Here is a 57,671-nt window from a genome sequence, read left to right as displayed (position 1 = left end):
TTCAGGCCCTCGCGTTCAAAGCCGTGTGTGGCATACACGAGGTTCGGCTCTATGATATTGACCCGACTGCCACAGCAAAGTGTTTGGCAAATCTGCGCGATTGCGGGCTGAGGGTGACGGCCTGCAAAAGCCCGCAAGAGGCGATTGAGGGGGCGCAGATCATCACAACCGTTACCGCCGATAAGCAGCAAGCGACGATTTTGACGGATAACATGGTTGGCGCGGGCGTTCATATTAATGGCGTCGGTGGGGATTGCCCCGGCAAGACCGAGTTACACCGCGATATTCTACTGCGATCTTCGATATTTGTTGAATATCCGCCCCAAACGCGGATTGAAGGCGAGATCCAGCAATTGGCGCCTAATCATCCGGTAACCGAGCTGTGGCAAGTGATTGCGGGCCAAGCCGAAGGGCGATGGGCTGCGGCAGACGTGACACTGTTTGACAGTGTGGGGTTTGCCATCGAAGATTTTACCGCCTTGCGCTATATTCACAGGAAAGTTGCCGAGCTTGGGTTTTGTGAGCAATTGGATATGGTCGCCGACCCGGACGATCCACGCGATCTTTTTGGGATGTTGCTGCGTTCGGCGTGATGCCGGACAAACCAACCCGAATGTTCGTCGAAAATTAAGGGTGCGCTCGCGCCCCCTCGGGGCATTCGCCCCTCACCCCCTGAGGATATTTTTGAACAGATGATTTAGGGCTGATTTTTTGCGCCGCAAAATTATGTAATACCATAATAAAATCATTGTGTTACCGAACAATGTGCCGCAAGTGTTTTGGATTGGACAAATTGGCGGGCTTGGCGGCATTGCACCCCATATCGGGGATGGTCTATAGTTTGGCCAACTAGATGTAGCCTTGCGGTGCTGGGCCAAGGAAGAAAGAGCGGGAAACGTGGTAGACCGTCCGGAAGACACTGAAAACACTGATGAAACGACTGAACCCCAAGCGGTTGAGCGCATGGCCCATGACGGGCCGCAGGTTTCGATCATTGATGAAATGAAGACGGCCTATCTCGATTATGCGATGAGTGTGATCGTCAGCCGTGCTATTCCAGACCTTCGTGACGGGCTGAAACCGGTTCACCGCCGTATTTTGTACGCGATGAACGAAGTGGGCAACACGATTGACAAGCCTTACCGCAAATCCTCGCGCCCTGTGGCCGATACGATGGGTAAGTACCACCCGCATGGCGATAGCGCGATTTATGACGCGCTGGTACGGATGGCGCAGAATTTCTCGATGTCGTTGGTACTGTTGGACGGCCAAGGCAACTTTGGCTCGATGGACGGCGATAAGGCGGCGGCGTTTCGCTATACCGAAGTGCGGATGGCCAAGACGGCGAACTATTTGCTGGCCGATATTGATAAAGACACCGTTGATTTCCAAGACAACTATGACGGTAAAGACCGTGAGCCGACAGTTTTGCCGGCACGTTACCCCAACATGCTGGTCAATGGCGCGGGCGGTATTGCGGTTGGTATGGCCACGAATATTCCGCCGCATAACCTTGGCGAAGTGATCGACGGCACGCTGGCGCTGATTGCCAATCCTGATATGTCGACTGAGGCGTTGATGGAGATTATTCCCGCGCCCGATTTCCCGACAGGTGGGGTGATTTTGGGCCGTGCCGGTGCGCGCAAGGCCTATCTTGAGGGGCGCGGTTCCATCATTATTCGGGCAAAAACGCGGGTTGAAGAAATTCGCAAAGACCGTTGGGCGATTATCATCGATGAGATCCCCTATCAGGTGAACAAAGCCTCGATGATCGAAAAAATCGCCGAATTGGTCCGCGAAAAGCGCGTTGAAGGCATTGCGCATGTCCAAGACGAATCGGACCGGATCGGCGTGCGCGTGGTGATCGAGCTGAAGCGCGATGCCACAGCAGATGTGGTGTTGAACCAGTTGTTCCGCTTTTCTCCGATGCAAATCCACTTTGGTTGCAACATGTTGGCGTTGAACTCTGGCCGGCCAGAGCAGCTGACGCTGCGCGATTTCTTGACCTATTTCCTGACCTTCCGTGAGGAAGTCGTTGCGCGCCGGACAGCGTACGAGCTGCGCAAAGCCCGTGAGCGCAGCCATATTTTGTGTGGTTTGGCCGTGGCGGTATCCAACGTGGATGAGGTGGTGCAGACCATCCGCTCCTCGGCTGATGCCGGTGAGGCGCGTGTGCGTTTGATGACGCGGCGCTGGCCTGCAGGTGAGATTATTCCGTTTATCCGGTTGATCGACGACCCAAGCCACAAGGTGAACGACGACGGCACCTATAACCTGTCGGAAATTCAGGCCCGCGCGATTTTGGACCTGCGGTTGCAGCGCCTGACCGCCTTTGGCGTGAATGAGATCACCGACGAGCTGCAAGAGCTGGCAGGTAAGATCAAGGATTACCTTGAGATTTTGGGTAGCCGTGAGCGGATCATGGCAATCATCGCCGCCGAGCTGACCGAGGTAAAAGAGCTGTTTGCCGTGCCGCGCCGCACCGAGATTTCGGATTGGTCGGGCGATATGGAAGACGAAGACCTGATCGAGCGTGAGGATATGGTCGTGACCATCACCTCAGGCGGGTACATCAAGCGCACGCCGCTTGTTGAGTTCCGCGCGCAAAAACGGGGCGGCAAAGGCCTGTCGTCGATGTCTACCAAAGAAGATGATGTGGTGACGACGTTGTTTGTGGCCAATACCCACACACAACTGTTGTTCTTCACGACGGACGGCATGGTCTACAAGCTGAAATGCTGGCGCTTGCCGCTAGCGGGGCGCAATGCGCGTGGCAAGGCGATGGTTAACATTTTGCCAATCGTCGCAGGTGTGTCGATTGCGGCTATTCTGCCCGTCGATGTGCCGGATGCGGAATGGGATGATTTGCAGATCTTCTTTGCGACATCCGATGGCGATGTACGCCAAAACGCGTTGTCAGATTTTACCAATGTGATGCGCAACGGTAAAATTGCGATGAAACTGCCAGAGGGTGTGTTCCTCGTAAACGCCCGTATTTGTGACGAAAATGATGACATCATGCTTGTCACTGCAGGCGGGCGGGCGATCCGCTTCCCGACAACCGAGGTGCGGGTGTTTAAGAGCCGTGGGTCAACCGGTGTGCGCGGGATCAGGCTGCAAGGCGATGATACTGTGGTTTCGATGTCGGTTATCCGCCACTTTGACGCGACACCGGATGAGCGTGCCGCCTATCTGAAAATGCGCCGCCAGCAGGAAGGCGTGATGGATGAGCCGGATGCCGATGAAGAGGAAACCGTGGTTGCCGGGGACTTGTCTGCGGAACGTTTTGCCGAAATGCAGGCGTTTGAGGATTTGATCCTGACGATTACGCAAGGCGGGTCGGGGAAATTGTCGTCGAGCCACGACTATCCGGTTCGCGGCCGCGGGGGCCAAGGCGTGAAGGCGATGGCCGGACGCAACGGCGCGCTGGTCGCGTGCTTCCCTGTGGACCGGACAGACCAAGTGATGCTTGCCACCTCGACAGGGCAATCTATCCGTGTACCGGTTGAGGGGATTTCTTTCCGCTCGCGCGCTGCGGGTGGGGTGAAAGTGTTCAACACGGGCAAAGGTGAATTTGTCGTGTCTGTTGCGCGGGTTGCGGATCAGACCGAGGATGAGGCCGAAGATGCGGTTGTTGTTGATGCTGAAACCGGCGGCGACATTGGCGGAGATGCAGAGTGAGCCTGTCAGGGCTGGCCGAAGCCCTTGCGGGATTGGCCAGCCGGGGTGAGCTGATCGCATACGGGGATTTGGCGCGTGCGCTTGCGCTGCCCAACCCCGGAAGCATAGCGCAGTTAACCGGTGCTTTGGAGGCGCTGATGACCGAAGATGCGGCCACGGGGCTTCCGCTGCGCGCCGTATTGTGCCGTGCAAAACTAAGCGATTTGCCAGCAGCCGGTTTTTTTGAGAAGGCGGCGCAGTTGGGCCGGTTTGATGGCGCGGACCCCGCCGAATTTGCAGCCTCCGAGCGGGCAGCGCTTTTCAAAGCGGCGTCTCTGCGTTAAATCAGCGATTGGTCTTGCGGGAAGCGCCGGGGGTTTTGCACCCCCGGACCCCCGCAGGATATTTGGACCAAAGAGAATGGAATTTAGGCACTTGGATACGCAAACTCTTAATATCATTGGTGGCGGCATGGCCGGGTCCGAGGCGGCTTGGCAGGCTGCCAATATGGGCGTGCGGGTGGTGATCCATGAGATGCGGCCAAAGGTTGCGACCTTTGCGCATCGCACCGGCAATTTGGCCGAGATGGTGTGTTCGAACTCTTTCCGGTCGGATGACAGCGAGCAGAATGCGGTTGGCCTGCTGCATTGGGAAATGGGCGCTGCGAACGGGATCATTATGGAAACAGCGCGGGCCAATCGTTTGCCGGCGGGTGGTGCGCTGGCGGTAGACCGCGACGTGTTTGCCGAGGCTGTGACTGCCCAGATTTTGGCACATCCGTTGATTTCTGTTTCTTATGATGAGATTACGGAGCTACCGACCGAGGACCATTGGATTGTGGCAACAGGGCCGCTGACTTCAGGGGCGCTGGCCGAAAGCATTCGGGCCGCAACGGGGGCAGAGGCGTTGGCATTTTTTGATGCGATTGCGCCGATTGTCTATGCCGATAGTGTAGATATGTCGGTGGCCTGGATGCAGTCGCGCTATGACAAGGGCGAGACCGAGGAAGAGCAGGTCGCCTATATGAACTGCCCGATGACCAAGGCCGAGTATGAGGCCTTTATCGACGCGCTGATGGCGGCCGAAAAGACCGAGTTTCACGAGGGCGAAACCGCTGCTTATTTTGACGGTTGCTTGCCGATCGAGGTGATGGCAGAGCGCGGGCGTGAGACGTTACGTTTTGGCCCGATGAAGCCGGTTGGGTTGACTAATCCACATAATCCGCAAAAGCCCTATGCTGTGGTGCAGCTGCGCCGTGACAATAAGTTGGGCACGCTTTACAATATCGTCGGCTTTCAGACAAAGATGAAGTACGGCGCGCAAACGGCTGTTTTCAAAATGATTCCCGGCTTGCAGGAGGCTAGCTTTGCGCGGCTTGGCGGCATTCATCGCAACACGTTTATCAACTCTCCCACGTTACTGGATGAGCAAATGCGGTTGAAATCGCGTCCCAATATCCGTTTTGCCGGTCAGATTACCGGGGTTGAGGGCTATGTGGAATCGGCCGCAATGGGGTTGCTTGCAGGGCGCATGGCTGCGGCTGAAATTTTGGGGCGTGATTTGCCGCCGCCGCCGCCAAATACCGCGATGGGGGCGCTGATCACGCATATCACCGGCGGGGCCGAGGCGAAAACCTTCCAGCCTATGAACGTGAATTTTGGCCTGTTCCCCCCGATCGATGCCAAGGGCGGGCGGCGTGGCCGCAAAGACCGCTACAAGGCCTATACTGACCGCGCCAAAGAGGCCTTTTCGGCGTGGCTTTTGTAACGCGCTTTGCGCCCTCGCCAACTGGGCCATTGCATTTGGGCCATGCTTATTCGGCACTTTTGGCACATGGAATGGCGCAGGCTGCCGATGGTACGTTCTTGTTGCGCATTGAGGACATTGATCGCGGGCGCTGCAGACCAGAGTGGGAAGCGCAGATATATGAGGATTTGGGCTGGTTGGGGCTAACCTGGCCCTTGCCGGTGATGCGGCAATCGGACCGTTTGGCAAGCTACTCCGCCGCATTGGACGCGCTTTGGGCGCAGGGGTTGGTGTATGCTTGCACCTGCACACGGCGCGACATTGAGGCCGCCATGAGCGCCCCACAGGAAGGGGCTGCCCCGCAATTCGGGCCGGATGGTATGATTTATCCGGGCACCTGCCGTGCCACGCCAAATGGCCCACGGATGGGCGAAGTTTTGCGCCTGAATACGGCGTCGGCACTGGAAAGTGTCGGTCATCTTAACTTTTTAGAAACTGGACCGCGCTATGCTGGCCACATAGCTTTGGCAAACAAGGATCTGTTGGCAAGTATCGGCGACATCGTCATCGCGCGGCGTGATATGGCAACATCCTACCATCTATCGGTGGTGCTGGATGACGCCGCGCAAAGCATAACCCATGTTGTGCGCGGTGAAGATTTGTTTGAGGCGACAGCCATCCATGTGCTGCTGCAACGCCTGTTGGGCCTGCCGACACCCGACTATCATCACCATGGCTTGATCCGCGATGATCAGGGCAAGCGGTTGGCCAAACGTGATGATGCGCGGGCCTTGTCGAAATATCGCGCCGAGGGCTATAGCCCTGCGGATATTCGGGGCATGGTTGGGCTATAGCCGCGATTTTTCAGCCACGATTTTTCGCCGTAAAATCAAGCGTTCAAAATCAAGCACTCATCGGGGCCGCGGTGATCACTTCATCCCCATTTTGCACCACGGTATAGAAACACGAGCGCCGATTGGTGTGGCAAGCAGGGCCGGTTTGATCGACCTTCAAAAGCAGGCAGTCGCGGTCACAATCAATCCGAAATTCCACCAGCTTTTGTACATGCCCCGAGGTTTCACCCTTGGCCCAAAACGCCTGACGCGAGCGTGACCAATAGGTCACTTGCCCGCTGTCCAATGTCCGCTGGATGCTTTCGGCATTCATCCATGCCATCATCAGCACTTCGCCCGAGGCGAAGTCTTGCGCGATGGCAGGGATCAGCCCATTCGCATCATATTTCAGGCTTTCTGGGTCAAATGGCATGGGGCTTTTCCTTTGCATCGCGCGTTCAGGCGACTATCTATGCGCTATAGCACGGAGAGAAAAGCCATGAGTGACGCCGAAATGATGAAGCTCTATTCGGGGCGGATATTGGCACTGGCTGCGGATATTCCGCATTTGGGGCGTCTGCCCGCGCCGCAAGCCACGGTGCGTAAACGCTCGCCACTGTGCGGATCGGTGGTGACGGTGGATTTGGGGATGCAAGACGGCCGTGTCAGCGAATTTGCGCAGGATGTGAAAGCCTGCGCTTTGGGTCAGGCAGCGGCGGCGATTGTTGGGCGGGCGATGCTGGGCCTTTCGCTGGCCCAACTGCAAGCCGGACGCGACGACTTGCGCGCGATGCTGGCCGGTGGGCCGGTGCCGCCTGCCCCGTTTGACGGGTTTGCAGCCCTTGAACCCGCACGCGATTTCCGCAATCGCCACGCCTCTATTCTGCTCGCGATTGAGGCGGCAACCGAGGCCGCCGAAAGCCTGTAACGCGCGCCGATAAAAAAACCGCCACACAACCCATTAGGCTGGTGGCGGCAAGTGAGCGTATCTGCAGGGAGCGTTCAGGGTGGGACAACCCCGGCGGAAAACCGCATGGCACGAATGCGCGCGCCCATGGCAACAGATCGCAGGCAGTAAACTCAGATAAATGACGGCAAAGAGAGCCCGACAATGAGAACAGCAAAAAGAGACAAAACGCCGAACATATCGGCAATTAGGGTTTTAGATGAACGGGCAGCGACGGCTTTTAATTCGGCAATCATGGGTTCCTCCTTGTTTGTTCCTATATTGTTCCCACAATATTAACCACCTGTAAAGAACTTTGTGAGAACACTTGCGAACAAAAGGAGTTATCCGACCGAAATCAACCGAATTGCGCGATCTTGATCCAGCAGCCATAGCAGCGCGCGCACGGCCAATCCACGCGGGCTGGTTAAGCTGGGGTCATCATGCAACAACTTTCTCGCATCCGATTGGGCCACGGCCATCAGGGCCGTTTGCCGTTCCATATCGGCGACCCTAAACCGCGGCAGGCCCGATTGTGCTGTTCCGATCAGATCACCCGCACCGCGCATAGCAAGGTCTTCCTCGGCAATCCGAAACCCGTCTTCTGTATCGCGCAGCACCTTTAGCCGGCGTTCACCCGTCTCGCCCAAGGGAGCTTGGTACATCAACAAACACGTCGATTGCGCGGCACCGCGCCCGACCCGCCCACGCAACTGGTGCAACTGCGCAAGACCAAACGTTTCTGCACGCTCGATCACCATGATCGATGCATTGGGAACGTTTACTCCAACCTCAATCACCGTCGTGGCCACCAAAACCTGTGATCGGCCGGCAACAAATCCCGCCATAGCCGCGTCTTTTTCGGCGGCGGGCATTTGACCATGCACTATGGCGACGATGCCTTCCCCCAATGCCGCGCGCAAATGCTGAAACCGCGCCTCGGCCGAGGCATAATCCAGCACTTCGCTATCCTCGACCAAAGGACACACCCAATAGGCCTGCCGCCCCTCACGCACGGCTTTGCGCAACTTTTCAACCACCTCATCCATCCGCGCCGTGGGGATCAGCGCAGTTTGCACCGGCTTTCGGCCCGGTGGTTTTTCATCCAGAACCGATACGTCCATATCGCCATAACTGGCAAGCGCAAGGCTGCGCGGGATCGGCGTGGCCGTCATGACCAACACGTCAACCGATTGCCCCTTTGCACCAAGCTCCATCCGTTGGGCCACACCAAAACGATGTTGTTCATCGATCACCGCAAGGTGAAGATCTTGAAATACAACATCCTTTTGAAAAACCGCATGGGTGCCGACCAGAATTTGAATGCGGCCCTGCGCCAAATCTTCCAACTTGCGCGCCCGTTCACTACCTTTATCACGGCCTGTCAGCAGCTCTAGCCGAACGCCCGCCAAGGCAGCAAGGTCGACCAAACCGGCCAAATGTTGCCGCGCCAAAATTTCGGTCGGGGCCATCATCACACCCTGCCCGCCTGCCTCGACCGCGACCAAAAGCGCCATAAACGCCACCAGCGTTTTGCCCGACCCTACATCGCCCTGCAACAAACGGTTCATCCGCAACGGGGCCGCCATATCATTGGCAATCTCGGTTGTTGCACGGCTTTGTGCACCCGTTGGTGTATAGGGCAGCGCCGAAAGGACCGCTTTTTGCAATTGCCCAGTCGCTTGACTGGGCCGCCCTTTGGCCTTGCGCAGCGACGCGCGCGCCAACGAAAGCGTGACTTGATGCGCAAATAGTTCATCATAAGCAAGGCGTTGACGGGCGGGCGCTGTGGCTGCAAAATCGGCGTTGCTGCTTGGCGCATGGGCAGAATGGATGGCGGCTGCCCAGTCTGGCCAACCTTCCTTGGCCTTTTGGCCCGGATCAATCCACTCGGCCAAATCCGGCATCCGCGCCAACGCCGAGGCCGCCGCTTTGGCAACCTGCTTTTGCGTCACGCCAGCCGTCAGCGGGTAAACCGGCTCAAATTGTGGCAACTCGCTCGCATCTTCAATGCGCAAGATATGGTCAGGATGAACCATCTGCGCCACGCCGTCAAATACCTCAACCCGGCCCGAAACCAGACGCCTTTCCCCCACGGGCAGCAGTTTTTGCAAGTAGTCACCGCGCGCATGAAAGAAAACCAGCTGAAATTCCAGCGCGCTATCTTGCACCATAACCCGATAAGGTCGGCCTTTTGTGCGGGGCGCAAGATGGGCCCCGATCTCGACCTCAACCGTCACAGTTGTTGGTGGCACAACGTCGCGCACCGAGTAGCGGCGGGCCCGATCAATACCCGAATGCGGCAAAAGGAACAGCAAATCCTTTGGCTTTTCAACGCCCAAACCCAAAAATGCTTTGGCCGTCTTGGGCCCGACACCCTCCAGCGTTTCCAAATCAGCAAAGAGGGGGAAAAGAGCTTCTGGCCTGCTCATGCCATGCCTATCAATGCGAGCCAGCCGTCTTCGTCGATTATTTTCACCCCCAAAGCTGCGGCGGATTTGGCCTTGGAGCCGGCGCCGGGACCAGCCACCAACAAATCGGTCTTTGCCGAAACCGAGCCTGCCACTTTGGCCCCAAGGCTTTCAGCCGTTGCCTTGGCCTCGGCACGCGTCATTTTTTCCAATGTGCCCGTGAAGACAACGGTTTTTCCAGCAACCGGACTATCCACCGGCGCACGCGTTACAACCGACTGCACGTCAAGTTCTGCGATCAGCGCATCGATTGCAGCGCGCTCTTTTTCATTCTGAAAGGTTGAGATAGCCGACGCCGCAAGCACGGCGCCGACCCCGTCAATTGCCAGCAATTCCTCCCAGGCGGCACCAGAGCCAATGTTCGCCTGTGTCATTGCGGCCTCAAACTGCGGCCAAGTTGTATAGTGATTGGCCAAAAGGCTGGCCGAGCTTTCGCCGACATGCCGAATTCCCAGCGCGAAAATAAGCCTGTTGAGGGGGATTTTACGTTTATCATCAATGGCATCAAACAGTTTATCAGCCGATTTTGCGCCCCAGCCTTCGCGGTTTTTCAACTGCTGTACGCCTGCGCCAAAGCGTGACCGGAGCGAAAAAATATCGGCCGGGGTTTGAACCCAACCATCACGGTAAAATGCCTCAATTTGCTTGGCACCCAAACCTTCAATGTCAAAAGTCGCACGGCCGACAAAATGGCGCAAGCGTTCGACCGCTTGCGACGGGCAGATAAGGCCGCCCGAACACCGCCGCACCGCATCGCCCTCTTCTCTTAAGGTAGGTGAACAACATTCAGGGCAAATCGTAGGAAATTCATAGGGTTGGGCATCATCGGGACGACGCCCCAAATCCACATCCGCAATTTTCGGGATAACATCGCCGGCGCGGTACACTTGCACCAAATCGCCCACGCGAATATCTTTTCCGTCACGGATTGGGCCGCCCTTGTTATCGCGGCCAGCGATGTAATCTTCGTTATGCAGCGTGGCGTTTGAGACAACGACCCCGCCGACAGTGACAGGTTCCAGCCGCGCCACAGGCGAAAGTGCGCCCGTTCGCCCCACCTGAATATCAATTGCCAAAAGGCGCGTCCAAGCCAGTTCGGCCGGAAATTTATGCGCTATCGCCCACCGCGGCGTGGTTGAGCGAAAGCCAAGACGCCGTTGCAGCTCAAGGTCATTTACTTTGTAAACAACGCCATCGATATCATACCCTAGGCTGGGGCGCTTGGCCGCAATCTCTTTATACTGCGCCAGCATCTCTGCGGCAGAGTTGCACAGTTTGGTCAATGGATTGGTCACAAATCCGAGTGTTTTAAGTTTGTTAATTGCCGAAAATTGCGTATCCGCCAAAGGTTCGGAAACAGCCCCCCAAGCATAAGCGAAAAAGCGCAAAGGGCGCGCCGCGGTAATGGCCGCATCAAGTTGCCGCATAGAGCCTGCTGCCGCATTGCGTGGATTGGCAAAAATTTTTCCGCCCCGCTCTTCTTGACGTTTATTCAAAGACTGAAAATCAGTATGGCTCATATACACTTCGCCACGCACTTCCAAAACGTCGGGCGCACCCGACAAAGCCTGCGGAATATCCGCTACATTTCGCGCATTTTCCGTCACGTTTTCGCCGACGTCACCATCCCCGCGCGTTGCGGCTTGGGTTAGTAATCCTTTTTCATAGCGCAAAGACAGGGACAGCCCGTCAATCTTGGGTTCTGCGGTAAAAGACAGCACCCCAGTATGGCCCAAATATTTTCGAACACGGTCTTCAAACTCTTCGACATCACTGTCTTGGAACGCATTCTCAAGGCTCAGCATGCGCACCGCATGCGCGACCTTGGTAAATCCTTCAGCAACACCCGCCCCAACGAGTTCACTCGGACTATCCGCCCGTTTCAGATGGGGAAACCGTGCTTCCAACGCCAAATTGCGGCGTTTTTCTGCATCATAGTCCGCATCCGATATCTCCGGCGCGTCCTTGGTGTGATAGGCCCTATTTGCGGATAAAAGCAAAGCTGCCAGACGCGCCAATTCAGTCTTGGCCTCCGCCTCTGAGAGTGAGGCCACGCCTTTTTCTAAATCATTCGTCACGGCATCCCCCTTAACCTGTTCATCACAGGTGTAGGGGTAGGTTAAGCCCGCGTCCAGATGCCAGCGCTATGCCCCAATGGCAATGCGGCTTTCACCGGCACCCGCCGTCGGGTCGCGCAGCACATAGCCCCGGCCCCAAACCGTTTCGATGTGGTTTACCCCACCCGTCGCTTCGGCTAGCTTTTTGCGCAACTTACAGATGAAAACGTCGATGATTTTCAGCTCTGGCTCATCCATGCCGCCATAAAGATGATTAAGGAACATTTCCTTGGTCAAGGTCGTGCCTTTGCGCAGGCTTAACAGTTCCAGCATCTGATATTCTTTACCGGTCAGATGTACGGTCTTACCATCAACGTCCACGGTCTTGGCATCAAGGTTTACACAAACACTGCCCGTTTTGATCACCGATTGCGAATGCCCTTTTGAGCGGCGAATAATGGCGTGGATGCGCGCAACCAGTTCTTCACGATGAAACGGCTTGGTCATGTAGTCATCCGCACCGAAGCCAAAGCCTTTCAGCTTGCTTTCCGTGTCATCAGCCCCCGAAAGAATAAGGGTTGGCGTATCAATCCGTGCCAACCGCAATTGGCGCAGCACATCGTGCCCGCTCATATCGGGGAGATTAATATCAAGCAGGATCAAATCGTAATCATACAGTTTTGCAAGATCGATCCCCTCTTCCCCCAAATCCGTACAAAATACGTTTAGATTTGCATGGGTCAACATAAGCTCAATGCTGCGTGACGTGGTTGGATCATCTTCCACCAGTAAGATTCGCACAAGGTTAACTCCGCCTTGTTCTGCCGTTCGTTAACCACCTTGCAGCCTAATGGTTAATTGGGAGTTACTGTGACAGTTCAGAAACGAAATACAACTTAAAGTTGTCTATACTTTTGCAGAGCTGTTACTTTGAGGGCGTTTTCGCCATGGGCATCAACTGCAGAACGCCAAGATGCGAACTCTTCTTCTGATAAAGAATAGCGGCTCAACGCCTCTGATTCGGTGATAAGACCATATATCACCGCCTTGACGACAACTGCTTTTCGGCTTGCCACCCATCGACGTGTATCAACCGGCGGCAAATCTGCACGGTTCAGCACAACGCCGTCTGGCAGCGTTACCTGCCGCGGACCATCAACTTTCTTTAGATACATCACACTACCCTCTTTCATTAACACCAGTTTGATCGAACAGGCTTAATCAAGCGTGAAACGTGGGGTTGAGAGTGTGTTGCATTTTCCTATATTGTTAAGGATCACTGTAAAGGCCACAAAATGTCCCTCGACCACCCCATGAATTCGCTTGGCTTTGCCAAGCCCCCCTCTGAGACCCGCGTTGTTGTCGCTATGTCCGGCGGGGTTGATAGCTCGGCCGTTGCGGCGCAGCTGGCGTCCGAGGGCTATGACGTGGTGGGCGTGACGCTGCAACTTTATGATCACGGTGCGGCGCTGGCGAAAAAGGGCGCGTGCTGTGCGGGCCGCGATATTCACGATGCGCGGCGGGTGGCCGAGACCATGGGCTTTCCGCATTATGTGCTGGATTATGAGAATACCTTTCGTGAAGCGGTGATCGACGAGTTTGCCGATGCCTATCTGGCAGGGGCGACGCCGGTGCCGTGCATCCGCTGCAATGAACGCGTAAAGTTTAAAGATCTGCTGAACACAGCCCGCGATCTCGATGCAGATTGCATGGCAACCGGACATTACATTCAGCGCAAAGACGGTACATTGGGGCCGGAACTGCATATGGCGGCCGATCACGCGCGCGACCAAAGCTATTTTCTGTTTTCCACGTCAGCCGAGCAGCTGGCCTATTTACGCTTCCCTTTGGGGCATTTGGAAAGCAAGGCCGAGACACGAGCGCTGGCGGCAAAATTCGGACTGAGTGTGGCGGATAAACCGGACAGTCAGGATATTTGTTTCGTGCCGAACGGCAACTATGCGGCGGTGATCGAAAAGCTGCGGCCCGGTGCTGCCGATCCGGGTGAGATTGTGGATATGGACGGCCGCGTTTTGGGGGAACATCGCGGGGTCATTCACTACACAATCGGGCAGCGGCGGGGCCTTGGGATTGGTGGGTTGGAAGACCCGCTGTATGTGGTGAAACTGGACGCCGAGTCCAAGCAAATTGTGGTCGGGCCAAAAGAGGCGCTGTCGACGCGGATCGTGCCACTGCGGGAAATAAACTGGCTGGGTGATGCCCAGCTGGACAGCCGCAAGGAATGGCCGATTATGGCCAAGGTTCGGTCAACCCGCCCGCCACGCGAAGCGATTTTGCGGCCCATCTCGGCGACTGAAGCCGAGGTGGAATTGCTGAGTCCGGAAGAAGGGGTTTCGCCCGGACAAGCCTGTGTTTTCTATGCGCCCGAGGGCAGCCGCGTTTTGGGCGGGGGCTGGATTTGGCGCGGGTATTGAATGCGGGCCAACACGCGATAAGAGCCATAAGTGATTGTAATAATAAAATTATTCCTACAGCCTTCACCTAGAGCTAACCCGCATCGCGGGTATCGTGCGCGCAGATATTGTCCTTGCACCGTTGCGCTTATGGCACCGGTGGATGCCTGCGGCGCAGGTATTTTTGCCAAGATGAAATCGACAGGGGATTCGTGCCAAGGGCGCTGGAATGGCCTTGAAGCTTGGGGCGGATTTGGGCTTAGTGCGTACCTATGCCGCTGGCTGCACTTATCAGGAGTTCCTATGCGTTTCGTTTTAAAACCCGTCGCCGTTGCGTTTTGCCTTTTGGCCCCTTTGCCGGGGTTTGCACAAGACGATCTAGAGGCGCGTTTGGCCGTTGCCAAAGACTATACCACGGCAACGGTTGCTGATATGGATATGCCCCACATGATCACGCAAATGTGGAAACCGATGGTTCCGCAAATTGAGGCCTCGACCGGTAAGCCATTGAGCGACGATCAGTTGAAAGCGATTGAGGCGCTGTATCTGGAAACCTTTACCGGCCCACTGAAAGAGATCATGACCAACCAATACACGGTTATGGCCGACATTTTGACCCTGCCCCAAATTGAGGCATTGCGCGATTTTTATACATCTGAAAACGGCCGCGCTGTGATGCGGAAAATGCCGGATATTATGGCAGCACAGCAACCGCAAATCATGGCAATGATGCAAAGCACGATGCCTGTGGTTATGCCGAAACTTCAGGCGATTGTGGCCGGTCAGTAACCGCCCCGATCGCGGCAAGAACCGAGCGGGCGGCGCGCAGGCCCGGCGCCTCGCCCCCTTTACCAAGGCGTAGCATCGTGACCTCCATGGCCGCAAGCTGCGCCGCGCGCGCGGGACCGGGCTGCATCAGGGCCAAAAGCGCCGGTGCGATGGTTTCAGGCCTGCAATCGGGGCCCAAAAATTCTGGCACATGCCGCGTTTCCGAGACCAGATTGACCAGTGTGACCGTATCAACCAGCGCCGCGCGCTTCATCAGCCACATGGTGATCGGGTTCATCCGGTAAGCGATGACCATTGGGCAGGCGTTGGCCGCCAATTCTAGCGACACAGTCCCTGACGCCGCGATGGCCACGGTTGCATTGGCAAAAGCGCTACGCTTTTCAGTCAAATCTTCGATAATTTCGGGCTGGATCGGCCAGTCTTGCGTCAGGTCACGAACCAAATCGGACACGCCGCGCAGCGTTGGCAGGGCCACGCGGGCAGTGGGATGCACGGCTTTGATCGCTCCAAGCGTTGCGCCTATCACTGGCGCAAGCCGCGCCACCTCGCCCCTACGAGAGCCGGGAAGCGCTAGGATGAGTGGGCTGGGTTGGGGCGATTTGGCAGCTAAGGGTTCGGCGACAACAGGGTGGCCGACGAAATCACAGGCCATGCCTGCGGCCTGCATCAAGGGCGGCTCGAACGGTAAAAGCGCCAGAACATGGTCGATATAACGCGCCATTTTGGCGGCGCGACCGGGGCGCCATGCCCAGACCGATGGTGCAACGTAATGGATGGTTTTCAGGTTTGGCTGCGTGGATTTTACGATTTTTGCGACACGCAGGCAAAAATCTGGGCTGTCGATGGTGATCAGCGCATCGGGGTTTGTGGCCAACGTAGCCGCCGCCGTTTGGGCGATTCGCGCCTTAAGCTGGCAGTATTTAGGCAAGATTTCGGCGATGCCCATGATCGACAGCTCTTCCATCGGGAACAACGAGGTCAGGCCTTGCGCCTGCATAAGGGGGCCGCCGATACCGCTGAATTCGGGGTTGGGCAGCAGGGTTTTAAGGGCGGCCATAAGGGCCGCACCCAGTTTATCGCCCGAAGGCTCGCCCGCAATCAGCGTGAATTTCATGGCTGTGCTGGGGGGCGCGACCAGAGGAACAGGCAAAGCTCTCGGGCGCGCTCTATCATGGCGGTCTGGTCCAGCAAAATCACGCCGCCAGATTGGAACGCGATACCGCCGAGTCCTGCTTTGGCAACCAATTCAAGGGTTTGCAGACCGATGGTTGGCAGATCAACGCGCAGGTCTTGGTTGGGCTTTGGCGCTTTATAGTACAGGCCCTTGGTGGTTTTGGGCCGCAGATGTTGCGGGATCAGCCCGGTTTGCGCCAACATTGCATCCGTGCCCGTGATGGTTTCAACAGCAAGGCAGAGCCTCGCCTGCACCACAGCACCCTGCCCCACATCGACCGCGCCCAAGGCATTTACGATTGCGGCCGCACGGGTTGCATCTGCTTCATCACTGGCGGTGATTTTGCCTGAGATCAGGCCAGCAGCGGGCGTAAGATTTGGCGCGAGATCGGTGGCGCTGAGGATCTTTAGATCAAATTCTTCGAAAATCGTAAGCACTTCGCGCAGGGTAGCATCATCGCCGGCCTGCATGGCGGCAATCAGGCGTGGCACCATTTGCGCAGTCAGCGGATCAAACAAGGACGGGTCAAGGTTGGGGCGCTGCACGGCACCCGCAAAGCACACTTGGGTAACGCCTTGATCTAACAGGTGATTAAGGAAAGGCACCAGCCGTTCGACACGAAAGGTAATGTCGGGGGTTAGGCCGGTTGGTGCAAACCCATCCAGCGCCGCGACAAGCGGTTTTTCAGGCATTGCCGCGATCAGCGTTGCGGGTAGTGCGCCTGCCCCTGCGATGATGGCGGTGCTGGTCATTTAGGCGTGAGGAATGAGCGGTCAGTGGCCGAAAGGATGAAATCTGTCATCTCACGCACATGCTTGCTGTCGGTTTCATCAGCCAGTTTGCGGGCACGATCCAGAAAGGTGCCTTCACCTTGGGCCAGCATTTGGTAGCCTGCACGCAGGGCCGTGATTTCAGCACGCTCTACCCCGCGGCGCTTCAGGCCAACAAGGTTAAGACCGTCAAGATCGCCTCGCGGGCCTTGAACAAGGCCATGCGGCAGCACGTCATTGGTCACCATCGTGACCGCGCCTATAATGGCACCGTGGCCAATGCGCACCCATTGATGCACGCCCGACAGTCCGCCGATGATGACGTCATCGCCAAGCTGGCAATGGCCCGCGATGGCGGCTTGGTTGGCAAGGATAACACGGTTACCGAGTGTGGCGTCATGACCAACATGGGCACCGGTCATCAACAGGCAATCATCGCCGACGCGGGTGATGCCGCCGCCGCCCTCGGTTCCGGTGTTTAACGTCGCACCTTCACGAATACGGCAACGTTTACCGATGGTTAGCCGCGTGCGCTCACCTTTGAATTTAAGGTCTTGCGGCACTTCGCCAACGCAGGCGAATGGGAAAATGATGGTCTCATCACCGATTTCGGTCCAGCCAGTTACGACAGCATGTGATTTAAGCTCGACCCCAGCGCCGAGGGTGACTTCGGGGCCGACGGTGCAAAACGGACCAATCTTACAGCCGGGGCCAAGCGTGGCACCGGCCTCAACAATGGCCGAAGGGTGAATTTGCGCGATCATGCTTTGGGCAAATCCATCATGGCGGTGAATTCGGCCTGGGCGCAAAGTTCGCCATCAACAGTAGCACGGCCTTCGAATTTCCAAACCTTACCACCGCCGCGTTTGACAGTGACGTGCAGTTCCATCACATCACCGGGTACAACCATGCGGCGGAATTTAACCGCGTCGATGCCCATGAAATACACGAGCAAATTCTTATCGGCCAAGTCCAGAGACACCCCCACCAGAATGCCCGAGGTTTGCGCCAAGGCCTCGATGATTTGCACACCGGGAAAGACAGGCTTGCCGGGGAAATGGCCTTGGAATTGCGGCTCATTCATCGTGACGCATTTAATGCCAACGGCGGATTGATTTGGCACGATATCACGCACTTTATCAACCAAAAGAAAGGGATAGCGATGCGGCAGGATCCGTTGGATCAGGTCAATATCGGCAGTGGTTGGCACGGGCTTTACAGCATCGGTCATCAGCTTTTTCCTTCAGGGCCGGATCTTTCTTATCAAATGATTACCAAGTCGAGCGACCAGAAACAAGCCAATGCGAACCTAAGGCTTTGGGGCCGCCGTATCGGAATTGGCGGCGTCTGGCACAACAGGATCTGGCGCGGTTGTAGAGGCCGCCGGATTGGCCAATGCAGCGTTGACACGCTCAATCGCAATGGTGGTGATATCGACCTGATCAAGGCTTAGGATCACGGTTAATTGATCAACCAGCAATACCGCCCCAGCCTCTTGCATAATGGCGGCCAAAACCGGCACAGCCGAATCGAAAAACGTTTTTTTATCCTGCTCACGCTCTAGCTTTAGATCACGGTCTTTTTGCCCCCAAGCTGCGCGAATTTTCTCAACCTTTTCGTCAAAGTCACGGGCGATGGGTTGAAACTCGGCAGGGGAAAGACTGGCGCGACGCTCGGTCAACAACCGCTCTTCGATTTCCAGATCAGCCTCGACCTTGCGAATTTCGACCTGCAAACTGCGCGCATCGGCCTCTAATCTAGAAAGCGACGCTTTGCCAAAGGCGGAATCTTCGAAAAATCGTTGTTGATTAATGGTCAAAACCGGCGAGCGAATGCCCTGATCTTGCGGCACGCCGACGCTCGCGTTTGGCAAAGGGGCCCCTTGTGCCAAAACACAAACGGGGCCCCATATCGCGGCAAACGCCAAAACCGACGCTGCTGCAAATTGCTTTAGCATTAGAATTCCGACGAGATTGTCAGGTCGAAACTACGGGTCTTATCGTAGGACTCTTTCTTAAGCGCCTTGGAGAAGTTAAACCGCAACGGGCCAATCGGCGTTGTCCAAAAGAGTGATACACCAATCGAGGCACGCAACTTCAGGCTGTCATCAACAGTACAGTCCGCCACGGTACAGCCTGACAGCAAACCACCATTTGTGTTGTCCAGACTCCAAACCGAACCAATATCAAGGAACGTGCCGCCTTTGATATTATATTCGTCGGGCAAACCAATCGGAAACTCGGTTTCGAACCGTGTTACGGCATACATGTTACCGCCCAAAGCATCTTCGTTGGTTGCGTTCAAATCACGCGGGCCAATACCATTGCTTTCAAAGCCACGAATTTTGCCATTGCCAAAGAAACGCTCGGTCACCCGAGAGTCGCCGTTCATCATGTTGATCATGCCGCCTTCGAACACCGCACGCAGGGTAAGGTCGTCATTCATCACGCGGCGTTCGGCCACAGCCAAACCGGTGGTCGAAATATAGCGCTGATCGCCACCAATTCCGGCAAAATCCTGACCAAAACGCAGTAACATGCCGCCGTTGGGGTTAATTCCGCCGGTCCGCGTATCATAGCTAAACGAATAACCCAAGGATGATGCATACAGCCCGCCAAGAGCGCCTTCATTCTGTAGAATTTGTGACGAGTCTGCATCAACGTTACTAACGGAATTGTTTGCGATCTTATAGTTCAGCTGCAAGCGGCTGTAATCGCCAATCGGAAATCCGATGCCAAACCCAAGCGACGCTGTGCGGGTGTCATAATAGGAATTGTCCGTCGTGGTTTCGGCATAATCACCACTAAAGGAAAATGCCAGATCGCGGCCAAGGAAAGCCGGTTCAACAAAGCTGAGGCTGGCGCTTTTTGACGACGATGCTGTTGAGATGCTGAGGCCAACGGATTGACCACGGCCAAGGAAGTTTGCCTCGGAAAACCCAACAGTTAGCCCAATGCCAGAATCGGCACCATAGCTGGCCCCGAAAGACAGAGAGCCGGTCGGTTGCTCTTCGACGTCCACATTCACGATGACTTGGTCGTCTGCGCTGCCCTGCTGGGTGTCAACTTTTGCGTCTTTGAAAAAGCCAAGCGCCCGAATACGCTCCGCAGCCCGTCGCACTTCGGCTGGGTTAAAGGGGTCCCCTTCGGCATTGTGGAACTGACGGCGGATCACCTCATCCAGCGTGGTGGTATTGCCTTCTATATCAATACGTTCCACAAAAATACGCGGCGCACGAGAAATCACAAACTCGATATCAAGTGTTTGGTCGCGATCGTTACGGGTGATGCGCGGCTGTACCGACACAAAATTAAGCGCCTTTTTCAACGCGAGGTTTTCAAGCCGCGTGGTATTGTTATCAATCACGGTCGGGGAATAGGTGACACCCGAGCGCAGCTTTACTTCTTTTTGGAATTCAGCGGCATCAATACCTTCGACCTCGGACACAGTGGTCACATTGCCGATTTTAAAGCTTTGGCCTTCGCGCAGAGTGAAGGTTACGAAAAAGCCGTCACGTTCGCGGGTGACTTCGCCCACGGCATCCAGCACCTGAAAATCAGCATAGCCACGGGCCATGTAGAAATCTTTCAGCAACTGTTTGTCGTATTCGATCCGGTCGCCGATAAAGGTATCAGATTGGATAATGCGGCGGAAAATGCCCGCTTGTTTGGTCGCCAAAACCTGCCGCAGGCGGCGATCAGAAAAGGCGCGGTTGCCGTTGAACGTCAGGCGTTCGACTTCGGCAACATCACCTTCGCGGATATCGAACACCAAGTCGACGCGGTTGCCCGAACGGCGGATGATTTTAGGATCGACTGTCGCGGCAATACGGCCACCTTCTTGGTAGGCTTTCGCAATCTCGGCGGCATCGGCCTCGGCCTGCGCAGGCGAAAAGACACGGCGCGACTCGGATTTAACAATCTTGGCCAGCACATCATCTTTCAGGCGCTTATTGCCTTCGAAGTTGATGACACCAATGATAGGAAATTCTTTGACTTTGATGACAAGCGTATTGCCATTTGGCACAATCTCGACTGTCTCAAACAAGCCAACGCCAGAAATACGCTGATAGGCGTCATTCAACTGGCCTGCCGACACGGGCTGACCCCGGTTGATTCCGGCGTAGGAAAGGATTGTCGCGACATCAACGTTGGTGTTGCCTTCGACTTGCACCTTTGAAAATTGGTACGTCTGCGCCTCGGCTTGCCAAGCAGTCCCCAAACAAGCCATTGAGACGATTAAAGAAACCGAAACGATGGCCGAATGGCGCTTAATCCGCCCCAAGATGTTGCGGGACATGGAAACCCGATCCGCAATATACATTGTTCTGCCCCATAAAATAATACCGTTGCCCCTGACTAACGAGATTGCGACGGCTTGTCAAAAGGGCAAAGCTGCATATTGTTTCAATGTGCTAATCATGCACAGATTTTGTGGCGGATTTGCAGGCTGCACATCCTGAAACCCTAACCAAACTGGTAAAGCAGGCAAAATGACAAAAGGGGCGCTGCGCTGTTGCGCAACTGCCCCCAATCATCAGCCAATGACCCTTTTATTCAGTGCGCTATAAGAACTTGGCCCAGAAACGCCCCCGCCAAAAGCCCGACAATTATGGTGCCGACACTAAACAGCCGATCCCAGTTCAACCCCACCAAAAGCGAGATCCCCTGATATCCGTTCATGACCGTTTGCATTTCATTCACCCATTAGTAGCTATGCGATATAAACATCATAGCGAACAAATGTGGCGCGATTAGGGCGATTGGCGCGAACGGACTAACGGCCCTATTGCGGACAAAAAAGATCATTGCCCAAGGCAAACACCATCAATGACAGCAGCAGGACAAGGCCGATCGACATCAAAACCCGCAGCACGTTATCCGATGGCGGCTTTCCGGTGACAGCCTCATAAACGTGAAACACCAGATGCCCGCCGTCCAGCACAGGGATAGGAAACAGGTTCATCAGGCCAACGGCAGTGGAAAGCCCTGCGATCATCATGATAAAGGTCAGCCCGCCTTGCGACGCGGCCGCCGAGGATACTTTGGCGATGCCAATCGGGCCGCTCATATAGCAGGACGACACCTGCCCCGTGACAAGATGCACGATGCCAGACAGGTTGGTTGTGATCAGCGACCAGGTTCTTGTCACCCCCAGCGTCAAAGTCTCAACCGGGCCGGGTGTATAGAGTTCAGGCGTGAACATCAGGCCTTCACCAAGGCCAATCAAATAGCGCTCTTCAAACCCGCCGTCTGCGGTTGGGGTCAGTGACTTACGCGGAATAAGGGTGGTTTCAAACTCGGATCCATCTTGCCCATCGGGGGCCGGACGCCAAGTTTTCAACAAAAGCGGTGCGTCTTTCGATTCTTTTACAAAGGCAACCAAGTCGGTAAAGGCAGACACTGGCTGATCGTTGATCGACAACACCACGTCACCCACAGCCAAACCTGCATCTTGTGCGGCCGATTGCAGCCCGATTGACCCGATCAGCGCCGGAAACGGGTGCGGGCCGATGATGGTTTGCTCGGTGCCATCACGGGCAACGGTGTAGTCGACCGTGATGGATGACGGCAATGCACGCGCGGCCTCGGCAAAGCTGGTCAAATCGGAGGTTTTGACGCCGTTCACTGCCAAAATATTATCGCCCGGGCGCAAGGTCTGGGCGTTTTCCGGCAAGCTGACAACTGAACCGACAACCGGCTTATCTGCCGCAACACCCGTATACAGTGTCAGCACGCAAAAGATCGTAATGGTCAGGATAAAATTGAACATCGGACCGGCAAGCACAGTCGCAGCCCGCGCCCAAAGCGGCGCCCCATGCATCGTGCAGCGACGCTCGGCCTCTGAAAGCTGGCTGATGGTTTCGCCGTCTTTGCCCGAGGCAGCATCGGAATCGCCTAGGAATTTCACAAAACCGCCAAAGGGAATCGCTGCCAATTGCCACCGCGTGCCACGCCGGTCAACGCGCGACATGAGAACCGGACCAAAGCCAAGCGAGAACACCTCGGCATGAATACCAGACCAGCGCCCAACGATATAATGGCCGTACTCGTGCACAGCAACGATGATCGACAAAGCGACAACAAAGGCCGCAGCCGTCCATGCAAAATTGCCGACGGTCGGGAGAAGGGTCATAATATCCACTGCGCTTATCTTCCTTGCTGCCACGTTTTGACCGCTTCCGTGGCGGTCTTTCTAGCCAGATGGTCCATTTGCAACACATCCTCAAGGGTGGTCGCGGCAATTTGAAGGCAATTTTGGCGCGATAGGCGGGCAAGTGTATCTTCGACCACCTGCGCCATAGTCAAAAACGGCAGATCGCCCGCGATGAAATGGTCAAGAGCGATCTCTTTGGCCGCGTTAAAGGCAGCACCGGACAGGCCGCGGGTTTCCATCACATCGCGGGCAAGCCGCAAAGCGGGAAAACGGGCGGGATCTGGGGCCTCAAAGTTCAGCGCGGCAAGGCGAGCAAGATCAAGACGTTCCACCGGCACATGCCCCCGACGCGGCCAATGCAGCGCAAAACCGATGGCGTGGCGCATATCGGCAGGGCCAAGATGGGCCATGATGCCACCATCACAAAACCCGATCAGCGCGTGGACAATGGACTGCGGATGGACGATCACCTCTATCTGATCGGGCGTAAAGCCAAAAAACTCACGCGTTTCAATGAGCTCTAGGGCTTTGTTAAACATAGAAGCGGAATCGATGGAAATGCGCTGGCCCATTGACCAATTTGGATGCGCCACAGCCTCGGCCAACGTGATCGCCTGCATTTGCGCCATTGTGTGGTTGCGAAACGGGCCGCCCGAGGCGGTGATAATCACGCGCTCCACTGCGGCTTTATCCTCACCAGCAAGGGCCTGAAACACGGCGGAATGCTCGCTATCAACAGGCAGCAGCGTCGCGCCGTATTTTGCAGCGGTGGCCATCAGCAACGGGCCAGCGGTGACAAGGCTTTCCTTATTCGCCAGCGCCAGCGTGCAACCATGGCGCAAGGCGCGCATGCCCGGCACAAGGCCCGCCGCCCCGACAATCGCTGACATTACCCAATCGGCAGGGCGATCTGCCGCCTCGGCAATCGCCGCCTGCCCTGCGGCAGCAATGATGCCACTGCCTGCCAACGCGTCGCGCAAGGCAGGCAAACATTCCTCATGCGCGGTGACTGCAATTTCGGCATTCAGCGCACGCGCCATTTCGGCCAAGCGTTTGATATTGCGTGCGCCGGTCAGCGCCACGGTGCGATATGCCGCAGGCCCACCGCCGCGCATGATCAGATCAAACGTGCTTTCGCCAATAGAGCCCGTGGCCCCGAAGATCGAGATGGAACGCAAACTCTAGCCCCCAAACGGCAGTGGCAGCGTCATGGCCAGCGACAATAGCATGACCAGCACCACAGCACCCGTCATCGCATCAAACCGGTCCATAAACCCGCCATGGCCTGGAATCAGATTCGAGCTGTCTTTGACGCCGGTGCGCCGTTTGATCCAACTTTCGGCGATGTCCCCCATTTGCCCCGCAAAGGACACCACCGCCGACAGCAGAACGATGCCTGCCGGGGCATAGCCCATCGACCAAAATGCCATCCCGACACCGGCCGCGCCAAGCCAGCCTGCCACCGTGCCGGACCATGTTTTCTTGGGGCTGATGGCTGGCCAAAACTTTGGCCCGCCCAAAATGCGGCCCGCGAAATAGCCCATGACATCCGATGTGACAACGACCAACACCAGCCAGACAATCGCGGCTGTGCCCGCATCCTGACGCAACGAAATCAGGCCAAAACCTGCAATCATCGACCCTGCGGCCCATAGGGCTGCCAAGCCACGATCACGGCGCGGCGTCAGGGCAAAAACCAGTGCCGGCACCAAAAGCAATGCCGCAGCGATGGCATGAGACGAGAGCAATGCAGCACAAAGGCACAGCGCCCCAAAACCTGCAAGCATAAGAGGCAGCTGCGTAGGCGAGAGGCTAAAGGGACCGTAGGTCGTTTTCAGCCCCGTTATGGTGGCCAATTCCCACAGCATCAGCGCAGAAAGCGCCACGACCATAACCGTAAAGCTGACACCCCCCAGCCAGATTTCCACGGCAGCCACAGACGCCATAATGGCGGCCGAGATCATACGAGGGCGCAGGTCTTGCCAACGGTTTGAAGGGCTAGTCATTCTGCCGATACTCCTCCGAAACGCCGATGACGATTGCCAAAGCGGGCAAGGATATCAGCCAACTCCTGCGGGCCGAAATCGGGCCATAGTGTTGGCGTGAATTCATATTCGGCATAGCTGGACTGCCAGACCAAAAAATTAGAGGTGCGGGTTTCCCCCGAGGTCCGGATGACCAATTCGGGATCAGGAATCCCTGCGGTATCAAGACGTGCCGAAATCGCGGCTTCGGTCACATCGGCGGGGTCCAGCCGTCCTTCGGCCACTTCTCGCGCTAGCGCACGTGTGGCGCGCAAAATCTCATCCCGTCCACCATAATTGATGGCAACGGTCAGGTTCAGCCGCGAAAAACCAGCGGTGCGGGCCTCAATACCTGCCATCAGGCGTTGCAGTTTCGGGTCCAACCTTGTGCGATCCCCGATAAAGCGCATCCGCACGCCCTCGGCCGCCATACGGTCGGCTTCGCGCTGAATATAGCGCGCAAAAATCGCCATCAGCCCCAGAACTTCCTCGGTCGAGCGTTTCCAGTTCTCGGTCGAAAACGCATAGATCGTCAGCCATTTAATGCCCATCTCAGGGGCAGCCGAGACGATTTGCTTAACCCGCTCTGCCCCTTTGCGGTGGCCAACCAGCCGCGGCCAACCGCGATTGGTTGCCCAACGGCCATTTCCGTCCATGATGATGGCGACATGCTCTACCGCGCCGGTCGTGTGGGGGGGAGTGGATGCAGACACTGACAAGCCTTTTACACGATCGGGTATACGATTGATGACATGTTCAGGACAGGCGGTTAGACCTGCATGATTTCCTGTTGCTTGGCTTCCAGTGCCTTATCGATTGCGGCAATCGCTTTGTCTGTCAGCTCTTGCACGCTGGCTTCCCAAAACTTTTGGTCATCTTCCGAAATGCCATCGGCCTTGGCCTTTTTCACCTGATCCATACCATCGCGGCGGATGTTACGGATCGAGACTTTGGCGCTTTCGGCATATTGGCCAGCCACTTTGGTCAACTCGCGGCGGCGCTCTTCGTTCAACTCGGGGATGGGCAGCATGATAATCGTGCCGTTCAGCTGCGGGTTGATCCCAAGCCCCGATTCGCGGATCGCCTTTTCAACCTTGCCAACAAGGCCCTTATCCCAAACGTTGATCGTCACCATACGCGGTTCGGGCACGTTGACGGTAGCAACCTGATTAAGCGGTGTCATCGAACCGTAAGCATCTACCATAATCGGATCAACCATCGAGGCAGAACCGCGCCCGGTGCGCAATGTGCCGAATTCAGCGCGCAAAGACGTATGCGCACCATCCATCCGGCGCTCTAGATCATCGGTATCAAGCATGAAATCGTCTGACATTATGGCCTCTTAGCACGTTGAGCGGCCCAACTGCGGGCCTGATTTGCTGTTTTATAGACCTAATGGGCGGGCGTTGTATAGACCGACACAGGGTTGAGCCGCCGTAGGGCTGTATTTTAAGAATGGATTTGGTAGCCTTGAGCCACAACCTTTGGCAGAGTCTTGCCAGTTGCGGCAAAGATGGGGCGCGCGGCCGAGGGAAATCCCTTAAACAACCCGCGCAACTGGCGTCCGCGTAAAACAGGGCGGCAAATTTCATAGGCTTCAACTGTCAAGTTGTGCTGCTGCAACGCGTTTTGCAGCTGCCCACGATCCTGATTTGACAGCGCCTCAATCGCCATCGGGCCGGGGAAAAAGCTTTCGCAGGCCGCGCCATTGGCAAAAATCACCTCATGCTGCGCAAACAGCAAATGATGGTAACCGATGTCACCACGGCTTGGGGCTTGATCGACACCATCAAGGCCAATCAGGTCTTTGGCGGCGACCAGAACGTCCTCTTGGCCAATCAAAGGCACAGCCAGATTTGAGCGTATTAGCACGCGATGCTGGCGGGACACGCGCAGCGGCTGGTAGGGCTGATTGGCCCCAAGCGCCCCACTTTGGATGGTAACAGGTGCGGCCTTGCCCTGCCCCGTTGAGACCTGCATCGCGCACCACAGCAAGGGTTGCGGCCCGTGATCTTGGGTTTGCACCAAATCGCCGGGCTTCAACGCCTCAACCGCGCAGTCGCCATCGGGTGTGGTGATGCGGGTCCCGCTGGCAAAACAAACAACCCGCGCACCCGAGATGCTACGGGCAGTGTACCACCCCAAGGCATTTTCTTCGACCACACACCCAAGCCTGATAGAACGGATCGACAAGCCATCCAATTGCAGGCCATTTGCGTTTTCATTGATAAACGTCGCGCCATTGGTCAACTGAATCACATTGACCACGGTGTTCAGAACCGAACCGTCCCCCAATTCGATAGAGACGTTGTAACTGGCGACCATATCTTGGGTCGCAGTCACAGGGCCCGCGCCCAGATTATAGGTTATGGTGCTGGCGGTTTGCCCTTGGTCATCATCATAGGCAATGCCATCGTTTTTGGGCGTCGTGACATTTGTTGTAACATGCTTAAGGACCGTTTTGTCATGCAGACCGGCAAACACATTATCGTTTTCGTTTGACCAATTTCTCTCATCCGTATCGGCCTGCGCATAGGTCCCGATATAGATCATTCCTACTGCAGTCGTCATTGGCGCGGCCTTTCACATGGGGTCGAAACCCTATGTAGAGGCCGCACCTAAACGCTTGGTTAAAGCGCTGATTTTGCTAAAATTTTAGCCATGCACCTTGGTATAGGTGCCTTTGCCCGCCAGAATACCACGGAAACCGCCAGGCTCATCCAGGCTGAACACGATGATCGGGAGGTTGTTATCGCGGGCAAGCGCAATGGCGCTGGCATCCATCACGCCGAGGTGCTTTTGCAGCACTTCATCATAGGTGACAGTGTCATAGCGCTTGGCATCGGCGTGTTTCTTGGGGTCTTTATCATAGACGCCATCAACCTTGGTGCCTTTAAAGATCGCCTCACAGGCCATTTCATTGGCACGCAGGGTCGCAGCCGTATCGGTGGTGAAATAAGGGTTACCGGTGCCTGCGGCGAAAATGCAAACGCGCTTTTTCTCAAGGTGACGCACGGCGCGGCGGCGGATATAGGGCTCGCAGACCTGATCCATGGGAATCGCGGAAATCACGCGTGTATGGATTTTCAGGTCTTCCAAGGCGGCCTGCATGGCCAGCGCGTTCATCACCGTGGCAAGCATGCCCATATAGTCAGCGGTGGTCCGCTCCATCCCTTGGGCCGAGCCTTGGAGGCCGCGAAAGATATTGCCGCCGCCGATGACCATACAAATCTCAACACCCAGATCATGCACGGTTTTCACCTCTTGCGCGATGCGGGCAACGGTTGGCGGGTGCAAGCCGTAGCCTAGATCGCCCATCAGCGCCTCGCCCGAGATTTTAAGCATGACGCGGCCGTGGCTGGCATCGGATGAGGGAAGATTGACGGGCATGGGGTGGGTTCCTGACTGACTGGGGCTGATCTATCGCAGATCACGGCTTGGACTGCGGTGTAAAATGTCGCAAAACGGGCTAAGGTTCAACCGATGATCTGGCGATGGCTTGGCAAAAAACAGGGATAGGCCTGCTTGATGCAACGCGGAGCTTGGGGAAAGGGTGGCGGGGGCTGCCCGCCCCCCTTGCCCAGACGGGCTGTCACATTGCGCGCAATGTGACGTTCCCCCCGGAGGTATTTGAGGCCAAGATGAAGCATGGGATCACAGTTTTGGGTGTATGGGTAAGGTTTTGGCAATGATTGAGCATTTATCGACCGAAAAGCCGATATTGATCGCGGGGCCAACGGCCAGTGGGAAATCGGCTTTGGCTGCCGAGATTGTGGCGCGGTTTGGAGGGGTGGTGGTAAATGCGGATGCCTTGCAGGTTTATGACTGTTGGCGGGTGCTGACCGCGCGTCCAAGCGCCGAGGAGGAAGCCGCCCTGCCCCACAGGCTTTATGGCCATGTGCCGCGCGATGCCGCCTATTCTGTGGGCCATTGGCTGCGTGAGGTGCAAGCAGTTGTATCGGAAGGGCTACGGCCGGTGATTGTGGGCGGCACAGGGCTGTATTTCAGTGCATTGACCGAAGGCTTGGCTGAGATACCGGCAACGCCTGCTGCGGTGCGGGCTGTTGCGGATGCGCGGATGGCGGCGGAGGGGAATGCGGCGCTATTGGCCGAGCTGGACGATACAACCGCTGTGCGAATCGATGTGATGAACCCCGCGCGTGTACAGCGCGCGTGGGAGGTCTTGCAGGCTACCGGGCGCGGCCTTGCGGCGTGGCAGGATGAAACGGGGCCGGCCTTGATGCCATTGGACAGCGTCGAGCCCATTGTATTGCGACCGGATGTGGATTGGTTAAACACCCGTATTGATACGAGATTTGACCAAATGATGGGCATGGGCGCCTTGGAAGAGGTCCGGGCCGAACTGCCTCTGTGGCAACCCAGCCGTGCGGCATCGCGCGCGATCGGGGCGCCGGAACTGGTGGCGCATTTGCGGGGCGAAATACCCTATGACGCGGCGGTTGAGGCCGCCAAGATCGCCACGCGCCAATATGCCAAACGACAGCGCACCTGGTTTCGAAACCGGATGAAACGCTGGAATGTGCTTGATCCGGCGGCGTTTGCGGGCTGAAGTATACCAAACCTGTGGATAGGTCTGTGGATTGGTTCGATTTTGGACATTTTGGCCTTGGGTCTTTGGGCCGTGGTTTGTTAACTGATTGCAACGCGGCATTTGCGCAGACAATTGGACGGTACAGCTATGCAAGATCTATCAAACCTTTCCCAACTGCGCGTAGTGGCTATTCCTCGGTTGGCCGCGAATGGCCGGTGGCGGGTCGAGGCGATGCGGGCGCTGTCCGAGCCGATGTTGCTGTGGTTTACCAAAGGTCAGGGCCGGATCACGATTGCAGGCTCGACCCGTGGCTATACGGCCAATAACGCGGTGTTCATTCCGGCAGGGGTGATGCACGGGTTTGAAGTCGGGCCGCAAGTGTTTGGAACAGCAGTCTATTTTGGCAAGAATTGCGATGTGACCTTACCCTCTACGCCGCAACATCTGCGCATCCGCGAAACCTTTGTACAGCAAGAGTTGAACGTGACCTTGGACGCAATTGTGCGTGAAATGACCAGCGATACCCCGGCGCATGACCGCGCGACCCTGCACTATCTGGGCTTGCTCGGGGTTTGGCTGGAGCGCCAAGTGCGCAAAGGCGCGGATGAGGTGAAACGCCCTGATGCGGCGCAACGCCTTGTTGCGCGGTATTCCAGCCTGCTGGAACGCAATTTTCGCGATAGCATGGGGGTTGCCGATTTTGCCAGTGCGCTGGGCGTGACGCCAACCCATTTGACGCGCTGCTGTAAACAGGCTTGCGGCAAAGCGGCCTCGACAATGCTACAAGACCGGCTGATCTTTGAGGCCCGTAGTTTGCTGGCAGAAACCAAAATTCCCGTCGGGCAAATTGCCGCGACGCTGGGCTTTGCCTCGCCCGCCTATTTCACCCGTGCGTTTCAGCACAAAACCGGCAAATCCCCTTCGGCATTTCGCAAGGAAATCTGACAAAGGGCCAAACGCGTGGCTTGCTGTGTTTTCGACCATCCCGTCAACTCTGCCCCATGTTGCGCGTTGTACGATTTATCGGTAATTTCAACGTTGACCATCCTTAAAAATCATGTCGGTATAAGTCGCAACGCTGCAAGCGATTGCAACGCACTTTTAGCAAAAACAGGTTCCGAAACGGCCTCGGCTGACATTGGAATATCTCGAACAGCGAGATGAGCACGATATGAATAATGCGACCCCAAAGCCACACGCTGCCGCCCTTGCCTATGCCGCCGAAGTCGCATCGGGCACCTTGTGCCGACGTGAGTTTTTGACCCGCGCATCGGCGCTGGGCGTGACAAGTGCTGCCGCCTATGCCTTGCTGGGCCTGACCGCGCCTGCCGCCCATGCCGCGGTTGAGATGCCAGCTATGGGTGGCACGTTGCGCATGGAAATGGAAACCAAACCCTTGGGTGACCCGCGCACCGCCGCTTGGAGCCAAGTCGCCAATTTCACTCGGGGTTGGTTGGAATATCTGGTCGAATATGGCAGCGATGGGTCCTTGCGCGGCATGTTGCTGGAAAGCTGGCAGGCCAATGACGACGCCACAGAATATACATTGAATGTCCGCAAAGGCGTGAAATGGAACAATGGCAATGAATTTACCGCAAACGATGTGGCCCGAAACCTGAACCGTTGGTGTGATGGCACTGTCACCGGCAATTCGATGGCCGAACGGATGAATGCGCTGGTCAATCCGGAAACCAAACTGGCCAATGACGGGGCAATTGAGGTGGTCGATGACCATACCGTCAAGATCAAGCTGAGCGCGCCGGATATTTCCATCATTGTCGGCATGGCCGATTATCCGGCGGCCGTGGTGCATTCAAGCTATGTGTCAGGTGATCCTTCGCAAAACCCGATTGGGACAGGTCCATTCTTACCCGAAACCAATGAGGTAGGCGTGCGTCAGGTCTTGGCCCGCAATGCGGATCATGCGTGGTGGGGCACCAATATTTACGGCGGCCCCTATTTGGATAAGGTCGAATACATCGACCTTGGCGCCGACCCATTGGCCGCCGTTACCGCAGCAAGCTCGGGCGCAATTGATATAACCTATCAAACGGTAGGAGAGTTAATTGAGATGCTTGACGATCTGGGCTGGCAAAAATCAGAAGTGATGACCGCCGCCACGATTGCGATCCGCTTTAACCAAAACGCCGAAGACTACAAAGATGTGCGTGTGCGCAAAGCCTTGTCGATGGCCGTGGACAATTCCATCATTCTGGAGCTGGGCTATAGCAGCTTTGGCACCGTAGCCGAAAACCATCATGTCTGCCCAATCCACCCCGAATATGCCGCGTTGCCGCCGTTAAAACCCGATCCAGCCGGTGCTTTGGCCTTACTGACCGAGGCCGGCATGGCCCATCACGAGTTTGAGCTGACGTCGGTTGATGATGCTTGGCAATCGACGTCTTGTGACGCGGTTGCGGCACAGCTTCGCGATGCCGGGATTTTGGTGAAACGGACGGTTGTGCCCAGTACTACGTTTTTGGACAGTTGGATGACGTACCCGTTTTCGGCGACCGAATGGAACATGCGCCCTCTGGGGGTGCAAATTCTGTCATTGGCCTATCGCTCGGGGGCCGCATGGAACGAATCTGCTTTCAGCAATGCAGAGTTTGACACCCTGCTTACCAAGGCCAATTCAATTTCGGACGCGGCCGAGCGCCGCGAGGTGATGACGCGCCTTGAGGAAATCATGCAAGAGCAGGGTGTGTTGATCCAACCCTATTGGCGCTCGCTCTATCGACACTTTGCCCCCAAAGTGAAAGGCGCCGAGATGCACCCGACCTTTGAGCATCATCACTATAAGTGGTGGATTGCGGCCTGATCTGAAGGCCAAACTCTGCCTTTTTGCGCCGTGCCGTATAGGGGCGGCACAACGACATAGAGCACCAAGCCCATCATCTGTTTACAAATATCCCACGGGGTCTGGGGGTGTGAAACCCCCAGCTTTCTTTTGGATATGGGAAATAATGAAAACCACCGCCTGCGGCCAGATTAAGCCGCAGCAAAACGCGATCCCCCCATCAAGCACCCGATAGGGTGCAGTTTAGAACCGCTGATCTGGGTCTTTTGACGCTTTGTGTTTGCGCAGACGCGACGGCGTGTGGAATTTTTTATCCTTAAAGGGGTTCCGGTCGCCCTGCCCACGCAACGTGATTCGAATCGGCGTGCCAGGCATATTGAAATGGTCACGTAACCCATTGACCAGATAGCGTTTATAGCTTTCCTGCATCAAATCCGGGTGCGAGCACATAACGATGAAACCCGGTGGGCGGGTTTTCACCTGCGTCATATAACGCAGCTTGATCCGGCGGCCGCCGGGGGCCGGTGGCGGGTGCGCCTCGGTCATCGCTTGCAACCAAGTGTTCAGACGGTTGGTTGGAATGCGGCGGTTCCAAATGTCATGTGCACGCAAAATGGCGTCATGCAAACGGTCAAGCCCGCGCCCGGTTTTGGCCGAAACGGTGACAAGCGGCGCCCCACGCAGCTGCGGCAGCAGACGTTCAAAGCTTTCGCGCAGCTCGGCCAGCTTTTCTTGCTTTTCGTCCTCAAGATCCCACTTGTTCACGGCGATAATCACCGCGCGGCCTTCAGTCTCGGCATAGTCGGCGATGCGCAAATCTTGCTGCTCAAACGGGATTTCCACGTCGAGCAACACCACGATCACCTCGGCAAAGCGCACGGCGCGCAGGCCATCCGACACCGACATTTTTTCCAGCTTGTCGTTGATACGCGCCTTTTTGCGCATTCCAGCCGTGTCAAAAATCCGCGTGGGCGTACCGAACCAGTCGGTTTTAACCGAAATTGCGTCACGGGTGATTCCCGCTTCTGGGCCCGTCAACAAGCGCTCTTCGCCGATGATTTTGTTGATCAAGGTCGACTTGCCCGCGTTCGGGCGGCCGATGACCGCGATTTGCAACGGCTTGGCTGCGGTGGGCTTGTGCCATTCTGGATCAGCCTCATCGTCGGCCTCATCCTCGGGGATATCGATATCCACCAGCGGGGCATCGGCCTCGGCGCGTTCTTGGAACTCATCACCAATCGGGCGCAGCAGGCGGTACAGATCGTCGATGCCTTCGCCATGTTCGGCAGAAATGCGCAGCGGCTCGCCAAGGCCCAAAGACCACGCGTCAATCGCGCCAGCATCGCCCGCTTTGCCTTCGGATTTGTTCACGCCGACGATCACCCGCGCGCCTTTTTTGCGCAGAATATCGGCAAACACGGCATCTGTGCCGGTCACACCAACGCGACCGTCGATCAAAAACAGACAGACATCGGCCATATCAACGGCGCGTTCGGTCAGCCGGCGCATACGGCCTTGAAGGCTGTCATCGGTTACGTCCTCAAGCCCGGCCGTGTCGATCACGGTAAAGCGCAGGTCAAAGATTTTGCCATCACCTTCGCGCAAGTCGCGGGTCACGCCCGGTTGGTCATCGACCAACGCGAGTTTGCGCCCGACAAGGCGGTTGAATAGCGTAGATTTGCCCACATTGGGGCGGCCAACTATGGCGAGGGTAAAGCTCATCTTGGCCCCTCCGGGGGCATATGTAGGATTTGCCCCCATGTGGGGACATAAGTAAAATTGGCCCCTGCGACAGCATGGGTCAGATCATCAAGCCGTAGGCCATACACCGCTTAGGCGTCAACGGAAAGCCTGAAGTTGACCGTTGCCCGATACGACATACATAACGCCCCCCGCCAGTGCCGGCGCAGAAGCCGCCCCGCCGGACAATTGGACAGTGCCATCAAGCCCGCCATCGGTTGGGTTGAACATGCGGATCAGCCCATCGCCAGACGCCACGATCAAGCGTCCACCCGCCAGAACAGGGCCATAATGGGCGGTAATGGCCGCGCGTTTCTTTTCTTTGGTGGTGGTGTAATAGGGCATATCAACTTCCCAAATCACCTCACCTGTTGAGGCATCCAGCCGCACCAGCTTTGCCTCATCCGAGATCAGGAAGACCGAGCCACCAACCGGCAAAACCGCACCATAAGCGGCCTCATGCGCCGACCAGATCACGTTACCCGAAGATGTTTCAATCGCACTAACGCGGCCGCTTTGGTTGCCGACATAGGTGACAGCGCCGTCAACCACCGGATCGCCGGCAATATCGGTAACGCCGGTATAGCCACGTCCCAACCGCGCACCTGCAATGCTGGCCGACCAAAGTTGCTGCCCACCTTTTTTCAAAGCGGCGACAAGTTCGCCTGTCGCAAATGGGAACAGAACGGTGCGCGGTGTCACCACAGGCGCACCGGCACCAACCATGCCCGTCACCGACGCAACACCCGCCACTTGCCACTCAACCTTACCGTCTTTGGCATTGATGGCCCAAGCCGTGCTATCGCGCCCGACCGCATACACCATGCCATCTTCAACCGTTGGCGCACCGGCAGCAGGGGCGCCCAGCTTTTGGCGCCAGATCACACCACCGCTGGCCGGATCAATTGCAACCACCTCGCCGTTGCCAGTCGCGGCAAATACGCGCCCACTGCCATAGGCAATGCCGCCGCCCGAAACCGCAGGCCCACGCGCACCCGCTGGGGCCAGATCAATCGACCACAGTTTTGCACCGGCTGTAGACACGGCCGTCAGCCCCGTCGCCGCATCCATCGCAAAGATACGACCATCGGCCACAATTGGCGCCGCGCTGATACGGTACTGGCGACTGTTGCCTTGGCCGATACCTGTTGACCAAAAGCGCACGGGCGCCGCAGACAGCGTTGCGTTCGGCATCAAATGTTGTGCGTTATCAGACCGATGTGTCCACTCGGCATTCACCCGTGCAGCCGGAATGCTGATCGGCACGGATTTGTTTTCAACAAGTCCAAACGTATCGGTCGGTGCGGGTTTACCCTCTTGCGCGACGCTTTCGCTTAGGGGCGCGCGGGGGTCAAACCGCTCACCTTGCAAGATAAGCTCTTTTTCGCATCCAGCAAGCAAAGCCAGCCCTGCCATCAAGCAAAGAGTTTTGCCCGTTTTCGTCCGCGTGTCAGAAAAAGCGTTCATATGCTGTCTGCCCTTTGTCCAGCGCCGGTTGCGCAGTAAGTTCTGTCTCTATGTTCTATTCGCCAAGATCTGAAAGCAAGACTGTGTGAACAGCCTGCCTGCCAAATCTTAACTCTTTTCCGTTTGGCCGCCCAAGGCCTCAATCATTTGGCTTGCGCGTTGACGCAATCCTGTCGGGGCTTCTTGGTCGGTTGATAAAGCCCGCAACTGTGTGATGGCCGCCTCTGGCTCGCCTGCCTCGACGGACAGATAGGCCAGTTGCTCCAAGGCCAGCGTGCGGAACGGCCGCCCTGCTGCGGTTAGCGGGTCAAGCGCTGCACGGCGGGTCGATACATCCATATCAGCGCCTGCCAGAATGACGCGGCGCAAAACGGCCAAGTCGCGGTAGATTTGCGGCACGGTCGCATCATTGGCAACAGCATCCAGCGCGGCCAATGAGCCCGCTTTGTCGCCCACAACATCCGACGCCAGCATCAGCTTTTGAATGGCGAGGCGATCTGGGTTGCCATCTGCCGCACTTGCCGTATCTGCCAAGGCCTTGCGCCGTGCGTCCGGGCTATTTTCATCCAGCGCCGTCAAAAGGCTATCGCCAAAGGCTTTCGCCTCGGTCGCGCGGGTGGCTTTGGACCATTCGGTATAGGCCGCACCGCCAACGATTCCGGCCACCAAAACCACGCCAATCCAGCCATATTTGCGAAAGGTCGCAAATAGCCGGTCACGGCGGACCTCTTCGGTAACCTCTTCAATGAAGCTTTCTGTGTCGCTCACGCCTGTCTCCAATTCTTTGAAACTGTCTTACACGCAAGGCCAAGGGCTTGCCAAGCCCTGCCCCACAGTCGGCGCGCACTCAGGCAAGCATTTGCTGGGTTTTCTTATGCAATCTGCGCAATTTTTCTTTAGGCTTTGCGCAAACGCCCCTTCGCCGTGAAAACGGCATGGCTTGCGAGGGGGGGCAAAAAAGAATAATCTGAACACAGCAGTTTAGCGTGTTTGACGCTGTACTCTATGACCTCCCCGATGCCTTGCCGCGGTGCTAGGCGGATGGACCGGCGTGCCGACATACCATGCCGACACAACATAAAGGCCAATTGATGCGTATTTTTCCGTTGATCACTGCTGCAATCGTTTCGGTTGCTTTGTTTTTTCTGGTGTTTCAGCGCGACAAACTTCTGTCGTTTGCGACAGGAGATACAAAGGGCGATGCGCCCGCCACCGCAGAACAGACGGCCGCAGCATTACCGCCCAGTCAGGCAAATGGCGAAGGCGCCGAACGTCGGGTCTCGGTTTTGGTGCAGCACAGCACCGCGCAATTGGTCGACAACGCGATTTTGGCGCGTGGCCGTACCGAGGCGGCGCGTCAGGTTGAGGTAAAGTCCGAAACCGCGGGGCTGGTTGTGTCAGAGCCTTTGCGGCGCGGCGCCTATGTTAGTGCGGGCCAGCCCCTGTGCGTATTGGATATGGGCACGCGTGCCGCCCAGCTAAAAGAGGCCCAAGCGCGGCTGATGGAGGCGACAAGCCGCCTGCCCGAGGCACAAGCGCGGCTGGTCGAGGCCAAGGCCAAGCTGGCCGAGGCAGAGATCAACGGGCGCGCAGCCACACAGCTTAGCCAATCCGGTTATGCCTCGGACACCCGCGTCGCGGCCACCACGGCTGCGGTGGAAACGGCACATGCGGGCGTTAGCTCGGCCGAAGCAGGTGTAACGGGTGCCACATCGGGTATCCGGTCCGCCGAGGCCTCTGTCGAGGCTGCCGAGCATGAGATTGCACGGCTGACCCTGCTCGCGCCCTTTCACGGGCTTTTGGAAACCGATACCGCCGAGCTGGGCGCGTTGCTGCAACCCGGATCATCTTGCGCGACGGTCATTCAGCTGGACCCGATCAAACTGGTGGGTTTCTTGGCCGAAACCGATGTGGACAAGGTCAGCGTCGGTGCGCTGGCCAAGGCGCGGCTGGCCTCGGGGCGTGAGGTGCTGGGGCGCGTGACCTTTGTCAGCCGCTCGGCCGACCCGCTGACCCGCACCTTTCGGATAGAGGTGACGGTGACCAACGAAGGGCTAACCATCCGCGACGGCCAAACCGCCGAGCTGACGATCGCCACGACAGGCAAACCTGCGCATTTGCTGCCCGCCTCTGCCCTGACGCTGGATGACGCGGGGCAGTTGGGCATTCGTGCAGCGGGTGCCGATGGTCGGGCCACATTTATGCCGGTAAGCTTGCAGCGCGATACGGTTGATGGCGTCTGGGTCGACGGCTTGCCCGAAACGGTTGATGTGATTGTGGTTGGCCAAGAATTTGTGGTTGATGGCGTTGCCCTTGACGTCACCTCCAGGGATACCGCCATAGGTGCTGGCCAATGATCGGTATCGTTGACTGGGCCGCAAACCGCGCCCGCATGGTGATTGCCTTTGTCGTGCTGTCGCTGCTGGCGGGCGGCTTTTCCTATTATGCGCTGCCCAAAGAGGGCGAGCCGGATATCGAAATTCCGGCCCTGTTTGTATCGGTCCCCTTCCCCGGCATTTCGGCAGCAGATTCGGAAACCTTGCTGGTCAAGGTGATGGAAACCGAGCTGTCGGGCCTTGACGGGTTGAAGAAAATCTCGGGCACCGCGTCCGAAAACTATGGCGGCGTGGCGCTGGAATTCGAATTTGGTTGGGACAAATCCAAGGTCATCGCCGATGTGCGCGATAAGATGAACACCGCCGAGGCCAAGTTTCCGGCGGGCTCAGATAAATATTCAATCACCGAGATCAACTTTTCCGAATTCCCGATCATCATAGTGGCGCTATCGGGCCAAGTTCCCGAACGCACACTGCTGCGCGCCGCCAAATCGATGCAAGATCGTATTGAAAGCATGGAGTCGGTGCTCAAGGCCGAATTGGCAGGCCACCGCGATGAAATGCTGGAGGTGGTGATCGACCCTTTGCGGCTAGAGGCCTACAACGTCACCGCAGCCGAGCTGATCTCAGTCGTGAAAAACAACAACCAACTGATCGCGGCGGGTGAGGTCGAAACCGCCAACGGGGCCTATGCTGTAAAAATCCCGTCCTCATTCAAAACCCCCGCGCAGGTTTATGCGCTGCCGGTCAAGGTGAATGGCGACCGCGTGGTGACGCTTGGCGATCTGGCCACGATTCGCCTGACGTTTGAGGATAGGACCGGCACCGCGCGCTTTAACGGCGAAACCACGGTGGCGATTCAGGTGGTCAAACGCAAAGGTTTCAACCTGATCGACACCACAGCCGAGGTGCGGCGTTTGGTCGAGGTCGAACGCGCAAGCTGGCCGCAGGAAATGCGCGATGCTGTGCAAGTGCAGGCGTCACTGGACCAATCGAGCCAAGTCGAAAGCATGGTCAGCCAGCTGGAAGGCTCGGTTTTAACGGCGATTGCGCTGGTGATGATTGTGGTCTTGGCATCCCTTGGTACGCGCTCGGCGCTGCTGGTAGGCTTTGCGATTCCGACCTCATTTTTGCTGTGCTTTGTGCTGCTGGCCCTGATGGGGATTACGGTGTCCAACATCGTGATGTTCGGGCTGATTTTGGCCGTGGGCATGCTGGTCGATGGCGCTATTGTGGTGGTGGAATACGCCGACACGCGGATATCGGAAGGCACTGGTCCGATGGCGGCCTATACCGAGGCGGCGAAACGGATGTTTTGGCCAGTCGTCTCCTCCACCGCGACCACGCTCTGCGCGTTTTTGCCGATGCTGTTTTGGCCGGGTGTGCCGGGGCAGTTCATGGGGATGCTGCCGGTCACGCTGATCTTTGTTCTTTCAGCCAGCCTGATTGTGGCACTGATTTATCTGCCGGTTTTGGGCGGCGTCTCGGGGCGGATCAGTCGCAAGTTTGACAACGCAGCCAAGCTGTTAAAACCGCTGCCGTGGTTCGTACGCGCCTCACTTGTGCCGCCGTCGATGTACCTGATTTTTCTGGGCGCAATGCAAATGCTGAACCCGGCCTATCTGCTGGGGACAGCTGCCCCTAGCGGCCTTGTGGCGATTGTGCCGGGGGCTTTGCTGTTCGGCTGTGGCGCGGTTTTAACCTCGATCACCATGAATGCGGCACATATCGCCCGCAAACCCCGCGCCATTCGCGGCACCCATCAGCGCACGGCCTTTGGCTATTTCACCAAGGCCATTGCGGGCAATCCGGTGATGCCGGTGGTGTCGATCGTGGCGGTGCTGGCTGTGGTTGGTTTTACCTTCAGCTATTTTGGCACCCATTCCAAAGGCGTTGAATTCTTTGTCGAATCGGAAACAGAGCAGGCGATTGTTTATGTGCGCGCACGCGGCAACCTGTCGCTTATTGAGAAGGATGCGCTGCTGAAACAGGCCGAGGATATTATTCTGAACACCCAAGGCGTCGAAAGCGCGTTTTCCTTTGCGGGCGCGGGTGGCCTGAATTCGAACACTGGCGGCGCGCAGGCCCCTCTGGATACCATCGGGCAGGTGCAGGTCGAGATGATCCCGTGGGAGGACCGCGCAGGCATTGCCGATCTGGATGGTGATGTGGTGATGGAAGGCATCATGGCCAAGCTGGCAAAACTGCCGGGAATAGAGACCGAGGCGTTAAGCCAAAGCCGTGGGCCTGCGGGCGGCAAACCCATTCACCTGCGGCTGAAGGGCGACAGTTTTGACGCTTTGGCGCAGGCCGTGGCGGTCGTGCGGACCAAGCTGGACAGCATGGCCGGCACAATCGGGTTAGAGGACACGCGCCCCCTGCCGGGCATCGATTGGCAGATCGATGTTGATGTCGAAAAGGCCGGCCGCTTTGGCGCCGATGTGGCCACGGTGGGCGGCATGGTACAACTGGTCACGCGCGGGGTGCTGCTGGATACCATGCGCGTTGACAGCTCGGATGAAGAAATTGAGATCCGCGTGCGCCTGCCCGAAAATGACCGCGTCTTATCGACGCTGGACACATTGAAAGTGCGGACGCGTGACGGCTTGGTGCCGCTGTCAAACTTCATCAGCCGGACGCCCGTGAAAAAGCTGGGGCGGATCGACCGCGTTGATCAAAAACGCTATTTTGACATTAAGGCCGATGTTGCACCCGGGCTTGTCGCGGTGAAAGAAAGGCTGGCGGGGGGGAAGACCGCGATCATCGGCACCGCCAAGGTGCGGCAAGCTGACACGACCACCCCCAAGGATTTGGACGGCGGTGATTATGGCTATAGCCTGATCGACAGCACCAAACCGATTGACGCCGTCGCCAAGGCCGACCTGATCCTTGAGCCGATCAACGTCAATGAACGGATCGTCGTGCTGACCGATTGGCTGACTACGGCACAGCCCCTGCCCGCCGGCGTCGCATGGGAATGGACCGGCGACCAAGAGGATCAAGCCGAAAGCGGTGCCTTCCTCGCCAAAGCGTTTGCAGGCGCGCTGGCCTTGATGTTCATCATTCTGCTGGCGCAGTTTAACAGCTTTTACAATTCGTTCTTGGTGCTGATTGCGGTAGTCTTATCAACCACCGGCGTGCTGATTGGCATGTTGGTGATGGACCAAACCTTTAGCATTATCATGACCGGCACCGGCATTGTGGCGCTGGCGGGAATCGTGGTGAACAACAACATTGTGCTGATTGATACCTATCAAGATTTCAGCACCTACATGCCCAAAATCGAAGCAATTGTTCGCACCGCCGAGCAACGCATTCGCCCCGTGCTGCTGACCACAATCACCACGATGGCGGGCCTTGCGCCAATGATGTTTGGCCTTAGCCTCGACTTCATCGGCGGCGGCTATACGATCGACAGCCCGACTGCGCTGTGGTGGAAACAACTTGCAACGGCTGTGGTGTTTGGCTTGGGCATTGCGACCGTGCTGACGCTGATTTTCACCCCTGCGCTTTTGGCCCTGCGGGTCTGGTTTGGCATCGGCGCCTATCGCAGCATGGCGGCCCTTTCGGCGCTGTCGCATGGCAAGGATAGTGTAGCTGCGCGCGATATTGCCCTGAATCGCGCCGCGCGTAAACTACGCGACCCGGTCTTGATATGGGAAGAGGGACCTGATGACCCCAAGGCCAGCGCCCCAAAAGATACCACCGTTTAAACGATGCCGCGCCCACCGTTTCGCGCGGCAGACTAGGCCCATCGGCGGGCGCTATGCGCGGCGCACACCGATGGGCCCTATTATCGCCAGTGCCAGTTTAGGCAGCAGCTTCTTCTTCAGACGATTGACGCGCCCACATGGCGGCGTAGCGGCCGTTATTGGCAAGCAACTCGTCATGGGTGCCTTGCTCGACAATATTGCCCGCCTCTAGCACGATAATCTGATCCGCATCGGCGATGGTCGACAAACGGTGCGCGATCGTGATGACCGAGCGCCCTTCGCCCATCGCCAACAGGCTGTCTTGGATATCGCGTTCGGTCTGCGTATCAAGCGCCGAGGTCGCCTCATCCAGCAACAAAATCGGCGGGTTCTTCAGCAATGTTCGCGCAATGCCAACCCGTTGCTTTTCGCCGCCTGACAGTTTCAGCCCGCGTTCGCCAACGGTGGTCGCGTAACCATCGGGCAAGGACAGGATGAAATCATGGATTTTGGCGGCGCGCGCTGCGGCCTCAATCTCCTCAACGCTGGCATCGGGCCGACCGTAAGCGATGTTGTAAAGCACAGTATCGTTGAACAAAACCGTATCTTGCGGCACAACGCCGATTTGCGCGTGCAGGCTGTCTTGGGTGATGTCACGCAGGTCTTGGCCGTCAATCCGCACGGCCCCGCCGACCACATCGTAAAACCGGAACAACAGCCGCCCGACGGTGGATTTGCCCGACCCCGAAGGCCCAACAAGTGCGATACGCTGCCCAGGTGCCACGGTAAACGACACGCCTTTCAGGATAGGACGCTCTTTGTCATAAGAGAATTGGACATTGTCGAAAGTAACCTCGCCGCCTTTTATTTTCAGCTCGGTTGCGCCCGGTTTATCAACCACTTCGGCCGGCTGGCCCAGCAGCGTAAACATCTCGCCCATATCGACCAAAGCCTGACGGATTTCGCGGTACACCGTGCCGAGAAAGTTCAGCGGCATCGTGATCTGGATCATGTAAGCGTTGACCATAACGAAATCGCCAACAGTCAGAATTTTCTGCTGCACGCCCATTGCGGCCATAACCATAACGATCACAAGGCCGGTGGAAATGATCAGCGACTGGCCAAAATTCAGGAAAGACAGGCTTTGGCCGGTTTTCACCGCAGCCACCTCATATTGCTTCATTGCGCCGTCATAGCGATCGGCCTCACGCAATTCAGCCCCGAAATATTTGACGGTTTCAAAGTTCAAAAGGCTGTCGATTGCCTTTTGGTTGGCATCGGTATCTTGGTCATTCATCTGGCGGCGCACCTTAACCCGCCATTCAGTCACCTTAAGCGTAAAGGTGACATAAAGCGCAATGGTGACAACCACGACGACCATATATTTCCAGCCAAACAGCACGGCAAACAGCACGGCAACCATCGACAGTTCAAGGATCAACGGCCCGACCGAAAACAGCATAAAGCGCAGCAAAAAGTCTACACCTTTCACACCGCGCTCGATAATCCGGCTAAGGCCGCCGGTTTTGCGGGTGATGTGATAGCGCATCGACAGGCGGTGAATGTGGGTAAAGGTTTCCAAGGCCAGTTTGCGCAGCGCGCGCTGGCCGACCCGTACAAAGATCGCATCGCGCAGCTCGCCAAAACCAACCGCGCTAAGGCGGGCAATGCCGTAAGCGATGGTCAGACCAACCGCCCCCAGCATAAGCAATGTGGTTTCATCACGGGACTCGCCCGCCAGCGAGTCGACCGCTGCTTTGTAAAAGAACGGGGTGGAAACAGAAATGACCTTGGCAAAAACCAAGAATACCAATGCAATGACCACGCGGCGCCGAACCCAAAACGTATCTTTGGGCCAAAGATAGGGAATGACCCGACGGATGGTCTGCATAGCCGGTGCGCCATCTCGATTGGCGTCGGCACTGGTGGCGTCACGTGTTATCCTGCGCATAGGGACCTCATTTGTTCAAAGACGTTCCTAATGGGCCGCGCGAACAATGGCCAGACCTGCTAAGCCGTTTAAGGCTTGGCCCGTTAAGGTTTGCTTTGTGCAACAGGTAAATCGGGCACGGCAAAAACCTGCCCCGGATAGATCAGATCCGGGTTACGAATGCGGTCTTTGTTGGCCTCATACACTTGGACATAGAGTATTCCTTCGCCAAACCGATCACGCGCGATTTCCCAAAGGGTAAATCCGGGTTGGACAGTGACGGTTACAGATGCCTGTGCGGGTACGGGCTGGTCATCGGCTTCCAAGGCCACAGCAGGCGTTTGGCCAGACGCTGGGATTGGCGGAGCGGCTGCCGTGTCCGAGTGTTGTGGTGGGGTACCGGGCGTGCCTTGCGCCACCTGCGGCGCACCCGATTGTGCAGGCACGGGCGCGTGCAGTGCAGGCGCGGCCACTGGCGCAGTTCCCGCCGCAGGTTGCGCGATTTGCCCCGGCGCATCTGACGCAACAAGGCCGGGTTGGACTGACGGTACTGGAAAACCGCCAGTCGCATTATTCGCGCCCACAGGAAGGGTATCTGTGCCTTGTGCCTTGGCCTCAGAGGCTTGGCTCGCGGCCTCTTTCGGCGCGGCCAAAGCGGCCAGAGTTTTGCGCGTTTCGCGCTGGAAAGGCGTTTCGAACCGGGCCGTCACTTTGCCTGCGGCATCAATCTGATCGGCGCGCAACGTGTATCTGCCAGAGGCGACATCAGGCAGCTCGCCCCCCCACGCCCCATCGGTAGCAATTTGAAATTCGGCAACGGGCTTTTCGTTCAGATAGATCCGCACCACGGCCCCCGCCGCGCCCCGACCGCCAAGCAAGACCTCACCGCTTGCCGTGTAAGAGATGGTATCAATCACCACCGGATGCACCGTATCAGGGCTATCAAGCTTGCTGGGCTGCAAGACCTTAACCCCTTGCGGAGACACCAGAATCGGCGATGGCGCGCTGGCGGCTTCTGCTGCGGCCGTCTCTTGTGCCGGAGTAAGGTTTGCCGCCGCATTATCAGGTTCAGCAACAACCACCAGCCCCGGCAGTATTTCCAGATGTTCGGTGCTCTCTGGCGCGGCAGTCTCAATGGCGGTTTGCGCAGGCTTGGCTGCGCCTTCGGGGTTGGCCGCAAGTGCTGGCCCCAAGATGTCATCGGGGGCGACGACCACCTGTTCCTCCGACATAATCTCGCGCCCATCAGACAGCCGCATCCGCAGCGTGATCAGCCGAGGCTGATCGCTTGGCGCAAGAGTAAAGAGCGCGGCAAAACCACCCGACCGATCGGCGGCCACAGACGAGACAGCATCGCCCCCGATCAGCACCGACACAGCACTGTTTGGCGCGGCCTTTCCTGCAATCAACGCTGAGCCGTCTTTTTCTATACGGACCACATCAAAACTGGGCGGCTCAGCGATTAGAGTTTCGGGGGTGGGTGCCTTAACCTCGGGCGGCGGTTGGGGCGCAACCGTTGCCACAGGTTCAGGCACGGCCTCGGGCACCGGAACGGGGCTTTGGCTGGGCGTAGGAGGTGCAAAATACGTTAGCGCCAAACCTATCAGCGTTGCAGCAACCACTGCCCCGCCCGCATAGGCCCCCGCCTTTGCACCATTCCATTTGGCCATCTTATGTCTCCGCTTACCTTGCCGCCAAATTGCCGCAACTTCACCTTTCCCTAGAACCCCTATATCCTTTGGTAAATCAACCCTTTTCTTGGAGTTTTCGCATGTCTTCATCCGCCTCTATCTGTATTTTTTGCGGCGCACGCGCGGGAAAGCTGCCTGTTTACGGACAGGCCGCCGCCGAGACCGGCCAGATGATCGCTGATATGGGCTGGCGGCTGGTCTATGGCGCAGGCGATATTGGCTTGATGGGCGAAGTCGCCCGCGCGGCGCAGGCGGCAGGGGCCGAGACCTTGGGCGTCATGCCCACCCATCTTGTGCGCCAAGAAGTCGCCAAGTGCGACTTGGGCCAACTGATCCTGACCGAAACCATGCATGAGCGTAAAAAAGTAATGTTCATGAATTGCGATGCCATCGTAGTGCTGCCCGGCGGCGGCGGCTCTTTGGATGAGTTTTTTGAGGTGCTGACATGGCGGCAGTTGGGCCTGCACGCAAAGCCGATCATTTTGCTGGATGTGGCGGGGTATTGGCAACCGTTGGTGGCGTTGCTGGACCATGTGGTAACGGAGGGCTTTGCCGACGGATCGATGCGCGGGTTTGTTCAGGTGGTGCCGGATGTGGCGGCGCTGAAGGTGGCCCTGACAGACGGGCTGAAATGAAAAAAGGCCCGCAGGTGTTGCAACCTGCGGGCCCCAATTATCACGCTAAGCGCAGATTACATCCGCGACGCAACGTTTTCCCAGTTGACCAGATTGTCGAGGAAGTTGGTCAGGTAAACTGGACGCTTGTTGCGGAAATCGATGTAATAGGAATGCTCCCAAACATCGCAACCCAGCAAGGCAGTTTGGCCAAAGCACAAAGGGTTCACGCCGTTTTCGGTTTTCGTCACCTTCAGGCTGCCGTCTTTATCCTTAACCAGCCAAGCCCAACCCGAGCCGAACTGACCGGCGCCTGCGGCCGAGAAATCATCCTTAAACTTTTGCACCGAGCCAAAGCTTTCAACCAGCGCCTTTTCCAAAGCGCCCGGCATTGCCTTGCCGCCCGGCCCCATCATTTCCCAAAACTGGGCGTGGTTCCAATGCTGGCTGGCATTGTTAAAGATCCCATTTTGCGCAACAGAACCAGCGGCATAGGTGCCAACGATAATCTCTTCGACCGATTTACCTTCCCATTCGGTGCCGGCAATCAGCTTGTTGCCGTTATCGACATAGGCCTTGTGGTGCAGGTCATGATGGTATTCGAGCGTTTCTTTCGACATGCCAGCCGAAGCCAGAGCATCATGGGCATACGGAAGATCAGGAAGTGTAAAAGTCATGGAATGTCCTTTCAATGTGTCGGTCGCTTAGCGCGAATAGGCCTGTTTCATGCCCCAAGGTCAAGGGCTTGGCGTACACAATTAGGACACGAGGTCCACACGGCAAGTGCCAAAGGCGGTAAAATTATCGCTATAGCCCAAAGGCTTGGCTATAATGCTGGCCTGTTTATTCGCCTTTATATAGGACAGGCGGTATTCAAATTTTGAGGTGAATTGCTGGGCACCTTTGCTGATGTTGGGCAAAGCCCACACAAAGGTGATGCGTTTGGCGTTATCGGCCACGACACGCGCCTTTTGCGGGGTTTTCAGAAAATGGTTGATAATCGGATCATTGACCAGCGCATCTGGGCTGCCTTGCTGGGTTAACACGATCACCTGTGCAGGCACCCACGCTTGGGATGCAGGCACATCCAAAACACAGGTATAGGCCAGTTGGGCGGCCAGCGCAGGCCCCGCCATCACGCACAGGACGCCCGCAAGCAGGTTACGAAATATCATACCTTGTCAAACCTTTGCCTCCCCTTGTTAGAGTAAGGGATGCACAGTACATGCCGTCTAAATTTCCGCACCAGCTGTGGCAGACACGGTCAAAATCCCCATCACATAGCCCGCAACCGACCGGAAACTGACAAGCGTATAGCCGCCATCCTCAGCCCAAAACGCCGCTGCCACTTGGGCTGCGCGCGTACGGCGCAGCTCACCCGCCTCCAGCTTGGCCAGATCAACGGGGCAAAGCTTGGACAAAACCTGATCGGCCTTGTCGCCCTCAACCCGGAAAACTGCGCGCGCGTCCGATACATCAGCGGCCAAGAAATGTACTTTGGCCAATGCGTTACGAAGGGTTTCTAATGTGCTTGGTACCTCGTCATACGGCAGAATAAGCAACAGCTCATCGGGTGACATCCAACCCACGCGCTTATCCCCTGCTTGCACGATACGGCGCGGTGCGGGCACAGACAGGCCCAGCTTTTTCAACGCTGTGGCCAAAGGTTTTTGTGCCAAATCGCAGCGTAGGGTGATCATCCCCCAAGGGCCGATTTCGCGGATATTGGCAAAGCCGTCAAAGGATTGCCCGTTCATGGCACTGACCGGATTAGACATTTTGCTTTTCCCCTGCTTTGTCAAAGAACACCTGATCGACGATCCGCGCCTTAACTGTGCCGCCATCAACCTTGTTCATCTCAACCACCTCGCCCATACGATCCGGCCCGTGTTTGACCAAGCCCATAGCGATACCTTTGTTTAAGGTCGGGCTGTAATAGGTTGAAGTTACACGACCTTCTGTGTTGCGCTGGCCATTTTCATTACTGCCCGCAGCCACCGCATAGCAGCCATCAGGCAAGACCGAGCCGTCCAGCGTTTCAAGCCCGACCAACTGCCAACGCTCTGGATCGGCAAGGAAAGTGCGTTCCATCCCGCGCTTGCCCAGAAAATCGGCCTTTTTCTTGGACACCGCCCAAGACAGCCCCAAATCAAGTGGCGTCACCGTACCGTCGGTTTCATCGCCGATCATGATAAAGCCTTTTTCGGCGCGTAGAACGTGCAAACATTCCGTGCCATAAGGCATCGCGCCAAACGCGGCACCCTCCGCATGTAGCAACTCCCAAAAGGCCGCACCGTGGCTGGCGGGAATGGCGATTTCGTAAGACAATTCACCCGAAAAGCTGATACGGAACACCCGCACAGCAAAGCCGCCAAGCGTGCCATCGGCCCATTGCATGAACGGCAGCGCCTCGGCCGACACATCCATGCCTCCGATTTTTTCCAGCAGTTTCCGTGCGTTCGGGCCAACAACAGCAATTTGCGCATATTGCTCGGTCACATTGGCGGTATAGACTTTCCAATCCCACCACTCGCATTGCAGCCAATCCTCCATCCACGCATGAATCCGGTCGGCGCCGCCCGATGTCGTGTGGCACAGCCAGGTTTCCTCATCAATCCGCGCGACCACACCGTCATCAGACAGAAAGCCTTGCTCGTTGCACATCAAGCCATAGCGGCATTTGCCGACGGGTAAAGTAGACATCATGTTGGTGTATAGCATATCCACAAATCGGCCCGCATCCGGCCCCTTGACGATGATCTTGCCAAGGGTCGAGGCATCCAGCAGACCAAGGTGTTCGCGGGTATTTTTCACCTCGCGGTGCACCGCCTGTTCATGGGTCTCACCTGTGCGCGGATAGCAATAAGGCCTGCGCCAAAGGCCTACCGGCTCCATATAGGCGTTGTTTTGATCGTGCCAATCCTGCATCGGGGTGCGGCGCAGAGGTTGGAAAATTTCGCCGCGCGCCTCACCTGCCAGCGCGCCGATGGTCACTGGCGCATAGGGCGGACGGAAGGTGGTAGTACCAACCTGCGGGATCTCTTCACCCAACGCATTAGACAAAACGCCAAGACCATTGATATTGCTCAGCTTTCCTTGATCTGTCGCCATGCCCAAAGTGGTATAGCGCTTGGTGTGCTCGACGGATTCGTACCCCTCACGCGCCGCAAGCTGGACGTCCGAAACCTTAACGTCATTCTGATAATCGAGCCACATTTTAGACCGCAGCGCAATCGGCGCGCCTTGCGGCATGACCCAGACCGGCGGGACCTGTGCTGAGGCGCTGCTTTCGCCCGCGATAATATCGGCGGGACTGTAAAGACCCGCCGCCGCACCAACCACAGTGACCATCGCCGCCCCGTCATGGTTCAACGGCGGGCGCGCCTCATCGGGAATAAAGGCCGAAAGGGTTTCGGACCACGTCAACTTGCCGCCGCAATGCGACCACAGATGCACGACCGGCGACCAACCGCCCGACATCGCCACCGCATCGCAAACGATGTCTTCAAGCACAGCACCTTCGCCAGCCTGCAAACAGACTTGCACGCCCGTCACCCGCTTGCCACCTTTTACCGAGGCGATGCCGCGACCTGCCTCAACCCGAATGCCCAAAGCGCGGGCACGCGCAGGCAGTTCGCCTGTCACATCACTGCGGGCGTCAATAATGGCAGGCACCGAAAGACCCGCCTCGACCAGCGCAATCGCGGTCAAGTAGGCATCATCATTATTGGTCACAACGACCGTGCGATCTCCCGGAGAAACGGCAAAATTCACCACATAATCGCGCACCGAGGCCGCCAGCATCACACCCGGAATATCGTTGCCGGCAAAGGACAAAGGCCGCTCAATCGCGCCCGTGGCCGTGATGATATGGCCTGCACGAATACGCCAAACGCGCTGCTTGGGGCGGCCATCCATCGGGGTGTGATCGGCAACACGTTCATTCGCCAGCACGTAGCCGTGGTCATAAACCCCTGCCCCCATGCAGCGGTTGCGCATTGTCACATTCTTCATTGTTTTCAAGGCGTCAACGGCGGATTTCACCCAGTCTTCGGCGCTTTCATCTTCGACCATGTCGCCATCAACCACGGCGCGGCCACCCCAATGGGCGGTTTGCTCGATCAGCATCACCCGCTTGCCAGCTTGACCTACGGTCAGCGCCGCGTTAAGGCCTGCAATGCCGCCGCCGATGATCAGCAGATCGCAAAAGGCATAGACATATTCATAGCGGTCGGCATCGGGTTCTTTGGGGGCCGAGCCGAGGCCCGCTGATTGCCGGATGATCGGCTCAAACACATGTTTCCACGCCGCGCGCGGGTGGATGAAGGTTTTGTAGTAAAAGCCCGCAGGCAGGAAACGCGAGACGTAGTTGTTCACCACGCCCACATCAAATTCAAGGCTGGGCCAGTGGTTTTGGCTGCTGGCCATCAGGCCCGCAAACAGCTCGGTCGTGGTGGCGCGTTGGTTCGGTTCCAACCGGTCGGCGCTGCCAAGGTTGACCAAAGCGTTCGGCTCTTCTGGCCCTGCCGCCACAATACCACGAGGACGGTGATATTTGAACGAGCGGCCAACCAGCATTTGGTCATTCGCCAGCAAGGCCGAGGCAAGCGTGTCGCCTGCGTGGCCCGACATGCGTTTGCCGTTAAAGGTAAATTCGGCGCGGGTGGTGCGGTCGATCAGGCGACCACCTTTTTGCAGACGGGTGCTCATGTGTTGTCCCCCTCGGAGTAACCGGGCCAGTCGGGTCGTTTTTGTTTGATTTTGGCGACGAGGTCGGCGGGTGGCTCTTTGGATTGCGCGGGGTAAGTGCCGAACACCTCAAGCGTGTTGGTATCCCGCGCCGCCAAGAACCATTTGCCGCAGCCATAGGCATGGCGCCAGCGTTCAAAATGCACGCCTTTGGGATTTTTGCGCGCGAACATATAGGATTCGAATTCTTCCGGTGTCGCACCGGGACCGAAGCGTTTCAGATGCGCCTCATAGCCGGGGGTCAGCTCGGTTTCATCGGCTTGCACGCCGCAATAGGGACATTGAAGGGTCAGCATGGGGCACCTTTGGACAAGCGAAAGGCGGACACCGAAAGGTGCCCGCCCGAAAGAAACTGAACGGTGGTTGCGTAGGCGTTAGTTACCCGCAGGCGCTGCAGGAGCGGTCTCTTGCGGTGCAGGTGCAGGCGCGTCAGCGGCAGGCGCTTCTGCGGTCGGTTGAATGGTGACGTTGGTTGTTGTGCTGTCGCCCGCGCCGGTTGACACATCGACATCATTGCCAAACATGAACCAGCCGATAACGGCAACGGCGACCACAAGGCCACCAACAATGAACGCCATCGCGCCAGAGGATGTTTTCGTCTCACGAACGTAGGTGGATCGGTTTGTATTGTCGGGCATGGGTGCGCTTCCTTATATGGTTCACTTGCCATACCAACGCCCATGTCGTGTTGCGGGTTCCCAGAAAACATCAATGCGCTACCCCCGCCGCGACAGATTCGTCGATGAAGCGGCCTTCTTTGAAGCGGTCGATGGTAAAGGCGGCGGCAAGCGGGCCAGGTTCGCCCTTTGCCATCAGCTCGGCCATGGCCCAGCCCGAGCCGGGGATGGCCTTGAAGCCACCCGTACCCCAACCGCAGTTTATGAAGGTATTGCCCAGCGGGGTTTTCGAGATGAGCGGCGAGCGATCGCCCGTCATATCGACGATACCGCCCCATTGGCGCAGCATTTTCAGCCGTGACACCATAGGGAAGGTTTCCACCAATGCGCGCAGGGTTTCCTCGATGTGATGAAAGCTGCCGCGCTGGGTAAAGTTGTTGAACCCGTCGGTGCCGCCACCGATGACCATTTCGCCTTTGTCCGATTGCGACATATAGCCATGGACGGTATTGGCCATGACAACCACATCCATGCAAGGCTTGATCGGCTCGGATACCAGCGCTTGCAGCGCCACCGCCTCAATCGGCAGGCGGAACCCTGCCATATCAGCGACTTGGCCGGAATGGCCCGCGACCACGATGCCGAGTTTCTTGGTGCCGATATAGCCCTTGGTGGTCTCCACACCCACGACTTTTCCGCCCTCGGACCGGATGCCTTTGACCTCGCACTGCTGGATGATGTCCATGCCCATATCGGAACAGGCGCGGGCATAACCCCAAGCCACGGCATCATGGCGGGCCGTGCCGCCGCGCTTTTGCCAGAGGCCGCCGAGGACCGGATAGCGCGGGCCGTCGATGTTGATGATCGGCACCAGTTCCTTGACCTTGGCCGCATTGATGAATTCGGTCGAAACCCCTTGCAGCGCGTTGGCGTGGGCGGTGCGCAGATAGCCCCGCACCTCATGGTGGGTTTGGGCCAGCATGATCAACCCGCGCGGGGAAAACATGACGTTATAGTTCAGATCCTGAGACATCGTCTCATACAGGCTGCGCGCTTTTTCATATATCGCGGCCGAAGGATCTTGGAGGTAGTTCGAGCGGATGATTGTGGTATTGCGGCCTGTGTTGCCACCGCCCAGCCAGCCCTTTTCAATGATCGCGACATTGGTAATGCCGTGATTCTTGCCAAGGTAATAGGCTGTGGCCAGCCCGTGCCCGCCTGCCCCGATGATAATCGCATCATAGGCCGCTTTGGGGGCGGGCGAGCGCCACGCACGTTCCCATCCGGTATGATAGCGCAGCGCCTCACGCGCGATGGCAAATACGGAATAACGTTTCATGCGCGGGACTCCTTTAGGCCGAAAGACTTACCTGCCTTTTGCAATGTGCAGGTGATATACCCGCGACCAAAGGCGGCACAATGGGGATATTTGCGACATTTAGTACAGTTGCCCCTGCGGCCAGACGTCCCAACCCGTGGTGTGATTAAGGCTTTTGACTTTGCGCCAGAGGCATTACATGGGGGACAGGGCATAAAAAAGGCGGGTTGCGTGTGACAAACATTATCTTTTGGGCAGCGGCGGGCACGATTGCGCTGGTAGTGGCGTTCATTCTGGTCCGGGCGTTGCGCCGTGCGGATAACAATGAGGCCGCTGATTTTGACCAGCAGGTCTATCGCGACCAATTGGCCGAGATTGAACGCGACCAAGCGCGCGGCGTGATTGTGGCGGATGAGGCCAAACGTCTGCGGTCCGAGGTTGCGCGGCGGTTGCTGGCAGCGGACCGTGCAGAAAGCCCAACGGATGCCGCCAAATCGGGACCAACCTCGGTGCTGGTTTGGGGAGTGATCGCGGTTGTTCTGGCGACAGGCTTTGCGGGCTATGGCTATTTGGGCCAGCTCGGCTATGGCGATTTGCCGCTAAAGGCACGGATTGCCGTCGCCGAAGAGCACCGCACAAGCCGCCCTGACCAAGCCGCACTTGAGGCGGCCTTGCCCCCACGCCCCATGCTTGAAGCGATAGACCCTGCGTTTTTGACGCTGGTCGAAAAGCTGCGTGCGGCTGTGGAAAACCGCCCCGATGATTTGCAAGGCCAGCAGCTTTTGGCCCGCAATGAGGCGAATGTCGGCAATCTGACCGCCGCCTATAAGGCGCAGGAAAAAGTGATCGCGATCAAAGGTAAGGATGCCAGTGATGCGGATATTTTGATGCAGGCGACCTTGATGGTTCAGGCCGCAGATGGCCAAGTCTCGCCGCAGGCCGAGGCACTGCTTAACAGTGTTTTGGACCGCGATGCCAACAATGACACGGCGCTATTTTTCACCGGTATCGTTAATATGCAGGTTGGCCGCTATGATCTGGCCTTTCGCTATTGGAAGCATCTGATGGATGTAGCGCCCAAAGACAGCCCCTGGATGCCAGAGGTCCGCAGCCGGATTGAGGCCTTGGCCGAGGTTGCAGGCGTGCGTTATGAGCTGCCCGATGCGCCAGCCATGCCCGGCCTGAAAGGCCCGAACGCGGCCGATGTTGCCGCCGCACAAGACATGAGCCCCGAAGATCGCCAAGCGATGATCCGCAACATGGTTGAAGGCTTGAACGACCGCTTGGCAAGCGACGGCGGCAGCGCCGAGGAATGGGCGCGTCTGATCGTGGCGCTGTCCAATCTGGGCGAAAAGGATCGCGCCATCGCAATCTATGCCGAGGCGCAAAAGAAGTTTGAGGGCCGCACGGTAGAGTTGAGCGGGCTGAAAGAAGCGGCTGTTCAGGCAGGTATCACCCCATGATCCAATATGAGGCGATGGAAGAGTTTGCCGGGGTGTTGCCTGTGATGGGCTCACTCGCGGGGCTTGATTTTGGCGATAAAACGATTGGCGTGGCGATTTCCGACCGGTTGCGCAGCGTGGCCACACCAAACATGACCATCCGGCGGGTGAAATTTACGGTGGATGCCGCAGCGCTGATCAAGCTGTTGGCCGAGCGTGAGGTAGTGGGAATTGTCCTTGGCCTGCCGCGCAATATGGACGGCTCCGAGGGGCCGCGCGTACAGGCGACGCGGGCCTTTGCGCGTAACCTGTCACGGCTCACGCCCCTGCCGCTTGCCTATTGGGATGAGCGTCTGTCGACTGTCGCCGCCGAGCGCGCGTTGATCGAGGCGGATATGTCACGCGAACGTCGCAAAGAGCTGATCGACCATGTGGCGGCAAGCTATATTCTGCAAGGTGCGCTGGACCGGTTGGCGCATATCAAGCGGAGCGCAAGCCTTGGATGAGATTTGGAAACGCGACGAGGTTGAGAGCCCTTGTGTCAAGCTTTGCGTCGTGCACCCCGAGGCGCGGATGTGCGTGGGCTGCTACCGGTCCATTGACGAAATCGGCGCGTGGTCGCGCATGTCGCCAGAGGCGCGGCGCGCGGTAATGGCCGATCTGCCCGAGCGTGCCAAGCTGCTGACCAAACGGCGCGGTGGGCGTAGCGGGCGAACCGCTAAACCTTAACCAAAGATCACCTTGCGCAGCATGTTCAGCGCGACCAGCGTGATAAAAATCGCAAAGATGCGTTTTAGCGGGGCTGGGTCCATCGTATGGGCCAGTTTAACGCCAATTGGCGCCGTCATCAGCGTCATAGCGATGACCAAACCAAAGGCCGGCAAGTTGACCGCGCCGATGGTATAGGGCGGCGGGCTTGCGATATCCAAGAACAAAAACCCGATCACCGAGGGCACCGCGATGATAATGCCAAAGCCCGCGGCCGTGGCGACAGCGCGGTGGATCGGCATGTTATAAAGGCTCATCGTTGGCACCCCGAATGAGCCGCCACCAATCCCCATCAGTACCGAGAAAAAGCCGACGCCCGCGCCAATCCCCATACGCTTTGGCCCCACAGGCATCGCCTGCCCCAACCGCCAATGCGACTTGCCAAAGGCCATGTACAGGCCCGCCGTCAGCGCCAGCACACCAAAGATGATCTGCAACGTGGTCGACCGCAATGAGGACGCAACCAGCATCCCCACAATTGCACCCGAGCCGATGAACGGCCACCAGCTGCGCAGCACATCCCAATCAACCGCGCCTTTTTTGTTATGCGCCATCACCGACCGCGCCGACGTCACGATGATCGTCGCCAAGGACGTGGCAAGGCACACCTGCATCAGCTCTGGCCCGCTATAGCCCAAATGGCTGAAGGCGTAAAAGAACGCAGGCACCAGCACGATGCCGCCACCAACCCCCAAAAGCCCTGCGATCACGCCTGCAAAGGCACCGATTGCCATTAGCAAGGCAATCATCGGAAGCAACGTCATAAAATCGGGCATGGGCAAACCTTTATAATGGTTGATAGGCGATGCTTAACGGGCCGTTAACGCCAAATCCAGCCCCGTTTTGCCTAGCGTTGCACAGCCTGCGCTTCAACCTCGGCCAAGGCGGCGTTGAACACATCGAGCCCGGCACCTTCCCGGCTTGCCCCTTCGGACAAAACCCGCCGCCACGCACGCGCGCCGGGGCGGCCATGAAACAGGCCCAGCATGTGGCGCGTGATCTGATGCAAGCGGCCGCCGTTTTCCAAATGGGCGGCGATATAGGGGCGCATTTCGGCGGCCACCTGAAACGCATCGGCATGATGGGCATCCCCCCACAGCGCATCTGCCCCAACCAAAACCGATGCCGGATCATGGTAGGCCGCACGCCCGATCATCACCCCGTCAAGCCCCTGCCCCAGCAACTCTTGCGCCAGTTCCAGCGAGGCAATGCCACCGTTGATGCAAATGGTCAGCTCGGGGAATTGCTGCTTCATCAGCAACACCAAGCCGTAATCCAGCGGCGGGATTTCGCGGTTCTCCTTGGGCGACAGACCCTTTAGCCACGCCTTGCGCGCATGAATAATGAAATGCGAAACGCCCGCCGCTGCCACAGTTTCAATAAACGCAGGCAACACCACCTCGGGGTCTTGGTCGTCAACGCCGATCCGGCATTTCACGGTTACGGAAACACTGGCCTCGGCCTGCATTGCCGTCACACAGTCGGCGACGAGGGTCGGCCGTTCCATTAGCACCGCCCCAAAGCAACCTGATTGCACACGGTCAGACGGGCAGCCGACATTCAGGTTGATCTCGTCATAGCCGTAAGGTGTGGCGATCCGCACAGCTGCCGCCAGTTCCGCAGGGTCCGAGCCCCCCAGCTGCAAGGCCACCGGATGCTCATCCTCGCCATAGGCCAACAGACGGTCCACAGGGCCATGCACGACCGCAGGGGCCGTGACCATCTCAGTATACAGCATCGCACGGCGGGTCATGAGCCGGTGAAAATACCTGCAATGCCGATCGGTCCAATCCATCATCGGCGCAACGCTCAGGCGGTGTGCGTCGCGAAACCCTTTTTTTATTGGTAAATCAGTCATATATAGAAGATCTCACTGGGACGTATTTGGTGTTATTATGGCACAATTGGACCTATATATCCCCATCAGTAGTCCTGAGGACTACCAAAAACATGTCGAGGACTACTGAAATGGGCTCAATCGTAGAACGCAAACGCAAAGATGGCACGGTCAGCTACCGCGCACAGATCCTTATAAAGTCGAAGGGCCGGATCGTCCACCAAGAGTCGTCAACCTTCGATCGCCTGACAACCGCGAAAGCTTGGCTAAAACGTCGCGAGAAAGAGCTGGCTACACCTGGTGGCCTGGATGCTGCTCGCCGCAAATCTGGATCTGTGGGCGACGTCATCGAAGACTATCTCAAAGCTACCGGCGGAGAGATAGGTCGAACAAAGAGCCAAGTGCTGCGTAAAATCCGAAATGACTTTGCGATCAGCGATATCCCCTGCGATGAATTGAAGCCGAGTGACGTTACCAGCTTTGCCAGGGCTTTGGCGAAAGGCGGGGCCGCTCCTTCCACGGTCCAAAATTACCTCAGCCACCTAAACGCAGTGCTGTCGATAGCAAGAACCGCTTGGAATTACGAGATGGATCGGAATGTCGCGCTGGACGGGATCACAGCCGCAAGACATTTAAAGCTTGCGGCAAAGTCCAAATCCCGCACGCGCCGCCCTACCCTCGATGAAATAGAACGGCTTATAATACACTTCAGTGAAACCTATGCGCGGGACAGTCGAAGTTTGCCTATGCACGTTGTCATGACCTTCGCGATGTTCTCGTCACGTCGCCAAGATGAAATCACCCGCATCACATGGGAGGATTTCCATGAGCCCGACATGACCCAACTGGTTCGAGACATGAAGCACCCAGGGCAGAAGAAGGGAAATGACGTAATGTGCGAAACGCCCCCCGAAGCCATACGTGCAATGAAACTTCAACGCCACCGGATGGGCAAGATTTTTCCATATAATTCGGATACTGTTAGCAGTCTTGAAGTTACGCACAAGTCGTGTGGCAAATTGATTCACCCACAAGATTTGGTCTTGCTCCAGAAAACCCTAATGTGATTCGTCATGTG

General features: G+C 57.2%; 51 protein-coding genes (1 of these 51 running past the window's edge). 18 read left to right on the top strand and 33 right to left on the bottom strand.

Annotated features, from left to right (window positions below; all coding sequences use genetic code 11):
- From ACEN2J_RS05710 to gluQRS, 5 genes are all read left to right on the top strand, one after another.
- A protein-coding gene (locus tag ACEN2J_RS05710; protein ID WP_442104004.1) for an ornithine cyclodeaminase crosses the window boundary here: on the top strand, positions 1-593 show its 3' portion. The gene continues 451 nt to the left of window position 1, outside the view; only the last 593 of its 1,044 coding nucleotides appear in the window; the start codon falls outside the window, past its left edge; the stop codon is at positions 591-593.
- A gap of 304 nt (positions 594-897) precedes the next feature.
- On the top strand, positions 898-3,681 hold the full coding sequence (gene gyrA / locus ACEN2J_RS05705; RefSeq protein ID WP_442104003.1) for a DNA gyrase subunit A: 2,784 nt from the start codon (positions 898-900) through the stop codon (positions 3,679-3,681).
- On the top strand, positions 3,678-4,004 hold the full coding sequence (locus ACEN2J_RS05700) for a hypothetical protein (RefSeq protein WP_442104002.1): 327 nt from the start codon (positions 3,678-3,680) through the stop codon (positions 4,002-4,004). The genes gyrA and ACEN2J_RS05700 overlap by 4 nt, the downstream gene beginning before the upstream one ends.
- Before the next feature lie 76 nt (positions 4,005-4,080).
- Positions 4,081-5,427: a methylenetetrahydrofolate--tRNA-(uracil(54)-C(5))-methyltransferase (FADH(2)-oxidizing) TrmFO gene (gene trmFO / locus ACEN2J_RS05695; RefSeq protein ID WP_442104001.1), complete on the top strand. Its 1,347-nt coding sequence runs from the start codon at positions 4,081-4,083 to the stop codon at positions 5,425-5,427.
- Positions 5,415-6,260, top strand: coding sequence for a tRNA glutamyl-Q(34) synthetase GluQRS (gene gluQRS / locus ACEN2J_RS05690; RefSeq protein WP_442103999.1), 846 nt, complete (start codon positions 5,415-5,417; stop codon positions 6,258-6,260). Before trmFO ends, gluQRS begins: the two co-directional genes overlap by 13 nt.
- A gap of 49 nt (positions 6,261-6,309) precedes the next feature.
- On the opposite strand, the gene hisI is transcribed toward gluQRS, so the two are convergent.
- Positions 6,310-6,672 (bottom strand): phosphoribosyl-AMP cyclohydrolase, encoded by a 363-nt coding sequence (gene hisI / locus ACEN2J_RS05685; protein WP_442103997.1) that lies wholly within the window; start codon positions 6,670-6,672, stop codon positions 6,310-6,312.
- 66 nt (positions 6,673-6,738) lie between these two features.
- On the opposite strand from hisI, the gene ACEN2J_RS05680 reads away from it, so the two are divergent.
- Complete coding sequence (locus ACEN2J_RS05680; protein ID WP_442103995.1) at positions 6,739-7,167, top strand: iron-sulfur cluster assembly scaffold protein; 429 nt, start codon at positions 6,739-6,741, stop codon at positions 7,165-7,167.
- A 152-nt stretch (positions 7,168-7,319) separates the two neighbouring features.
- Here ACEN2J_RS05680 and ACEN2J_RS05675 read toward each other — a convergent pair whose 3' ends face one another.
- From ACEN2J_RS05675 to sciP, 5 genes are all read right to left on the bottom strand, one after another.
- Entirely contained in the window at positions 7,320-7,442 is a 123-nt protein-coding gene (locus ACEN2J_RS05675; protein ID WP_442103994.1) for a hypothetical protein, read from the bottom strand.
- Between the two features lie 87 nt (positions 7,443-7,529).
- Entirely contained in the window at positions 7,530-9,617 is a 2,088-nt protein-coding gene (gene recG / locus ACEN2J_RS05670) for an ATP-dependent DNA helicase RecG (protein WP_442103993.1), read from the bottom strand.
- Entirely contained in the window at positions 9,614-11,734 is a 2,121-nt protein-coding gene (gene ligA, locus ACEN2J_RS05665; RefSeq protein ID WP_442103991.1) for an NAD-dependent DNA ligase LigA, read from the bottom strand. Before ligA ends, recG begins: the two co-directional genes overlap by 4 nt.
- 66 nt (positions 11,735-11,800) lie before the next feature.
- Positions 11,801-12,514 (bottom strand): response regulator transcription factor CtrA, encoded by a 714-nt coding sequence (ctrA, locus tag ACEN2J_RS05660; protein WP_442103989.1) that lies wholly within the window; start codon positions 12,512-12,514, stop codon positions 11,801-11,803.
- Between the two features lie 95 nt (positions 12,515-12,609).
- Positions 12,610-12,888, bottom strand: coding sequence for a CtrA inhibitor SciP (gene sciP, locus ACEN2J_RS05655; protein WP_442104161.1), 279 nt, complete (start codon positions 12,886-12,888; stop codon positions 12,610-12,612).
- 120 nt (positions 12,889-13,008) lie between these two features.
- On the opposite strand from sciP, the gene mnmA reads away from it, so the two are divergent.
- Both mnmA and ACEN2J_RS05645 read left to right on the top strand, forming a co-directional pair.
- Positions 13,009-14,148 carry a tRNA 2-thiouridine(34) synthase MnmA gene (gene mnmA, locus ACEN2J_RS05650; protein ID WP_442103988.1) on the top strand — a complete coding sequence of 380 codons (1,140 nt, stop codon included), beginning with the start codon at positions 13,009-13,011 and terminating at the stop codon, positions 14,146-14,148.
- A gap of 282 nt (positions 14,149-14,430) precedes the next feature.
- A complete protein-coding gene (locus ACEN2J_RS05645; protein ID WP_442103987.1) occupies positions 14,431-14,916 on the top strand; it encodes a DUF2059 domain-containing protein in 486 nt (161 codons plus the stop codon).
- On the opposite strand, the gene lpxB is transcribed toward ACEN2J_RS05645, so the two are convergent.
- The 13 genes from lpxB to pyrH form a co-directional block, all read right to left on the bottom strand.
- The gene (gene lpxB / locus ACEN2J_RS05640) at positions 14,879-16,030 is read right to left on the bottom strand and encodes a lipid-A-disaccharide synthase (protein ID WP_442103985.1); all 1,152 of its coding nucleotides are present in this window, start codon (positions 16,028-16,030) and stop codon (positions 14,879-14,881) included. The genes ACEN2J_RS05645 and lpxB overlap by 38 nt on opposite strands.
- Entirely contained in the window at positions 16,027-16,842 is an 816-nt protein-coding gene (locus tag ACEN2J_RS05635; RefSeq protein WP_442103983.1) for an LpxI family protein, read from the bottom strand. The genes lpxB and ACEN2J_RS05635 overlap by 4 nt, the downstream gene beginning before the upstream one ends.
- Positions 16,839-17,621 (bottom strand): acyl-ACP--UDP-N-acetylglucosamine O-acyltransferase, encoded by a 783-nt coding sequence (lpxA, locus tag ACEN2J_RS05630; protein ID WP_442104159.1) that lies wholly within the window; start codon positions 17,619-17,621, stop codon positions 16,839-16,841. The genes ACEN2J_RS05635 and lpxA overlap by 4 nt, the downstream gene beginning before the upstream one ends.
- On the bottom strand, positions 17,621-18,091 hold the full coding sequence (gene fabZ, locus ACEN2J_RS05625) for a 3-hydroxyacyl-ACP dehydratase FabZ (protein ID WP_442103982.1): 471 nt from the start codon (positions 18,089-18,091) through the stop codon (positions 17,621-17,623). Before fabZ ends, lpxA begins: the two co-directional genes overlap by 1 nt.
- 78 nt (positions 18,092-18,169) lie before the next feature.
- Entirely contained in the window at positions 18,170-18,733 is a 564-nt protein-coding gene (locus ACEN2J_RS05620; protein WP_442103981.1) for an OmpH family outer membrane protein, read from the bottom strand.
- A gap of 83 nt (positions 18,734-18,816) precedes the next feature.
- On the bottom strand, positions 18,817-21,159 hold the full coding sequence (bamA, locus tag ACEN2J_RS05615; RefSeq protein WP_442104157.1) for an outer membrane protein assembly factor BamA: 2,343 nt from the start codon (positions 21,157-21,159) through the stop codon (positions 18,817-18,819).
- A gap of 486 nt (positions 21,160-21,645) precedes the next feature.
- Positions 21,646-23,004 carry an RIP metalloprotease RseP gene (gene rseP / locus ACEN2J_RS05610; protein WP_442103979.1) on the bottom strand — a complete coding sequence of 453 codons (1,359 nt, stop codon included), beginning with the start codon at positions 23,002-23,004 and terminating at the stop codon, positions 21,646-21,648.
- A gap of 5 nt (positions 23,005-23,009) precedes the next feature.
- Positions 23,010-24,194, bottom strand: a complete 1,185-nt coding sequence (gene dxr, locus ACEN2J_RS05605; RefSeq protein WP_442103977.1) for a 1-deoxy-D-xylulose-5-phosphate reductoisomerase — start codon at positions 24,192-24,194, stop codon at positions 23,010-23,012.
- Positions 24,195-24,197: 3 nt separating this feature from the next.
- Positions 24,198-25,022, bottom strand: coding sequence for a phosphatidate cytidylyltransferase (locus tag ACEN2J_RS05600; RefSeq protein WP_442103976.1), 825 nt, complete (start codon positions 25,020-25,022; stop codon positions 24,198-24,200).
- Entirely contained in the window at positions 25,019-25,759 is a 741-nt protein-coding gene (gene uppS / locus ACEN2J_RS05595; protein ID WP_442103975.1) for a polyprenyl diphosphate synthase, read from the bottom strand. The genes ACEN2J_RS05600 and uppS overlap by 4 nt, the downstream gene beginning before the upstream one ends.
- A 50-nt stretch (positions 25,760-25,809) precedes the next feature.
- A complete protein-coding gene (gene frr, locus ACEN2J_RS05590) occupies positions 25,810-26,373 on the bottom strand; it encodes a ribosome recycling factor (RefSeq protein ID WP_442103973.1) in 564 nt (187 codons plus the stop codon).
- 116 nt (positions 26,374-26,489) lie between these two features.
- Positions 26,490-27,611, bottom strand: coding sequence for a Hint domain-containing protein (locus ACEN2J_RS05585; protein ID WP_442103972.1), 1,122 nt, complete (start codon positions 27,609-27,611; stop codon positions 26,490-26,492).
- An 84-nt stretch (positions 27,612-27,695) separates the two neighbouring features.
- On the bottom strand, positions 27,696-28,430 hold the full coding sequence (gene pyrH / locus ACEN2J_RS05580) for a UMP kinase (RefSeq protein WP_442103970.1): 735 nt from the start codon (positions 28,428-28,430) through the stop codon (positions 27,696-27,698).
- Positions 28,431-28,728: 298 nt separating this feature from the next.
- Here pyrH and miaA point away from each other — a divergent pair, with 298 nt between their 5' ends.
- The 3 genes from miaA (at position 28,729) to ACEN2J_RS05565 (ending at position 32,413) form a co-directional block, all read left to right on the top strand.
- A complete protein-coding gene (gene miaA / locus ACEN2J_RS05575; protein WP_442103968.1) occupies positions 28,729-29,610 on the top strand; it encodes a tRNA (adenosine(37)-N6)-dimethylallyltransferase MiaA in 882 nt (293 codons plus the stop codon).
- Positions 29,611-29,739: 129 nt separating this feature from the next.
- Positions 29,740-30,537, top strand: a complete 798-nt coding sequence (locus tag ACEN2J_RS05570; protein WP_442103967.1) for an AraC family transcriptional regulator — start codon at positions 29,740-29,742, stop codon at positions 30,535-30,537.
- Positions 30,538-30,763: 226 nt separating this feature from the next.
- The gene (locus ACEN2J_RS05565) at positions 30,764-32,413 is read left to right on the top strand and encodes an ABC transporter substrate-binding protein (RefSeq protein ID WP_442103965.1); all 1,650 of its coding nucleotides are present in this window, start codon (positions 30,764-30,766) and stop codon (positions 32,411-32,413) included.
- 222 nt (positions 32,414-32,635) lie between these two features.
- On the opposite strand, the gene der is transcribed toward ACEN2J_RS05565, so the two are convergent.
- The 3 genes from der to ACEN2J_RS05550 all read right to left on the bottom strand — a co-directional run bounded on the left by der (position 32,636) and on the right by ACEN2J_RS05550 (position 36,367).
- Entirely contained in the window at positions 32,636-34,114 is a 1,479-nt protein-coding gene (gene der, locus ACEN2J_RS05560; RefSeq protein WP_442103963.1) for a ribosome biogenesis GTPase Der, read from the bottom strand.
- 117 nt (positions 34,115-34,231) lie between these two features.
- Positions 34,232-35,599, bottom strand: coding sequence for an outer membrane protein assembly factor BamB family protein (locus tag ACEN2J_RS05555; protein ID WP_442103962.1), 1,368 nt, complete (start codon positions 35,597-35,599; stop codon positions 34,232-34,234).
- 108 nt (positions 35,600-35,707) lie between these two features.
- A complete protein-coding gene (locus ACEN2J_RS05550; RefSeq protein ID WP_442103960.1) occupies positions 35,708-36,367 on the bottom strand; it encodes a hypothetical protein in 660 nt (219 codons plus the stop codon).
- A 323-nt stretch (positions 36,368-36,690) separates the two neighbouring features.
- On the opposite strand from ACEN2J_RS05550, the gene ACEN2J_RS05545 reads away from it, so the two are divergent.
- Positions 36,691-37,956, top strand: a complete 1,266-nt coding sequence (locus ACEN2J_RS05545) for an efflux RND transporter periplasmic adaptor subunit (protein WP_442103959.1) — start codon at positions 36,691-36,693, stop codon at positions 37,954-37,956.
- Positions 37,953-41,648 carry an efflux RND transporter permease subunit gene (locus ACEN2J_RS05540; protein ID WP_442103957.1) on the top strand — a complete coding sequence of 1,232 codons (3,696 nt, stop codon included), beginning with the start codon at positions 37,953-37,955 and terminating at the stop codon, positions 41,646-41,648. The genes ACEN2J_RS05545 and ACEN2J_RS05540 overlap by 4 nt, the downstream gene beginning before the upstream one ends.
- A gap of 97 nt (positions 41,649-41,745) precedes the next feature.
- Here ACEN2J_RS05540 and ACEN2J_RS05535 read toward each other — a convergent pair whose 3' ends face one another.
- Positions 41,746-43,518, bottom strand: a complete 1,773-nt coding sequence (locus ACEN2J_RS05535; protein ID WP_442104156.1) for an ABCB family ABC transporter ATP-binding protein/permease — start codon at positions 43,516-43,518, stop codon at positions 41,746-41,748.
- A gap of 143 nt (positions 43,519-43,661) precedes the next feature.
- The gene (locus tag ACEN2J_RS05530; protein WP_442103955.1) at positions 43,662-45,227 is read right to left on the bottom strand and encodes a LysM peptidoglycan-binding domain-containing protein; all 1,566 of its coding nucleotides are present in this window, start codon (positions 45,225-45,227) and stop codon (positions 43,662-43,664) included.
- Positions 45,228-45,328: 101 nt separating this feature from the next.
- On the opposite strand from ACEN2J_RS05530, the gene ACEN2J_RS05525 reads away from it, so the two are divergent.
- The gene (locus ACEN2J_RS05525) at positions 45,329-45,883 is read left to right on the top strand and encodes a TIGR00730 family Rossman fold protein (protein ID WP_442103954.1); all 555 of its coding nucleotides are present in this window, start codon (positions 45,329-45,331) and stop codon (positions 45,881-45,883) included.
- Positions 45,884-45,939: 56 nt separating this feature from the next.
- Here the strand turns inward: ACEN2J_RS05525 and ACEN2J_RS05520 are convergent, their stop codons facing one another.
- From ACEN2J_RS05520 to ACEN2J_RS05490, 7 genes are all read right to left on the bottom strand, one after another.
- Positions 45,940-46,539 carry a superoxide dismutase gene (locus tag ACEN2J_RS05520; RefSeq protein ID WP_442103953.1) on the bottom strand — a complete coding sequence of 200 codons (600 nt, stop codon included), beginning with the start codon at positions 46,537-46,539 and terminating at the stop codon, positions 45,940-45,942.
- Between the two features lie 81 nt (positions 46,540-46,620).
- Positions 46,621-47,037: a hypothetical protein gene (locus ACEN2J_RS05515; RefSeq protein WP_442103951.1), complete on the bottom strand. Its 417-nt coding sequence runs from the start codon at positions 47,035-47,037 to the stop codon at positions 46,621-46,623.
- Positions 47,038-47,094: 57 nt separating this feature from the next.
- Positions 47,095-47,640, bottom strand: a complete 546-nt coding sequence (locus ACEN2J_RS05510; protein ID WP_442103950.1) for a sarcosine oxidase subunit gamma — start codon at positions 47,638-47,640, stop codon at positions 47,095-47,097.
- Positions 47,633-50,572: a sarcosine oxidase subunit alpha family protein gene (locus tag ACEN2J_RS05505; protein WP_442103948.1), complete on the bottom strand. Its 2,940-nt coding sequence runs from the start codon at positions 50,570-50,572 to the stop codon at positions 47,633-47,635. Before ACEN2J_RS05505 ends, ACEN2J_RS05510 begins: the two co-directional genes overlap by 8 nt.
- A complete protein-coding gene (locus tag ACEN2J_RS05500) occupies positions 50,569-50,907 on the bottom strand; it encodes a sarcosine oxidase subunit delta (RefSeq protein WP_442103946.1) in 339 nt (112 codons plus the stop codon). The genes ACEN2J_RS05505 and ACEN2J_RS05500 overlap by 4 nt, the downstream gene beginning before the upstream one ends.
- Before the next feature lie 78 nt (positions 50,908-50,985).
- Entirely contained in the window at positions 50,986-51,249 is a 264-nt protein-coding gene (locus ACEN2J_RS05495; RefSeq protein ID WP_442103944.1) for a hypothetical protein, read from the bottom strand.
- A 70-nt stretch (positions 51,250-51,319) separates the two neighbouring features.
- Positions 51,320-52,567 carry a sarcosine oxidase subunit beta family protein gene (locus ACEN2J_RS05490; RefSeq protein ID WP_442103943.1) on the bottom strand — a complete coding sequence of 416 codons (1,248 nt, stop codon included), beginning with the start codon at positions 52,565-52,567 and terminating at the stop codon, positions 51,320-51,322.
- Between the two features lie 212 nt (positions 52,568-52,779).
- On the opposite strand from ACEN2J_RS05490, the gene ccmI reads away from it, so the two are divergent.
- The 3 genes from ccmI to ACEN2J_RS05475 are packed head-to-tail and all read left to right on the top strand — an operon-like array spanning position 52,780 to position 54,717.
- Positions 52,780-54,009 carry a c-type cytochrome biogenesis protein CcmI gene (gene ccmI / locus ACEN2J_RS05485; RefSeq protein WP_442103941.1) on the top strand — a complete coding sequence of 410 codons (1,230 nt, stop codon included), beginning with the start codon at positions 52,780-52,782 and terminating at the stop codon, positions 54,007-54,009.
- Positions 54,006-54,494, top strand: a complete 489-nt coding sequence (gene ruvX, locus ACEN2J_RS05480; protein WP_442103939.1) for a Holliday junction resolvase RuvX — start codon at positions 54,006-54,008, stop codon at positions 54,492-54,494. Before ccmI ends, ruvX begins: the two co-directional genes overlap by 4 nt.
- Positions 54,487-54,717: a DUF1289 domain-containing protein gene (locus tag ACEN2J_RS05475; protein WP_442103938.1), complete on the top strand. Its 231-nt coding sequence runs from the start codon at positions 54,487-54,489 to the stop codon at positions 54,715-54,717. The genes ruvX and ACEN2J_RS05475 overlap by 8 nt, the downstream gene beginning before the upstream one ends.
- Here the strand turns inward: ACEN2J_RS05475 and ACEN2J_RS05470 are convergent.
- On the bottom strand, positions 54,714-55,532 hold the full coding sequence (locus tag ACEN2J_RS05470; protein ID WP_442103936.1) for a sulfite exporter TauE/SafE family protein: 819 nt from the start codon (positions 55,530-55,532) through the stop codon (positions 54,714-54,716). The genes ACEN2J_RS05475 and ACEN2J_RS05470 overlap by 4 nt on opposite strands.
- A 71-nt stretch (positions 55,533-55,603) precedes the next feature.
- Positions 55,604-56,614 carry a tRNA dihydrouridine(20/20a) synthase DusA gene (dusA, locus tag ACEN2J_RS05465; RefSeq protein WP_442103934.1) on the bottom strand — a complete coding sequence of 337 codons (1,011 nt, stop codon included), beginning with the start codon at positions 56,612-56,614 and terminating at the stop codon, positions 55,604-55,606.
- A gap of 110 nt (positions 56,615-56,724) precedes the next feature.
- On the opposite strand from dusA, the gene ACEN2J_RS05460 reads away from it, so the two are divergent.
- Entirely contained in the window at positions 56,725-57,660 is a 936-nt protein-coding gene (locus tag ACEN2J_RS05460; protein ID WP_442103933.1) for a site-specific integrase, read from the top strand.
- Positions 57,661-57,671: the final 11 nt, after the last annotated feature.

This window comes from Pseudorhodobacter sp. W20_MBD10_FR17 (assembly GCF_052119765.1).
Taxonomy (GTDB): Bacteria; Pseudomonadota; Alphaproteobacteria; order Rhodobacterales; family Rhodobacteraceae; genus Pseudorhodobacter.
Note: the sequence above shows the minus strand (reverse complement) of the source record. Positions and strands in the feature narration are given on the sequence as shown.

Coding starts and splice junctions, on each gene's coding strand:
- trmFO (WP_442104001.1), top strand. CDS start 4,081: ATGGAATTTAGGCACTTGGATACGCAAACTCTTAATATCATTGGTGGC.
- hisI (WP_442103997.1), bottom strand. CDS start 6,672: ATGCCATTTGACCCAGAAAGCCTGAAATATGATGCGAATGGGCTGATC.
- ACEN2J_RS05680 (WP_442103995.1), top strand. CDS start 6,739: ATGAGTGACGCCGAAATGATGAAGCTCTATTCGGGGCGGATATTGGCA.
- ACEN2J_RS05675 (WP_442103994.1), bottom strand. CDS start 7,442: ATGATTGCCGAATTAAAAGCCGTCGCTGCCCGTTCATCTAAAACCCTA.
- recG (WP_442103993.1), bottom strand. CDS start 9,617: ATGAGCAGGCCAGAAGCTCTTTTCCCCCTCTTTGCTGATTTGGAAACG.
- sciP (WP_442104161.1), bottom strand. CDS start 12,888: ATGTATCTAAAGAAAGTTGATGGTCCGCGGCAGGTAACGCTGCCAGAC.
- mnmA (WP_442103988.1), top strand. CDS start 13,009: ATGTCCCTCGACCACCCCATGAATTCGCTTGGCTTTGCCAAGCCCCCC.
- ACEN2J_RS05645 (WP_442103987.1), top strand. CDS start 14,431: ATGCGTTTCGTTTTAAAACCCGTCGCCGTTGCGTTTTGCCTTTTGGCC.
- lpxB (WP_442103985.1), bottom strand. CDS start 16,030: ATGAAATTCACGCTGATTGCGGGCGAGCCTTCGGGCGATAAACTGGGT.
- ACEN2J_RS05635 (WP_442103983.1), bottom strand. CDS start 16,842: ATGACCAGCACCGCCATCATCGCAGGGGCAGGCGCACTACCCGCAACG.
- fabZ (WP_442103982.1), bottom strand. CDS start 18,091: ATGACCGATGCTGTAAAGCCCGTGCCAACCACTGCCGATATTGACCTG.
- bamA (WP_442104157.1), bottom strand. CDS start 21,159: ATGTCCCGCAACATCTTGGGGCGGATTAAGCGCCATTCGGCCATCGTT.
- ACEN2J_RS05600 (WP_442103976.1), bottom strand. CDS start 25,022: ATGACTAGCCCTTCAAACCGTTGGCAAGACCTGCGCCCTCGTATGATC.
- frr (WP_442103973.1), bottom strand. CDS start 26,373: ATGTCAGACGATTTCATGCTTGATACCGATGATCTAGAGCGCCGGATG.
- ACEN2J_RS05585 (WP_442103972.1), bottom strand. CDS start 27,611: ATGACGACTGCAGTAGGAATGATCTATATCGGGACCTATGCGCAGGCC.
- pyrH (WP_442103970.1), bottom strand. CDS start 28,430: ATGCCCGTCAATCTTCCCTCATCCGATGCCAGCCACGGCCGCGTCATG.
- miaA (WP_442103968.1), top strand. CDS start 28,729: ATGATTGAGCATTTATCGACCGAAAAGCCGATATTGATCGCGGGGCCA.
- ACEN2J_RS05570 (WP_442103967.1), top strand. CDS start 29,740: ATGCAAGATCTATCAAACCTTTCCCAACTGCGCGTAGTGGCTATTCCT.
- ACEN2J_RS05565 (WP_442103965.1), top strand. CDS start 30,764: ATGAATAATGCGACCCCAAAGCCACACGCTGCCGCCCTTGCCTATGCC.
- der (WP_442103963.1), bottom strand. CDS start 34,114: ATGAGCTTTACCCTCGCCATAGTTGGCCGCCCCAATGTGGGCAAATCT.
- ACEN2J_RS05555 (WP_442103962.1), bottom strand. CDS start 35,599: ATGAACGCTTTTTCTGACACGCGGACGAAAACGGGCAAAACTCTTTGC.
- ACEN2J_RS05545 (WP_442103959.1), top strand. CDS start 36,691: ATGCGTATTTTTCCGTTGATCACTGCTGCAATCGTTTCGGTTGCTTTG.
- ACEN2J_RS05540 (WP_442103957.1), top strand. CDS start 37,953: ATGATCGGTATCGTTGACTGGGCCGCAAACCGCGCCCGCATGGTGATT.
- ACEN2J_RS05535 (WP_442104156.1), bottom strand. CDS start 43,518: ATGCAGACCATCCGTCGGGTCATTCCCTATCTTTGGCCCAAAGATACG.
- ACEN2J_RS05530 (WP_442103955.1), bottom strand. CDS start 45,227: ATGGCCAAATGGAATGGTGCAAAGGCGGGGGCCTATGCGGGCGGGGCA.
- ACEN2J_RS05525 (WP_442103954.1), top strand. CDS start 45,329: ATGTCTTCATCCGCCTCTATCTGTATTTTTTGCGGCGCACGCGCGGGA.
- ACEN2J_RS05520 (WP_442103953.1), bottom strand. CDS start 46,539: ATGACTTTTACACTTCCTGATCTTCCGTATGCCCATGATGCTCTGGCT.
- ACEN2J_RS05515 (WP_442103951.1), bottom strand. CDS start 47,037: ATGATATTTCGTAACCTGCTTGCGGGCGTCCTGTGCGTGATGGCGGGG.
- ACEN2J_RS05510 (WP_442103950.1), bottom strand. CDS start 47,640: ATGTCTAATCCGGTCAGTGCCATGAACGGGCAATCCTTTGACGGCTTT.
- ACEN2J_RS05505 (WP_442103948.1), bottom strand. CDS start 50,572: ATGAGCACCCGTCTGCAAAAAGGTGGTCGCCTGATCGACCGCACCACC.
- ACEN2J_RS05500 (WP_442103946.1), bottom strand. CDS start 50,907: ATGCTGACCCTTCAATGTCCCTATTGCGGCGTGCAAGCCGATGAAACC.
- ACEN2J_RS05495 (WP_442103944.1), bottom strand. CDS start 51,249: ATGCCCGACAATACAAACCGATCCACCTACGTTCGTGAGACGAAAACA.
- ACEN2J_RS05490 (WP_442103943.1), bottom strand. CDS start 52,567: ATGAAACGTTATTCCGTATTTGCCATCGCGCGTGAGGCGCTGCGCTAT.
- ruvX (WP_442103939.1), top strand. CDS start 54,006: ATGATCCAATATGAGGCGATGGAAGAGTTTGCCGGGGTGTTGCCTGTG.
- ACEN2J_RS05470 (WP_442103936.1), bottom strand. CDS start 55,532: ATGCCCGATTTTATGACGTTGCTTCCGATGATTGCCTTGCTAATGGCA.
- dusA (WP_442103934.1), bottom strand. CDS start 56,614: ATGACTGATTTACCAATAAAAAAAGGGTTTCGCGACGCACACCGCCTG.
- ACEN2J_RS05460 (WP_442103933.1), top strand. CDS start 56,725: ATGGGCTCAATCGTAGAACGCAAACGCAAAGATGGCACGGTCAGCTAC.